Source organism: Gorillibacterium massiliense (genome assembly GCF_000455485.1).
Classification (GTDB): Bacteria; Bacillota; Bacilli; order Paenibacillales; family NBRC-103111; genus Gorillibacterium; species Gorillibacterium massiliense.
Map to the genome: position 1 here is coordinate 1 of NZ_CBQR020000085.1, position 42,185 is coordinate 42,185.

General features: G+C 52.8%; 37 protein-coding genes, 2 tRNA genes and 1 other annotated feature. Of the genes, 4 read left to right on the forward strand and 35 right to left on the reverse strand.

The window, feature by feature from the left end:
* The 9 genes from mreC to TJ79_RS09870 all read right to left on the reverse strand — a co-directional run.
* Nucleotides 1-752, reverse strand: a 752-nt coding sequence (gene mreC, locus TJ79_RS09830) for a rod shape-determining protein MreC (protein ID WP_040950160.1), incomplete at its 3' end; no start/stop codon positions are given.
* Between the two features lie 81 nt (nucleotides 753-833).
* Nucleotides 834-1,868 (reverse strand): rod shape-determining protein, encoded by a 1,035-nt coding sequence (locus TJ79_RS09835; RefSeq protein ID WP_040950135.1) that lies wholly within the window; start codon nucleotides 1,866-1,868, stop codon nucleotides 834-836.
* Nucleotides 1,869-1,921: 53 nt separating this feature from the next.
* Nucleotides 1,922-2,611, reverse strand: coding sequence for a RadC family protein (gene radC, locus TJ79_RS09840; RefSeq protein ID WP_040950136.1), 690 nt, complete (start codon nucleotides 2,609-2,611; stop codon nucleotides 1,922-1,924).
* A gap of 204 nt (nucleotides 2,612-2,815) precedes the next feature.
* The gene (locus TJ79_RS09845) at nucleotides 2,816-3,409 is read right to left on the reverse strand and encodes a Maf family protein (protein ID WP_040950137.1); all 594 of its coding nucleotides are present in this window, start codon (nucleotides 3,407-3,409) and stop codon (nucleotides 2,816-2,818) included.
* A gap of 62 nt (nucleotides 3,410-3,471) precedes the next feature.
* The gene (locus tag TJ79_RS09850) at nucleotides 3,472-3,714 is read right to left on the reverse strand and encodes a DUF4321 domain-containing protein (protein ID WP_040950138.1); all 243 of its coding nucleotides are present in this window, start codon (nucleotides 3,712-3,714) and stop codon (nucleotides 3,472-3,474) included.
* A gap of 223 nt (nucleotides 3,715-3,937) precedes the next feature.
* Nucleotides 3,938-5,371, reverse strand: a complete 1,434-nt coding sequence (locus TJ79_RS09855) for a hypothetical protein (protein ID WP_040950139.1) — start codon at nucleotides 5,369-5,371, stop codon at nucleotides 3,938-3,940.
* A gap of 180 nt (nucleotides 5,372-5,551) precedes the next feature.
* Complete coding sequence (gene murC / locus TJ79_RS09860; RefSeq protein ID WP_040950140.1) at nucleotides 5,552-6,925, reverse strand: UDP-N-acetylmuramate--L-alanine ligase; 1,374 nt, start codon at nucleotides 6,923-6,925, stop codon at nucleotides 5,552-5,554.
* A 5-nt stretch (nucleotides 6,926-6,930) separates the two neighbouring features.
* Nucleotides 6,931-8,334, reverse strand: a complete 1,404-nt coding sequence (locus TJ79_RS09865; RefSeq protein WP_238322924.1) for a bifunctional folylpolyglutamate synthase/dihydrofolate synthase — start codon at nucleotides 8,332-8,334, stop codon at nucleotides 6,931-6,933.
* Nucleotides 8,335-8,464: 130 nt separating this feature from the next.
* Entirely contained in the window at nucleotides 8,465-11,137 is a 2,673-nt protein-coding gene (locus TJ79_RS09870) for a valine--tRNA ligase (RefSeq protein WP_040950162.1), read from the reverse strand.
* Between the two features lie 83 nt (nucleotides 11,138-11,220).
* Nucleotides 11,221-11,443: a binding site (T-box leader), on the reverse strand.
* Nucleotides 11,444-11,728: 285 nt separating this feature from the next.
* Here TJ79_RS09870 and TJ79_RS27735 point away from each other — a divergent pair.
* Complete coding sequence (locus tag TJ79_RS27735) at nucleotides 11,729-11,893, forward strand: hypothetical protein (RefSeq protein WP_202903311.1); 165 nt, start codon at nucleotides 11,729-11,731, stop codon at nucleotides 11,891-11,893.
* Nucleotides 11,894-12,004: 111 nt separating this feature from the next.
* Here the strand turns inward: TJ79_RS27735 and TJ79_RS09875 are convergent, their stop codons facing one another.
* The 18 genes from TJ79_RS09875 to TJ79_RS09960 form a co-directional block, all read right to left on the reverse strand.
* Nucleotides 12,005-13,135 carry a LysM peptidoglycan-binding domain-containing protein gene (locus tag TJ79_RS09875; protein ID WP_040950141.1) on the reverse strand — a complete coding sequence of 377 codons (1,131 nt, stop codon included), beginning with the start codon at nucleotides 13,133-13,135 and terminating at the stop codon, nucleotides 12,005-12,007.
* Nucleotides 13,136-13,213: 78 nt separating this feature from the next.
* Nucleotides 13,214-14,155, reverse strand: a complete 942-nt coding sequence (locus tag TJ79_RS09880; RefSeq protein ID WP_040950142.1) for an RluA family pseudouridine synthase — start codon at nucleotides 14,153-14,155, stop codon at nucleotides 13,214-13,216.
* A gap of 123 nt (nucleotides 14,156-14,278) precedes the next feature.
* Nucleotides 14,279-15,568, reverse strand: coding sequence for a glutamate-1-semialdehyde 2,1-aminomutase (hemL, locus tag TJ79_RS09885; protein ID WP_040950163.1), 1,290 nt, complete (start codon nucleotides 15,566-15,568; stop codon nucleotides 14,279-14,281).
* A 48-nt stretch (nucleotides 15,569-15,616) separates the two neighbouring features.
* Nucleotides 15,617-17,077: a protoporphyrinogen oxidase gene (gene hemG / locus TJ79_RS09890; protein ID WP_040950143.1), complete on the reverse strand. Its 1,461-nt coding sequence runs from the start codon at nucleotides 17,075-17,077 to the stop codon at nucleotides 15,617-15,619.
* Nucleotides 17,078-17,098: 21 nt separating this feature from the next.
* Nucleotides 17,099-18,058 (reverse strand): ferrochelatase, encoded by a 960-nt coding sequence (hemH, locus tag TJ79_RS09895; protein WP_040950144.1) that lies wholly within the window; start codon nucleotides 18,056-18,058, stop codon nucleotides 17,099-17,101.
* A 2-nt stretch (nucleotides 18,059-18,060) separates the two neighbouring features.
* Entirely contained in the window at nucleotides 18,061-19,125 is a 1,065-nt protein-coding gene (gene hemE / locus TJ79_RS09900) for a uroporphyrinogen decarboxylase (protein ID WP_040950145.1), read from the reverse strand.
* A gap of 239 nt (nucleotides 19,126-19,364) precedes the next feature.
* Entirely contained in the window at nucleotides 19,365-20,366 is a 1,002-nt protein-coding gene (gene hemB / locus TJ79_RS09905) for a porphobilinogen synthase (protein WP_040950146.1), read from the reverse strand.
* 23 nt (nucleotides 20,367-20,389) lie between these two features.
* Nucleotides 20,390-21,943, reverse strand: a complete 1,554-nt coding sequence (gene cobA, locus TJ79_RS09910; RefSeq protein WP_040950147.1) for a uroporphyrinogen-III C-methyltransferase — start codon at nucleotides 21,941-21,943, stop codon at nucleotides 20,390-20,392.
* Between the two features lie 47 nt (nucleotides 21,944-21,990).
* A complete protein-coding gene (gene hemC, locus TJ79_RS09915) occupies nucleotides 21,991-22,944 on the reverse strand; it encodes a hydroxymethylbilane synthase (protein WP_040950148.1) in 954 nt (317 codons plus the stop codon).
* A 73-nt stretch (nucleotides 22,945-23,017) separates the two neighbouring features.
* Nucleotides 23,018-23,743, reverse strand: coding sequence for a precorrin-2 dehydrogenase/sirohydrochlorin ferrochelatase family protein (locus tag TJ79_RS09920; RefSeq protein ID WP_081756816.1), 726 nt, complete (start codon nucleotides 23,741-23,743; stop codon nucleotides 23,018-23,020).
* Nucleotides 23,728-24,558, reverse strand: coding sequence for a cytochrome c biogenesis protein CcsA (ccsA, locus tag TJ79_RS09925; RefSeq protein WP_040950149.1), 831 nt, complete (start codon nucleotides 24,556-24,558; stop codon nucleotides 23,728-23,730). The genes TJ79_RS09920 and ccsA overlap by 16 nt, the downstream gene beginning before the upstream one ends.
* Before the next feature lie 37 nt (nucleotides 24,559-24,595).
* Nucleotides 24,596-26,020 carry a glutamyl-tRNA reductase gene (gene hemA / locus TJ79_RS09930; protein ID WP_040950165.1) on the reverse strand — a complete coding sequence of 475 codons (1,425 nt, stop codon included), beginning with the start codon at nucleotides 26,018-26,020 and terminating at the stop codon, nucleotides 24,596-24,598.
* A gap of 186 nt (nucleotides 26,021-26,206) precedes the next feature.
* The gene (locus tag TJ79_RS25870) at nucleotides 26,207-26,734 is read right to left on the reverse strand and encodes a hypothetical protein (protein ID WP_052339447.1); all 528 of its coding nucleotides are present in this window, start codon (nucleotides 26,732-26,734) and stop codon (nucleotides 26,207-26,209) included.
* A 104-nt stretch (nucleotides 26,735-26,838) separates the two neighbouring features.
* Complete coding sequence (locus TJ79_RS09940) at nucleotides 26,839-27,435, reverse strand: hypothetical protein (protein WP_040950150.1); 597 nt, start codon at nucleotides 27,433-27,435, stop codon at nucleotides 26,839-26,841.
* Between the two features lie 84 nt (nucleotides 27,436-27,519).
* On the reverse strand, nucleotides 27,520-28,125 hold the full coding sequence (gene yihA / locus TJ79_RS09945) for a ribosome biogenesis GTP-binding protein YihA/YsxC (RefSeq protein WP_040950151.1): 606 nt from the start codon (nucleotides 28,123-28,125) through the stop codon (nucleotides 27,520-27,522).
* On the reverse strand, nucleotides 28,106-30,499 hold the full coding sequence (gene lon, locus TJ79_RS09950; RefSeq protein ID WP_052339448.1) for an endopeptidase La: 2,394 nt from the start codon (nucleotides 30,497-30,499) through the stop codon (nucleotides 28,106-28,108). Before lon ends, yihA begins: the two co-directional genes overlap by 20 nt.
* Nucleotides 30,500-30,630: 131 nt before the next feature.
* Nucleotides 30,631-32,334: an ATP-dependent protease LonB gene (gene lonB, locus TJ79_RS09955; RefSeq protein WP_040950152.1), complete on the reverse strand. Its 1,704-nt coding sequence runs from the start codon at nucleotides 32,332-32,334 to the stop codon at nucleotides 30,631-30,633.
* Between the two features lie 124 nt (nucleotides 32,335-32,458).
* Nucleotides 32,459-33,331: a helix-turn-helix domain-containing protein gene (locus TJ79_RS09960; protein WP_040950153.1), complete on the reverse strand. Its 873-nt coding sequence runs from the start codon at nucleotides 33,329-33,331 to the stop codon at nucleotides 32,459-32,461.
* A gap of 122 nt (nucleotides 33,332-33,453) precedes the next feature.
* Between TJ79_RS09960 and TJ79_RS09965 the strand changes: the two genes are divergently transcribed.
* A complete protein-coding gene (locus TJ79_RS09965) occupies nucleotides 33,454-34,689 on the forward strand; it encodes an MFS transporter (RefSeq protein WP_040950154.1) in 1,236 nt (411 codons plus the stop codon).
* 57 nt (nucleotides 34,690-34,746) lie between these two features.
* Here TJ79_RS09965 and ispG read toward each other — a convergent pair whose 3' ends face one another.
* The 5 genes from ispG to TJ79_RS09990 all read right to left on the reverse strand — a co-directional run bounded on the left by ispG (nucleotide 34,747) and on the right by TJ79_RS09990 (nucleotide 40,423).
* The gene (gene ispG, locus TJ79_RS09970; protein WP_040950155.1) at nucleotides 34,747-35,865 is read right to left on the reverse strand and encodes a flavodoxin-dependent (E)-4-hydroxy-3-methylbut-2-enyl-diphosphate synthase; all 1,119 of its coding nucleotides are present in this window, start codon (nucleotides 35,863-35,865) and stop codon (nucleotides 34,747-34,749) included.
* 99 nt (nucleotides 35,866-35,964) lie between these two features.
* The gene (gene clpX, locus TJ79_RS09975) at nucleotides 35,965-37,221 is read right to left on the reverse strand and encodes an ATP-dependent protease ATP-binding subunit ClpX (protein WP_040950156.1); all 1,257 of its coding nucleotides are present in this window, start codon (nucleotides 37,219-37,221) and stop codon (nucleotides 35,965-35,967) included.
* Between the two features lie 14 nt (nucleotides 37,222-37,235).
* Nucleotides 37,236-37,829 (reverse strand): ATP-dependent Clp endopeptidase proteolytic subunit ClpP, encoded by a 594-nt coding sequence (gene clpP / locus TJ79_RS09980; protein WP_040950157.1) that lies wholly within the window; start codon nucleotides 37,827-37,829, stop codon nucleotides 37,236-37,238.
* A 243-nt stretch (nucleotides 37,830-38,072) separates the two neighbouring features.
* Entirely contained in the window at nucleotides 38,073-39,365 is a 1,293-nt protein-coding gene (gene tig / locus TJ79_RS09985) for a trigger factor (protein WP_040950158.1), read from the reverse strand.
* Nucleotides 39,366-39,472: 107 nt separating this feature from the next.
* Nucleotides 39,473-40,423: a hypothetical protein gene (locus tag TJ79_RS09990; protein WP_155987837.1), complete on the reverse strand. Its 951-nt coding sequence runs from the start codon at nucleotides 40,421-40,423 to the stop codon at nucleotides 39,473-39,475.
* Nucleotides 40,424-40,578: 155 nt separating this feature from the next.
* Here TJ79_RS09990 and TJ79_RS09995 point away from each other — a divergent pair.
* Together TJ79_RS09995 and TJ79_RS10000 are read left to right on the forward strand one after the other, a co-directional pair.
* Nucleotides 40,579-40,652 (forward strand) — tRNA-Gly (locus TJ79_RS09995).
* Nucleotides 40,653-40,728: 76 nt separating this feature from the next.
* Nucleotides 40,729-40,805, forward strand: a tRNA-Arg gene (locus TJ79_RS10000).
* A 118-nt stretch (nucleotides 40,806-40,923) separates the two neighbouring features.
* Here TJ79_RS10000 and TJ79_RS28740 read toward each other — a convergent pair.
* The 3 genes from TJ79_RS28740 to TJ79_RS26630 form a co-directional block, all read right to left on the reverse strand.
* Nucleotides 40,924-41,076 carry a YhjD family protein gene (locus tag TJ79_RS28740; RefSeq protein WP_474995147.1) on the reverse strand — a complete coding sequence of 51 codons (153 nt, stop codon included), beginning with the start codon at nucleotides 41,074-41,076 and terminating at the stop codon, nucleotides 40,924-40,926.
* A gap of 258 nt (nucleotides 41,077-41,334) precedes the next feature.
* Complete coding sequence (locus tag TJ79_RS10005) at nucleotides 41,335-41,553, reverse strand: hypothetical protein (RefSeq protein ID WP_040950159.1); 219 nt, start codon at nucleotides 41,551-41,553, stop codon at nucleotides 41,335-41,337.
* 354 nt (nucleotides 41,554-41,907) lie between these two features.
* On the reverse strand, nucleotides 41,908-42,185 hold a 278-nt coding region (locus TJ79_RS26630), incomplete at its 5' end, for an IS3 family transposase (protein WP_040950169.1).

Sequence of the window (42,185 nt, forward strand, 5' to 3'; positions counted from 1 at the left end):
TCCACTTCCACGGAAAGAACGGTGCCGATAACGATGCCTTTGGGAAATACCCCGCCATATCCGGAGGTAATAACGGTATCGCCGACAGCGACGTCATCCTGGGGAGGGATTTTGGACATAGCGAGTTTTTCATTGTCCGAATTATAACTGATGATGCCGAAGGAGCGATCTTCCTTACCTTTGATGGTAGCGGCAACCCCTTTGGAATCGGCCACGGAATCCGTCGCCGTCAACAGTTGAACTGTCGATGTAAAATCCGCCGGAAGCAGCACTCGGCCAATTAAGCCGGCTTCGGAGATGACCGCCATATTTTTCTTGATGCCGTCTTTCGATCCGACGTTTATCGTGATGACATGGCTGTAGGGGTCAGGCGCGTAGGCGCTTACCTCAGCGACATGATATTTATAATCATTTGCGGTCTTTTGCTTTTCCGTAAAGTTCAGCAGGCTTTTTAACCGTTCATTTTGCGCTTCCAGTTCGTTAAGCCGCATTGTATCCCGGGCATATTGTGAAAGTGCCAACCTCAGCGTTTTATTCTCAATATAGACGGTGTGCAAATCGCGGATATCCGCGACGACGCCGGCTGTATATCGCGCCGGAATGTTGAAAACACCCTGAGTCCAAGAAACGCAATCCTTAATGAATTTTTCCGGCCATGTCAATTTGTCCCTCGTTCCGATCCGTGTCAAACCAAAGATAGCGATAAACAAAACGAGGGTGAGCATGAGCACGAGTACTTTCCGTTTCCCCATAAAATTAAACAAGACGTACACCCTCATCTCAAGAAGTCTGCCTTGGACAATGATTGTCGCTAGGCAGACTCTCTCGTTCTCTTATCGCTTTGATTTAGTGTTCGTGGCCGACTTTGGTTTATTGAGCAGATGGATATTGTCGAGGGCTCTTCCCGTCCCGATCGCTACACAGTCGAGAGGATTATCGGCAACAAGCACCGGCATGCCAGTTTCCCTGGAAAGCAGCTTATCTAAATTACGCAGTAAACCGCCGCCGCCGGTAAGCACAATACCGCGGTCCATGATGTCTGCGGCCAGTTCAGGAGGACATTTTTCCAGAGTTACTTTTACCGCATCGACGATGGCATTAACCGTATCCGTCAGCGCTTCCGTCACTTCGTCAGAGCTGATGGTCATCGTTTTCGGAAGACCGGAGACCAGGTCGCGGCCGCGGATTTCGAGGGTTTCCACTTTCTCCATGGGGAGAGCGGAACCGATCTCGATCTTCATTTGTTCGGCAGTCCGTTCCCCGATCAAAAGATTATACATCCGTTTGATGTATTGGGTGATGGCTTCATCCATCTCGTCCCCGGCAATCCGAATGGAACGGCATGTCACGATGCCTCCCAAGGAAATAACGGCAACTTCCGTCGTTCCCCCGCCGATGTCTACAACCATACTGCCGGTCGGTTCCCAAACGGGAAGATCAGCGCCGATCGCTGCAGCAAAAGGCTCCTCAATGGTGTGAGCTTCCTTCGCACCCGCCTGCTTAGTGGCGTCTTCGACTGCCCGCTTTTCTACTGCGGTAATGCCCGAGGGAACGCAAACCATAACATTGGGATGGCTTTTGAACAAGCCCTTCTGTTTCTGGGCTTGGCTGATGAAATATTTGATCATAATGGCTGTGGTTTCAAAGTCGGCAATGACCCCGTCCTTCATCGGGCGCACAGCGCGAATATTACCCGGAGTCCGGCCAATCATTTTCTTGGCTGCTTCCCCAACGGCCTCTATTGTTTTCGTATCCGTCCGGATGGCGACAACCGACGGCTCCCGCATGACGATACCTTTTCCTTTTGCATATACGAGGGTATTTGCTGTACCCAAATCGATTCCAAGGTCTCTAGATCCTCCAAACATGTAAACACGTTCTCCCTTCTGTCGCAACCTATCCGATTGCTAGTCCTATTATATTACATGTACCCTTTTTCCTTCAAACTTATAAATCGGCCGTCGCCCAGGATCAGATGATCCAAAACTTCGATGCCGACCAGTTCCCCGGCTTCCACCAGTCTTGCAGTAATTTGTAAATCCTCGGGGCTTGGAGCAGGGTCGCCGCTAGGGTGATTATGTACGCAAATGATGGATGCGCTGCTGCACTTGATGGCAGCACGAAACACTTCCCGCGGGTGTACGATGGATGCGTTCAGACTCCCGATGGAAAGAGTCTCCGTTGCGATAATGCGATTTTTCGTGTTAAGAAACAGGCAGACGAAATGCTCCTTTTGCAGATAGCGCATATCTTCCATGAGGAATCGGGCTGCGTCTTCCGGTGAACGGATAAAATCTTTTTCCTCCAGGCTTGTCCGCGCCAACCGTCTCCCCAATTCGATCCCCGCTTGAATTTGCAGCGCTTTGGCTGGGCCGATGCCTTTTACCTGCATCAGCTGGTTTGTGCTCATATCCACCAAATTGCGCAGTGAGCCGGATTCCTTCAGAATCCGACAAGCGACGCTGACCGCTGATTCCGACACGGTTCCGGTGCGCAGCAGGATAGCGAGAAGCTCCGCGTCAGACAACGATTTTGCGCCCCGCTGCAGCATTTTCTCACGGGGTCTCTCATCTTTCGGCAAGTCATGCAGCGTTGTGAGTTTATCTTCCATTTCATCCAACATCCTTTGTTCCGATGCTACTCGCTGCATGACCAAGAAGCATTTTCTTATTATAGCATGTTCACCCGGTGTAACAAATGCAAATCCTCCCGGTAGCGGTACCATTTTTGTCCAAATTTATTCTATCTTATTAAATAAAAAAGCCGCACCATAACGGCACGGCAAAAATTAGGTATAAAGAAGGGGCTAACAGGCTTACATGACAGAAACGCCTAATTCCTCCAACATGTCCGCAAGAAGTGAAATGGACAAGCCGACCACGTTGAAAAAATCGCCATGGATCTCCTGCACGATAATCGACCCGATTCCTTGGGCTGCGTAGGACCCGGCTTTGTCCCTGCCCTCTCCGGTTCGAATGTAGCGGTCCAGTTGTTCATCCGTCAGTGGCTTTATGACAACATCCGTAACAGAGTGGCGAGTCAGCGCCTCTCCGGACTCCGCATCGAGACAAGTAATTCCGGTGTAGACTTGATGGGGCCGACCTTGAAGCTCTCGGAGCATCCTTTTCGCATGATCGTCGTCAACAGGTTTGCCGAACACTTGTCCATTCAAATAGACAATGGTATCTGCTCCGATCACGATCTTATCCTTACCGTCCTCCAAAGCCATCTGAACAGCCACCGCTTTTCTCAAAGACAGTTCCTCCACCATACGATCCGGAGCAAGAGAATCGGAGATGTCCTCATTTGTATCAATCGCGACAACCTCGTAGGGGATGTCTAACAGCTTGATCAATTCCTGGCGCCTCGGCGATTTGGAGGCAAGCACCAATGTTTTCGTCGTTGTCATTTCACACCTCATGTCCAAATTTCGAAAAAACGGACCCGTGTAGGGTCCGTTAACGGGTTGTCTTACATTTTGCGGTATAGCCAAATCGAAGTGATCATACATGCGACACTGAGCAAATTCATGCGAATTGTAATATTAATGTTGAACGTAAGCACATTCAGATCGGCGCTTGGTTTCCAGTTGATCACCGCTGAACGGGTCAAAAACGAGATGCCCTGAACCGGATCTAAAACAGCGGTCAGCACCGCACCTGTAATAATTCCCAAAATAAGAAAAACGGCGAACATGAGACCTGACTTTTTCATTGGCTCCCTGCCTTATTTTTTCCTTAAGTATTTCTTTTATGATATCAGAATGTATAAACTTCGGGGCATCAGCTTCCTGATATCACAAGAAAAACTACCTTTAAATGCGGTCTGGCTTCTTTGAATTTACGTTGATAGACGTTTTTCTTATTATAAAAGGATAGAAGCCGGGAGCGCAATGCAGATTTCGACAAAGCTTTCAAAAATCAGGAAATTCATGTAATCAAGAGGCGATGTTCGTCAATAGCTGCTTTTCCGCCAGAGCCGCTTGCATGATATAAATTTGCGCCTGCTGCAACTGCTGCGCCGATGGTTTGCCGGCGTAATCTTCCAACGCTTTTTCCGTCGTATGGATCGCATTGGACATCCGCTGCAGGAGCGCACCGGGATCTTTCGCCGCTCCCGATATGGCGGTCTTCTCCTGCTTCGCCCAGGCTTGATACGTCATCTTCATAGCATCGACGCTAGCGGCGTTGAGCGGAGTCGGCGATTCCTCATCAAGATGAACGATGGTCAACCCAGACATCATTTGCAGCATCTTATTGGCCTGGGTCAGGAAGCTTTGCAGCGACGCGGTGCTCCCGTCCCATTTCACGCGGCTCATGGCGGGCAATTTGACTTCCTTGGCGTAAATTTCAATGCCTTCATTCTGCAGGCGAAGTGCGTATTGCTTGCCGGTGGTAAGATCCGGCGCTATGCCGGCATAGACAAAATAAGAATCTCCGGACTCCGTGACAGCCGCCTTGCCCTTACCATCCAACGCCTGAGAGGCGACCTGCGCTCCGTCCGCCGTGCTGAATTTACCATTTTGCAGCAGAGTGAAGGAAAACGCCGGCAGCGAAATGTTGGCAGATGCTGAGACTGGCGCAGCGGATTTCCCCGTTCCGGATGAGTTGTCTGACTGGTCTTGCTCGATAACGGCGCTACCTTTATCCCCTAGGGTGGCATCTTCTTGTTTTGGCCCAGGTCCATTGAACATTTGCAGAACAAAGTAACCGAGCAATCCGCCCAGTGCCAAGGCTCCGGCCAAGGCTCCGGCGATTTTTAGCCATGCGGTATTCGGGCGGCGCAGCCTGCGGGCGGTAACGATGGGCATGTCCTCATACCGATCCTCATCTCTTTGGTAACCGTACGGATCATATTCTGGTTCCATTTTCACATCCTCACGGCGAAAAACCGGATCATTATCCCTGGGAGCACGAGAAGACCGCTCGCGGCGTTCCGTAAGATCATCCCGATACGACGTATAATCCATGTACTCATTGTCCCAATATTGGCCGTTCGATTGGACGTTCGTTTGATTGGTATAATGGAGCAACCCGTCGATGCGCTTCGTCTCTTCGTCGTAAGCGTCATAATTAGCTCCATAGGTATCCGATACCCGACCGGACCAATCATCCTCCGGAGCCTTCCGAAACTCTTCATGAAACAGAGGAATGACATTGATATCGTCCTTGTGGCTACCGTTCCCATGGGAGTTTCTCTCCCCGTAAACGGGAATCCGGCCGCCAAAGCCGTCGGCTCCCACCATCGGGGCAGCTTCCCGGTGGGACTCTCCTGCCTTCTCCTTGTTTCGTTCATCCCCTTCATATGGTTCACGGTTATCCCGTTTCATGCCGTTATCGTTAAACCGGTAGGTGATCCGCGCCTTGTTCATCTGTATCCCTTCCCTCTCATCCGTCGTTTCAGAATAAGTTGAACCAAAGATTGTAGCATTTGTTCAACTTATACTTCATGCATATGAAACAAGCCCGCATTATATGAGAGGAATAGCAAAGAAGCCGCGCAGGAAAGCGGACGAACGCTTTCTTACACGGCTTCCGGATATTTGCTTAAGTTATTGGTTGCGCAAATGTTTAGCCAGCCCGTCGGCTGCTTTCCATATGTCTCCTGCGCCCATGGTAATCACCAAATCTCCCGATTGTACTCGGCTTTTCAGATCCTCCAGCACAGCTTCTTTCGTCGGAATGTACCGGACGTTTCCATTGCTGTTTTGACGGATCAATTCAACCAATTTAGCGGAGGTGATGCCCTCGATCTGTTTTTCCCCCGCGGGGCTGTAGATGTCGGTAATGATCACTTCATCCGCTTCCGGGAAAGCCCGGCTGAATTGATCAAACAGAAAATAGGTACGGGTATAGCGCTGGGGCTGGAAGACGGCAATGATCCGCTTTCCCGTAGCTTTAGCGGCGCTGATGGTGGCCAGAATTTCCGTTGGGTGGTGAGCATAGTCGTCTATGACGAGAATATCATCCACTTCACCCAGCACTTGAAACCGGCGTTTCGCCCCGCGGAAGCCTGTGATCGCCTCAGCCGCTATTTCAAAGGTAAGCCCCGCCTGCATACAAACGATTAAAGCAGCCAGCGCGTTATAGACATTGTACTTGCCGGGAATCGACAACGTGACGGATCCCAGATGATCCTCTCCGTGGCGTACCTGGAACGTAACGGTTCGGTCGCCAAGCTGCAGGTCATAGGCCATGTAGTCGGCTTCATTGTGAATACCGTAGGTAATGGCGGTTGCGCCGAGCTCGGGCAGCATCTCCGAAAGATGCGGATCGTCGCCGCACACCACGGCTTTTCCGCCTTTTTTCACCTGGGTCAAAAACTTCCGGTACGCTTCCTTCAGGTTCTGGAAGTCCCCGCCGTAATGTTCCAGGTGATCGGCTTCGATATTGGTGACCACCGCCATAAGCGGATGGTATTGAAGGAAGGAGCCATCGCTTTCGTCTGCCTCGGCAATGACGTAATCGCCCTTGCCGGCTTTAGCATTGCTGCCCAGATTGACGATTTCCCCGCCGATGATGTAGGTAGGATCTTTGCCGCATGTCTCCATGATCAAAGCAATCATGGAAGAGGTTGTCGTTTTTCCGTGGGCGCCGGCAACGGCAACGCCTTTGCGTTCATTCATCAGCCGGGCGAGCATCTGCGAACGGTGGAGGACAGGAATTTTTAATTCCTCTGCCTGACGCATCTCCACGTTGTCGCCAGAAAGCGCCGTGGAATAAACAACGAGGTCGGCGCCGCGAACGTGATCGGCCTCATGACCGATGTACACCTGAGCGCCTTTGGCAGCTAACTTCTCCGTCAGCTCCTGCTGCACCAAATCCGAACCCGACACCCGGTATCCCAGCTCCAGCATTACCTTGGCGATGGCGCTCATTCCGTAGCCGCCGATGCCGATAAAATGGACATGTTCTGTGTTGTTCAATCCGTTCACCAACCTTTTTCGGAATCGGTCCGGCGCAAAACCCAGGAGCGTACGTCGGATATCAAATAAAGTGTGCCGCAAACAAGTGCTAAATCTTCCTCATCCGTCATCGCGATCAATGCGTCGAGGGCCTTTCTCCAGTCCGCTTCCACGATGATCTTCGGTTTATGTAAATCAGCCGGGAGGGAATTTGCCCGCTCGGCGAGAGCGGCAGCATCCATTTTTTTATGGAAGTCAGGCTCCGTGAAAATGACGGTGTCCGCCAGGGGAAGGATTTGGGATAAAAACCCCACATGATCTTTGGTGGAAATCATCCCCATCGCGATATTCAATTTTCGGTACCTGTAGGTTTCCTTCAGCGCGGCCGCCAAAGCAGCCGCTCCTTCGGGATTGTGGGCGCCGTCTAGGAGAAGCCGGGGATGGTTGGACACCAACTCCAACCGGCCGGGCCAACGGGTTTCCCGAAAGCCTTCGGCAATCTGCTCATCCTCCAAAACGACGGCATAATATTGCCGCAATACCTCCAGAGCCATGAAAGCAACCGAGGCGTTCTTAAATTGATGATAGCCGATCATGGACATCGGTACCTCTGCAAAATGACGGAAAGGCCCCATAAAATCGAAGGTTTGCCCCGTTTCACTGCTTGCCGTCGCCTCAAAATGAAACTCACGGTTCAAGCTGTACAGCGTCGCTTGCTTATCCGTGCACACCTGATGGACGACTTCCAGTGCTTCCGGCTGATCGATGGCGCTGACCACGGGAACACCGTTTTTGATGATACCGGCTTTTTCCCAAGCGATCTTCTCCAGGGTATCCCCTAAAACATCCATATGATCATGCCCGACATTCGTCAGGATCGAAAGGATCGGCGTTACGATATTCGTTGAATCGAGGCGACCGCCCAGCCCCGTCTCCCAAACGACAAAATCAGGAAAAACGGTTTGACCAAAATAGAGAATCGCCATCGCGGTAACCAATTCAAACATTGTCGGGGGTCCTGCCTCACCCTCTGCCAACTCGTCGGCCAAGGGCTTGAGCCTATTGGCAAGCCGCAGGACGTCCTCATCGGGAATGTCTTTCCCGTTGTAGCGCAAACGGTCGGTAAACCGCTCGATGTAAGGGGAGGTGAAGCTGCCGACATCGTAACCGTTCCGCTGCAATACCTCAGTCAAGTAAGCACATACAGAGCCCTTCCCATTCGTTCCAGCGACGTGGATAAATTTGAGCCGGCGTTCGGGATGCCCGAAATGCTCCATCAGCAGGTTCATCCGCGTAAGCCCCGGACGAATGCCATATACCGGTGCTCGCCGGGTTATCCAATCCACCGCTTCCTCGTAGCTTCGGAATGCGGCTTCGGACTGAATCATCATACCGCTGCCGCCTTCCGCTACATCATGTTCTATTGTCATCCAGACTCATCCTTTTTATATATATGAGTAAGTACCCGGGTTTGGTCCGTAAATTCGCCCGTAACGGCTCTTTTTAACCCTATCGGAAATAGGCGTCATAGCCCTCGTTGCAGAAGATGGGGGCTGATCATCAGCCCCGCAGTTCCGCGATACGAGCTGCCACTTTATCCCGTTTGTCGGAATAATCGGCCAGCTTCGCCTTCTCTTCTTCGATAACTTTAGCGGGCGCTTTAGCGACAAAGCCCTCGTTGCCCAGCTTCTTCATCACCCGGTCTACTTCGCTGTGCAAGGTTTGCAGTTCTTTTTCCAGGCGGGCGATCTCCTGGGTAATATCGATCAGCCCGGCAAGAGGTAAAATCAGCTCCGCCCCGGTGACAACGGCGGTCATTGCCTTTTCCGGCGCTTCCAGTCCCGTTCCCAGCGTAAGCTCGCTTGTTCCGCAAAAACGGCGCAAATAGTCTTCATTGCGAGAGAGAATCGCATAGGTTTCTTCGTCCGATGCATTCACCCGAAGCTCGATTTTCTTGCTCATCGGCACATTCACTTCGGCGCGGATGTTGCGAACGGCACGAATGATGTCCATCAAGAGCTCCATCTCGCGTACGGCATCTGGAGCGGCGAATTCCGCCTTCGGCGTCGGCCAAGCCGCCAAGGTGATAGTCTCTCCCTCGTGGGGCAGGTGCTGCCAAATTTCCTCGGTAATGTACGGCATGAAGGGATGCAGGAGGCGCAACGTTTGATCCAGAACGTAGGCCAGAACGCTGCGGGTCGTGGCTTTCGCCGCTTCATCCTCGCTGTACAGGGACAGTTTGCTGAATTCAATATACCAGTCGCACAGATCATCCCAAATAAAATTATACAGAAGTCGACCGGTTTCTCCAAATTCGTAGGTATCCAGCAAGCGGGTAACCTCTCCGACGGTTTCGTTCAAACGGGACAGTATCCAACGGTCTGCCGTGCCCAGCTTTCCATCCAGACGGATATCCTCCACTTTCATATCTCCCAAGTTCATCAGGGCAAAGCGGGAGGCATTCCAAATCTTGTTGGCAAAATTCCGTGCTTGCTCGACTTTCTCGATACGGAAGCGGAGATCCTGGCCGGTCGTGATACCGGTGGAAATCATGTAACGCATGGCGTCAGCGCCGTATTGGTCGATGATTTCCAAAGGATCGACGCCGTTGCCCAAGGATTTGGACATTTTGCGGCCTTCGGAGTCGCGGACGAGACCGTGGATGAGCACGTCCTTGAAGGGAATCTTGCCGGTATATTCCAGACCGGAGAAGATCATCCGAGATACCCAGAACAAAATGATATCGTAAGCGGTCACCAGCACGCTGTTGGGATAGTAGCGCTTGTAGTCTTCGCTCTCCGTGTTTGGCCAGCCGAGAGTGGAGAAAGGCCAAAGAGCCGAGCTGAACCAGGTGTCCATTACGTCATTGTCTTGAACGAGATCGGTACTGCCGCATTTGCCGCAAGCGTCAACCTCCGTCCGGGAAACGTGAACTTCTCCACAGGACTTGCAATACCAAGCGGGAATCCGGTGTCCCCACCACAGTTGGCGGGAGATGCACCAATCCCGGATGTTTTCCATCCAGTGCAGGTAGCTTTTCTCGAAGCGCTCGGTGACAAAATGAACGCCGGTGCCGTTTTTCTGGGCGGCAATGGCCTTGTCTGCGAGCGGCTGCATTTTCACGAACCATTGGGTAGACAGGTAGGGCTCAACAACAGCGCCGGTGCGCTCGCTGTGGCCGACCTGGTGGATATGCTCTTCGATCTTGGCCAGATATCCCTGCTCCTTAAGATCAGCGACAATCTTCTTGCGGCAGTCGAACCGGTCCAAGCCTTGATAAGCACCGGCATTGGCATTCATCGTGCCGGATTCGTCCATGACGAGAATTTGCGGCAGGTTGTGGCGGGTGCCTACTTCAAAGTCGTTGGGATCATGAGCAGGAGTGATTTTAACCGCGCCGCTACCAAAATCCATCTCTACGTACTCATCAGCGATAATCGGGATTTCTCGCCCGGTGAGCGGCAAGATCAGCATTTGGCCGATCAAGTGCTTATAGCGGCAGTCCTCAGGATGCACGGCTACGGCTGTATCTCCAAGCATCGTTTCCGGACGGGTGGTGGCTACGGTGATGAAACCGCCGCCTTCCTTCAGCGGATAGTTCAGATGGTACAGCGCGCCTTGAACTTCCTTATACTCCACTTCAATGTCAGACAGCGCCGTGCGGGCGGCCGGGTCCCAGTTGATGATGTACTTGCCGCGGTAGATGAGTCCCTTTTCGTACAGCCGGACAAAAACCTCGCGAACGGCGGCGGACAAACCTTCATCCAGAGTAAACCTCTCCCGGGAATAATCGAGGGATAGGCCCATCTTGGACCATTGCTTGCGGATGGAATTGGCGTAATGCTCTTTCCAATCCCATACCCGGTCGAGGAATTTCTCCCGACCCAAATCGTAGCGGCTGACGCCTTCCTCCCGCAGCTTTTGCTCCACTTTCGCTTGCGTAGCAATCCCGGCATGGTCCGTTCCCGGCAGCCACAGGGTATCAAATCCCTGCATCCGCTTGGTGCGGATCAAGATATCTTGAATGGTAAAATCCATCGCATGACCAATATGCAGCATGCCTGTTACGTTGGGGGGCGGGATGACGATGGTATACGGCTCCGCGTCCTTCCGCTGGCCCGCTTTGAAATATCCACCCTGCTGCCAATAATCGTACCATTTTCCCTCGGCTTCCTTCGGGTCATAGGTCGTGGGCATCTCTGCCGTGGGTTTGGTTTCATTGATTTCTGTCATAAGATAATCCCTCCATACGATTGCATCTGTGTTTGTCGCGGGGTTCGAATCGCCCCCGGAAAATGCAAAAAGCCCTCCGTCCGCTAAAGGACGAAAGGCATAAGCTTCCGTGGTACCACCTTCATTCCGCATCCACCGTAGGACGCGGCACTCATAAGCAGATAACGGCTGCTACCGGCGGCTGGCGGTGATCCGCTGCCGCAGCTCCAGGGTGACCTTCATCAACCGATTGACCCGCGGATCTTGCACCGTGTGACCCGCTCTCTGCAGGGATGGTTGACTACTCTTCCCATTCTTCGCTGTTTCATATTATCCCTATCATAACCATATTATCCTTTATCGTCAACGTTCATACCATTTGCTCCGAATTAGCATATCGGGTGATATTCGGCTCATATGCTTAAGCATGGCCCATTCGCCAAACGAGCTGTGCGAGCGCCAAGTCCGCGCAACTCCCCCTTTCTTTTATTAAGCTATCTAGGATAAACGGCTAACGCCGATCTTCCAGGACGAGCGACGTTAACCATAGCGGAAGGCTTATTGTAGTGCCAAACCTACAAATTCTTATGAAGCCAAAAAGAGGTGGCCTCCTTGCAGAAATGGTGGTGGAAATTCCGACCGACATTGCGGGCCGTGCTGTTCCCGCTCATCTGCATCCAATTCGTGCGCACGCTGCTGCTGCCGAACCCGGTGGATGTGCTTTTGCTGTTTGCTTTTTTCCTTGTCTATTTGGGCTTTCTCTTTGACGTGTATTGAAGAAACTGCGGCAACAGCCAATTTTTGAGTATGACTCCAAAGGAAAAGACTGCTCCTTGCCAATTACGGCTAAGAACAGTCTTTTCGCTCTGTTTATGGCCGATCGTATTCTTACGACGGGATCACAATAATCTGCCCCTCATCCAACTGCTGGGTGGAGAGACGATTATAAAGGGCAATTTCCCGGGGCTGAATCCGGTAGCGGTTAGCGATCTGCTCAATGGTTTCTTCCTTTTGAACGATACAGATCCTCATGCTTTTGAATTCCCCGAGTTCATCGTCTCGCAAGAACAGGTTTTTCCATTGCATGTCCTCGTGATACTGCTCAATGGGAGCTGTCTCGACTACAGCCGCGGTCCAGCGCCCAGACGCTTCGGCAAGAGAATGCAAACGGGCAACGGCAGTCAGCTTCTCGTCGGTCAATTCCGGATGCGAAGCCACCCCAGCCGTTACGACAGGTTCCGCGGATCGCTTCAGAGGCACAGCCGATTCGGCTGCAGGTTCTTCTGCGTAAGTAGTTGGAATGGCATTGTTGCTCCCAGGTTCTGCCTCCGGCTCGATCTCAGCAAGTGACAGATTATAAACCGGCACCAGCTCCGGCACGTTTGCCTGTTCGTTTTCCACGGCGAAGACGGTATATTCTGTATGGGCAGGATTCTCCTCTGATTGAACAACCTCTTCGTGCATTGCTGGTTCAAGCTGATCCGATTCGTTTGCTTCGTTTTCCACAACCGGTTCATTGGCTTCTGCCACTGCCCCTTCGCTTCTCTCGACAGATGAGAAAGCAGGCACATATTCCGGCGCCGATTGCACAGGAGTGTAAACGAACACCGTTTCTTCTTCGTCGGGTTCGTCCCAACTTTGCTCGGCAGAGGAGGAGGCAAGCTCTAATCCGTGTAGGGACAGCACACCCGTAACATTCAGGCTGCGGCTGTTCAGCATTTCAATATCAAATTGCTCGATCTCAACGTTAATGTCTTCCAGACGCTGCACGCGGCTTAAGGGCATCGTAATCTCCACCGGTATAAGATGCGCAAGTTCCCGTCCCGGCTCGCCTTCGTCCCCTGTATAGGTCCCGGTCAGCCACAGATTGCCTTTGATGACCGCATAATCCCGCTCCTCAAACACTTGAATATGGGGAATGAGCTCTGCCTCGTCCAGCGCCTGAATGCCGGCAAGTCCATCCGGCAAGCGCACGCGTTCGTAAATATCAAAACGCAAGCCGGAATGATTTTCCGTCATCCCATCTTCCTCCCTCCGATATCGTCATCCTTTCCCTAACCATTATATGGATGACCGAAAGGGAGCATGCCAACTATTTCACCGGTACATTTTCCTCAAATGTTGCAGCAGTTCGTGGAAATCTTCAGGTAGGGGACACTCGGCTTGAATCCATTCTCCCGTCATGGGATGAGGAAAACTTAATCGCTCTCCATGGAGGGCTTGCCGGTTGAAGGTGTATGTTACCGCCGGTCGTCCTGCTTTTGAACCAGATTCCGGCATGCTTGAAAAAAGCGCCAGTTGCCGTTTGCCGCCGTAAAGCTCATCACCGGCCAATGGATGGCCGATGTGGCTCATATGAACGCGAATTTGATGAGTCCTTCCGGTCTCCAGCCGCAGCCGCACCAAGGTAAAGCCGGGGAAATCTTCCACCGTTTCATAATGGGTCACCGCCGGATCCCCAGTCGCGCTGACCCGCCGTCGTCCCGCTTGATGCCGGTCCTTGCCGATGGGCGCGTCGATTGTCCCGCGCGCTGTACCTAGCCGTCCATGTACCACAGCCAAGTACGTGCGGCCGATGGTCTTTTTTCGCATCTCCTCGTCCAGGCGAAGCTGGGCTAGCTCGTTTTTAGCATAGAGCACAGGGCCGCTTGTATCTTCATCCAGACGATGAATATGACGCACGCGGCATTCCTGCCCTGTCATGATATAGTAGCCTGCGATGGCATTGGCCAGAGTGCCGTTTTCCTCTGGCCGCGAGGGATGAACCGCCATCCCCGCCGGCTTGTCCGCCACCAGGCAGAAATCGTCCTCGTACAGGATCGGCGGTACATTCCACTCCGCCGCAAATTGCGGTTCTTCCCGGGGAAACAAACGCAAAAAGAGGCGGTCGCCCTTGATCCGGACCCCTTTCTCCGCCTCCAGCTTACGTATGAGTTTATCCGGCAAGCCGCTTGCCTCCCGCAGCCAAACATTCAGATCCTGCCCATCTGCTTCTGCCGCCAATTCCAGCCATTCGTCTTTCCGAATGCCTGCTCTCATTGCGACTTTATCCCCCTCCAAGCGATCAATAGAAGGGCAAGGCCGAATACGGCCATCACCAGCAGCAAATCGGCAGGAACGCTAAAGAGCACATATTTTGCCAGCATATCCGTCCTCCTCATGCTAAATTTTCTTTAACGCCTCCAGATGAGCCGCAATCGTTGCGTCGATGTCATCATCCGTATGGGCGGCGGACACGAACATGCCTTCAAACTGGGAGGGCGCAATCACCACGCCGCCATCCAGCATATGGCCAAAATAGCTCGTAAATTGAGCCAGGTTCGAGGTTTTGGCCGTCTCGTAGTTGATAACTGGCCGGTCCGTGAAAAAGGGGCAAACCATGGAGCCAACCCGGTTAACGGAAAGGGCGATCCCCGTTTCTTCCGCATTCCGGCGAATGCCCGTCTCAAGCCTCCCTGCCGCTTCTTCCAAACGGTCATATACGGCGGGAGTAAGCAAGCTCAAGGTTGCGAAACCCGCCGCCATCGCCAAAGGATTGCCGGATAGCGTGCCGGCTTGATAGATTGGGCCGGATGGAGCGATTTGCTCCATGATCTCGCGCTTGCCGCCATATGCGCCGACGGGAAGCCCGCCGCCGATGACTTTACCCATGGTGGTCAAATCCGGCGTGACGCCGAAACGGCCTTGGGCGCTATGATAGCCGACCCGGAATCCGGTCATGACCTCATCGAAAATCAGCACCGTTCCGTACTTCGTCGTCAAGTCCCTGAGTCCCTGCAGGAAGCCCGGCTGAGGAGGGACGACGCCCATGTTGCCGGCCACGGGTTCCACGATGACGGCTGCCAAGTCCTCACCGAATTTTTCAAAGGCGAGCTTAACGGCTTCCAAATCATTGTACGGAGCGGTGATCGTATTGACCGCCACGCTTTCGGGAACACCCGGACTATCCGGCAGCCCTAATGTCGCTACGCCGGAGCCTGCTTTGATCAGCAGAGAATCCGCATGCCCATGATAACTGCCTTCGAATTTCAAAATCCGCGTCCGGCCCGTATAGCCGCGAGCCAAACGGATGGCGCTCATGGTCGCTTCTGTGCCGCTGTTGACCATCCGCACCACTTCAACGGATGGCACCCGTTCGCAAACCAGTTTCGCCATTTCCGTTTCCAGCTCCGTCGGGGTGCCGAAGCTTGTGCCTTTTGCCGCCGTGCGCTGAATGGCCGAAATCACTTCCGGATGGGCGTGGCCCATAATCAGCGGTCCCCAGGAGCAGATATAATCAATAAAGGTATTGCCGTCAATATCGTAGATGCGGCAGCCTTCGCCCCGCTCCACATAAACCGGCGTCAAGCCAACGGATTTGAAAGCCCGCACCGGACTGTTCACGCCGCCGGGAATGACCTTTTTCGCCGCCTCAAAAGCGATTCGAGATTTGTCGTCTACTCTTTTCCGCATGTCGCTCACTACAGCACCCTCCCACCTGTATCTTCCATCCATTATCCGCTATTTTCGCAAAAATGCCAGACACTCCGCTGCCGTATCCCGGCCTTGCCGGATGCAATCGGGCAGTCCGACGCCATCAAAAGCCGCTCCTGTCACATAAACCCCCGGCATGTCTGCCGCAAGCTCCGACCGGGCTGCCTGCACATTTTCCAGATGGCCGACGGGATAGTTCGGCATCGACCGGTATAGCCGGGTTACTTCATGAAACAGCGGCTCCGCGGTAATATGCATCAAATCGGCAACCTCGCGGCGCACGCCGGCTACCAACTCCTCGTCGCTCAGCTTCACCCATTCCTGATCTCCAGCCCGACCGACATAACAGCGCAAAAGCATGCGTCCCGGCGGAGCGGTATGCACCCATTTGGATGAGGTCCACGTACAAGCCGTGATGAACCGCCCTTCCTTGCGGGAAATGACAAAACCGGCCCCGTCAAAATCCGTCGCCGCTTCCGCTTCGTCAAAAGCGAGAACCACATTGGCTACCGAAATATAAGGCAGCTCAGCCAGCTTGCCGAGACCCGGATAAGCCGGAAGCAGCCCGGGATATTCATAGGTCGGAACCGTGACGATCATTACATCGGCAGCAAGCCGGTTTCCGTCCTCCAACTCCACCTGATAGGCTGGCGGCTGATCCGCTTGCCCCAAGCTAATCTCCGCCGCTGCGTCTTTATGAATCCGGACTGCGCCTGTGCCAGTTGCTATCTCCACGCCGTCCAGAGCCCGCAAGAGCCCTTTCACTAGGGTGTCCAAGCCGTGATTAAAGGAAAGAAACGCGCTGTTTCTGGCCGCTTCGGGCTGATCTGCCGGAGGTTTGGCCGTGCGCTGATCCTCCTGCATTCCCTTGATCAGGCTACCGCAGCGCTCTTCCGCTTCCTTGAACTGCGGAAAAGTTGCAGCCAGACTGAGCTTGAATAAATCCCCTGCATAAATACCGGCCAAGAGCGGTTCGGCGACATTTTCCACCATCTCCGTTCCCAATCTTCGCGCCAAAAATCCGCCGAGGGACTCGTCTCCCGGTTCCTCGCGTTTCGGGATGTCCAGATCCTTAAGCACCCGCGCTTTTCCTTCCGCACTGACCAAATCGGTTTCCATAAAGGCGTCCAAATCGGTGGGAACCCCCAGTACCATTCCTTTGGGCGCAGGGAAAAATTGCCCCCGCTGCAGAAAATACGACCGTTTCCCTTTCGCTCCCTGCCCGGTCAACTCCTGCTCCAAGCCAAGGGCAAGAGCTAGATCGATGATCGGCCGTTTGCGGGCCAGAAAAGAATCCGCGCCTTTTTCAATGGTAAACCCTTCGCGCTCCAAGGTATGGATTTTGCCGCCAAGTCTCGGGCTTTTCTCAACGATGCGAATGCGAAGGGGAATGCCGGCTTCAGCGGAATATTGTTTCAAATAAAAAGCGGTGGTCAGCCCTGTTATGCCGCCACCTAAAATGACTACTTCACGCAGGCCATCTTTCACCTAGCTCATTCCTTTCTAACTTTATCGCGCTGCCGCCTTATGATTTTCCAGGACGGATAAAATGCTGCTTCTTAACGCTTCCATGTAGAGCGGATCGATATTGAGGGATTCGGTGCGTTTCAGGTTCATGCCTAATTCCGCCGCCAACGCCTGGCACTCGATATCCACGTCGTACAACACTTCAAGATGGTCGGATACGAAACCGACGGGGCAAACCAGCACGTTGCGGGTGTTCTCCTCATGGCGCAGCTTGCGCAGCACATCGAGAATATCTGGGCCGAGCCACGGCTCCGCCGTCCGACCCGCGCTTTGCCAAGCAAATCGCCAGCGGGTGATGCCGGATTTTTCCGCTACGATCTTTGCGGTTTCCATCAACTGTACGGGATAAGGATCTTTCATAGCGAGAATCCGCTCCGGCAGACTGTGGGCGGTAAAAAGCACCTCCACCTCGTCCTTGCCGGTTCCCTCCGAGGAAAAAGCAGCCATTTCCTGCATCACCCGATTGGTCAGAGCTTGGATCAAACTCGGATTCAAGTGATAACTCTCTACAAATTGCATGGAGATTCCCAATTCATCTGCTTTCGTCCGGGCTTCTTTTATGTAACTTCCAACGCTCATGGTTGAATAATGCGGAGCGAGAACCAAGCCGATTGCTTCCTTGAGCCCATCCTTCGCCATCTCCTCCACTCCGTCAGCGACAAAAGGCTTGGCATGCTTCAACCCTTGATAGCACTGAAAGGTATATCTCCCGTCCCCGCGATTCAAGGCATCCTCCAGGGCGGCTACTTGCCGGTCTGTATTTTTCCGTAGCGGGAAAAACCCGCCGACAATCGCTTCATACCGGTGAATGAGATCCTGCAGCTGTTCAGGCGACGGCTTGCGTCCATGACGGATGTGCGTGTAATATTCCTCAATTTGATCCATGCTTTCAGGCGTTCCATAAGACATCACCAGTACGCCGATCCGAGCTTTGTCCGCCATGGTTAACGAGCCTCCTTCATTTGCGCCGCCAATGCTGTTCGGGAATAGTCGTGAATGAATGCCGTCAGTTCCGTTAATTTTTCCAGGGATGCCTCCGGAAACAGCCCATGCCCCAGATTGAAAATATAACCGGGTCCGCCCGCCATTCCTTCGTCCATGATCGTCCGGGCCTTTTCCTTGATCACGTCCATCGGCGCTGTCAGCACATAGGGGTCGAGATTGCCTTGAACAGCAAACCCTCCGCCGGTTCTTGCCCTTCCTTCCGCTATCGGAACCCGCCAGTCCAGTCCGATCACATCGGCTTGAATCGACTTTAGAAGCGGTAAAAGCTCGCCTGAGCTTACGCCGGGGAAATAAATTTTCGGCTGGGGTAGATCGACCAGCTCCGCGAAAATACGCTGAATGGTAGGCAGAACGTATTGGGCAAAATCGGCGGGAGAGAGCGCTCCCACCCAGCTGTCAAATAGCTGAACCGCTTTCGCCCCTGCCGCGATATGAGCTCTGAGATAGGCGATAGCCATGTCCCCCAGCTTGTCCATCAGAGCGAACCACACTTTAGGTGCGGCATACATCATTTCTTTTGTGCGGATATAGGATTTGGAAGGCCGTCCCTCGATCAAGTAGCTGGCAATAGTAAAAGGGGCTCCGGCAAAGGTGATCAACGGCACCGTGAGCTCCCGGTCGAGGATCTCGATGGTTTTCAGCACATGACCCAAATCTCCCTCCACATCGATGGGGCGGAGCCGAGCCACGTCCTGCTCATTGCGGATCGGGCTGGCAATAACCGGACCAATGCTAGCGACGATATCGAAATCGACGCCGATGGAGGCTACCGGATTCATAATATCGGAATAGAGAATCGCTGCGTCCACGTCCAGCTTCCGAACCGGCATCATCGTCACTTCGGCCGCCAGTTCCGGCTGTCTGCAGATTTCGAGCAGGCTGTATTTCTCCTTGATTTTCCGGTATTCGGGATCGTAGCGACCCGCCTGGCGCATATACCAGACCGGCAAAGCTTCTATAGGCTGCTTGCGGCATGCCCGCAGAAAAGTATCGTTAAAAGGCATGATTGAACTCCTTTTTTTCTTAAGATCGTTCTTCTTTCTATTATGCCTTATCGAACAATCGCGAGACAAGAAAGTTGCCTTCCCGCCACATAATTGTAACGATTTGCGGCGGATTTCGTTATATTTTGCATAGCATGCTGTAAGTTATTCGACAAAAGATCAAGACGAAAAGAGACCGCCCTCTCGCGCTCGACCCGTTCAGAACGAGTTTGAGAGGAACAGTCTCTGCAGTCGGATTATTAAACCCGAGCTTCCTTCAGCCAGCGTGCGGCATCCTTGGCAAAATAGGTGATGATCATATCGGCGCCTGCCCGTTTAAAACCGGTCAGTGTCTCCATTACGATGGCTTGCTCGCTGATCCAGCCGTTCATGGCAGCGGCTTTGACCATGGAATATTCGGCGCTGACATTGTAAGCCACGACAGGAAGGTCAAAGTTGTCGCGAACCGTGCGGATGATATCCATGTAAGCGAGGGCCGGTTTAACGATTAGCATGTCGGCTCCCTCCTGGACGTCGGATTCCGCTTCCCGCAGAGCTTCCCGGGCGTTTGCCGGGTCCATTTGATAGGTTTTGCGGTCGCCGAACTGGGGAGCGGATTGAGCCGCTTCGCGGAAGGGACCGTAGTAGGCGGAAGCATATTTCACCGCATAGGACATGATCGGGGTATCCTGATAACCTGCCTCGTCAAGAGCGGAACGGATTGCGGTGACGAAACCGTCCATCATATTGGATGGCGCGATGATGTCGGCCCCCGCCTTAGCCTGGGATACGGCTGTGGCGGCCAAAAGGTCCAACGAGTCGTCGTTGGTAATGACGGTTTTGTTGGTGTGAGGGTCTGTATGCACCATACCGCAGTGGCCATGGTCGGTATATTCGCACAGACAGGTGTCGGCAATCACCAGCAGATCGGGAGCCAGCTCTTTGATGCGGCGGGTCGCCTGCTGAACGATGCCATCCTCGGCGTATGCGGAGGTGCCGACGGCGTCCTTATGCTCGGGAATGCCAAAGAGCAATACCGCCGGAATGCCGAGTGCCGTCACTTCGGCAATCTCCTCCTCCAACCGGTCAAGGGACCAGTGGAAGACGCCGGGCATCGAGGGGATTTCCCGTTTGATCCCTTCTCCATAGGCAACAAAAATGGGATAAATCAAGTCATGGACGGAATAAGCATACTCCCGTACCATGCCCCGCAAGGCGGCGGACGATCTTAACCGGCGGTGCCGGACAACAGGAAAACTCATGTTCCTTACCTCCAACTCTATTTTTAGTGGTCTTCTGAGAACGAAAGGGCATCGATGAGCGACGAAATCGTCGCTTCCTTTGCCGTCACTATGCGGATAAAGCCGAAATCACGGGCAGTCTCCGCCGTAACCGGACCGATGCAGTAAGCCGGAAGCTTCGCTGCCAGACAGAGGGCTTCCTCCCGGCTTCCGGTTTCCTTCTCCAGAACCGTGAACAAATTGCGTACGGTAGAGGAACTGGTAAACGTGATGGCATGCAGCTCGTTTTCCTGCAGCATGCGAACTAAATCCGCTGCGTTTTCACCCACGGGGATGGACTCATATACGTCTGCTTCCGTCACTTCAAGCCCACGCTTGCCCAGTTCGGCAGGCAGCAGCTCCCGGGCAATTTCCGATCGAGGCAGAAGCGCCTTCTGTCCCTTCCGCAAATAAGGGTCGACCGCTTGCAGCAGATCTTCCGCCTGGAACTTACCGGGCAGAATATCCGCCGCAAGGCCCCTCTCCCGCAGGGCTTGGGCCGTAGCCGATCCCACCGCCGCCAGCCGTGCTCCGGCTAAGGCGCGGATATCTTGCCCCGTCCGGGCCAAGTGGCGGAAAAAGTACTCAACACCATTGACGCTGGTGAAAAATACCCAATTGTAATCCGCCAACTTACTAAATGCGGTATCAAGATTAGCCAACTTTTCCGGATCGGTAGGCTCCCGCAGCTGGATAACCGGAAACTCCACCGGTTCACCGCCGGCTTCATCGATGAGGTCCGCCAGCTCGCTTGCCTGAGCGCGGGAGCGGGTAACGAGAATCCGTCTGCCGAACAGCGGTTTTTTCTCGTACCACGCCAGCTTGTCTCGTAATTTAACCACTTCGCCAACAATGATGATGGCAGGGGATGTAAAGCCGGATGACTCTACTTTTTGCACGATATCGTCAAGGGTACCGGTTAAGGTGCGCTGCTCCGGCCGGGTTCCCCAGCGGATAACCGCCGCCGGCGTGTCGCTCGGCTTGCCGTTGGCGATGAGAGTATCGCGGATCATGGCGATACTGCTTACGCCCATCAAGAAAATGATCGTTCCCGTCGCCGTCGAAAGCTTGGCCCAATCAATGTTGGAATCATCCAGCTTCTTGCACTCGTGTCCGGTTACAATCGCCAAAGAGGAGGTCAAGTCCCGATGGGTAACGGGAATGCCGGCATATGCCGGAACGGCGATGGCCGATGTGATGCCGGGAATGATTTCAAAATCGACGCCATTATCAGCCAGAAGCTCGGCCTCTTCACCCACTCGTCCAAAGACGCTAGGGTCGCCGCCTTTGAGCCGGGCGACGGTTTTCCCCTTCAGCGCCAAGTCGGCCAATAGCTGGTTGATTACTTCCTGGCGCAGCGTATGGCGGTCGGGAAGCTTGCCGACATAAATCCGCTCCGCCCCTTCTTTCATATATTTCAATAGAGCGGGGTTAGCCAATCTGTCGTAAACAACTGTATCCGCCTTTTGGATGGCCTCCAACCCACGGAGCGTGATCAACTTCGGATCTCCGGGACCTGCTCCAATCAGGTAGACTTTCCCCTTCTTTTCGTTGGTCATGACTTCCCCCTCCTTATCAGGCGAATATTGCGATAGCCTCTTGCGGCTTACGATTCAGCCGATTGTGCCGCCTCCGCCAGGATGCGGTCCGCCCCCCGGGCGATCAGCGCTTCGGCCAGCTCCAGCCCCAGCGCCTCCGGATCGTGGCCGGAGCGCTCCTCCCGGAGCAGGCCGCTGCCGTCGGGGCGGCCGACCATGCCGGCTAGGGTCAGCGCCGGCCGGCTGGCCTCGCCGCCTGCGAGCACCGCATGGGCGCCGATGGGCACCTGACAGCCGCCGTTCAGACGGCTGAGGAATGCCCGCTCGGCGCGGACCGCCAGCGCGGTCTCTTCATGGTTGAGCCTGCCCAGCAGGTCAACCATGAAGTCGTCGCCGCCTCTGCATTCGATGCCGAGGGCCCCCTGGCCCACGGCGGGAATGCAGAGTGCAGGCGGCAAATACGCGCTGATGCGGTCCTCCCAGCCCATGCGGATGAGACCGGCGGCAGCCAGCACCACCGCGTCAAAGCCCTCCTCCGTCAGCTTGCGCAGACGGGAGTCGATATTGCCGCGGAGGCTCTCCACCTTAAGGTCCGGCCGCGCCGCCAATAGCTGGGCCGCCCGGCGCAGGCTGCTGGTGCCGATCCGTGCTCCTTGAGGCAAATCCTCCAAGGAATTGACTCCCTTGGTGATCAGCGCATCACGAGGATCGACCCGTTTGGGCACAGCGCCGATGATAAGGCCGTCTGCGCGAGCCGACGGCACATCCTTCATGCTGTGCACGGCCATATCGATCTCGCCGTTCTGCAAAGCCTGCTCGATCTCTTTGACAAACAGACCCTTGCCCCCGACTTTCGATAACGTAACGTCGAGGATGCGGTCGCCTTTGGTGACAATTTTTCGGATTTCAAAGGTGCATTCGATACCGGCTTGCGCGCAAATTTCCTTCAGGCTATCGATGACATGACCGGTCTGGGTCAGCGCCAATGCGCTTTGCCGGGTCCCTACGTAAATGGTTCGCATCGCAGTTGTTCCTCCTGTTTCCTGAATCGATTTCTATGTATCAAACCCAAAATGTAATCCCTATTTTCTTTCTTCATTCCATTTCATTCTCACTATTAAATCCGGGCATAAGCCCATCCCACATGAGGCGAGCCAGATCCTCCGGTGCCGCAGACGCCCTTTCCAGCACGCGTCCGCGGAATGCATCAAAACCGCCTTCGCGGACCAGGGTCAGCACATCCCAACCTGCCGTTTCCTGCAGCAAGCGACGGCGCAACCTCTGGTCCGTGCAGCTTGCCATAAGCGCCGCCCGCACCTCACTCAAAAACTGCAAGATAAGGTCATATTCCTCTCCATATCTTTGCTCCAGCTCCTCTTTGATGGCGACGGCCGTTCCGGGACTGGCGCCGGATGTGGAAACGGCAATCTGCAGATTGCCTCTGTTCATGACTGCCGGAACAATGAAGCTGCTGCCATCCGGGTCATCCGCGGCATTGACCAACGCTCCGTCCTCCTCCGCTTCTTGGCAAACCGCTTCGTTAACCCCGCGATCACCAGAGGCGGCATATACGAGAAAAGCGCCGGCTATATCCCCGCGCTCATAGCTTCGATTCAAAATGGTCAGCTGTCCTTGGTCCGCCAGTTTCGTTAGCAATGGCGTCAATTCCGGGCTGATGACAACCACAACGGCGCCTGACTCCAGGAGCGCCGACGCTTTTCGTTCCGCAACAGACCCTCCGCCCACGATGACGCACTTTTTCCCGGCCAAAGCCAGCATAACGGGATAGTACCGGAACACGACCCTCACATCCAGACCCATTGATGAAAATTCGAGAAAAGACTAGATACAACCAAACTGATCAGCATCACGCCGAAGGCCGCAATTCCCCAGTATGAGCGCCGGGGACCGTCCCAACGAGAAGATGCCATAACATAAAGATAGGACAAGTACATGGCCAAGGTCAACCAAGACGCCAACACCTTCGCATCGGCAAGCTGGGCCACATCTCCCTGCAGTAGGACCCAAACGGTGCCAAGGGACAACGCCGATATCAGCAGCGGAACGCCGATCATTACGGAGCGATATGCATAGCGCTCGGCGATCTCCAAACTGGGGAGGCGCATCAGAGCGGAGGACCATGTTTTCTCCTTCAGCCGGCGGTGCAGATACAAATACATCCCGCTAAAAACGGCACCGGCGGCAAATGCGGCATAGCTCCCGACAGCAAGAGAAATATGGATGAGCAGCAGCCCGCCGGAAACGTTCCAGCCGCCGATCTCCAGGGCGGCATCGCGGCCGCCGAACATGTCGAGAGCGAGGGCAGCTAAACCGAGGACGTTGATCAGAAAAACAAACAGCTCGATGCGGAACAATCGGTCGATAATCAAAGAAACGCCCACAAGGAGCCAGGAAAAGAGCAGGACGGTTTCCTCCATAGGAATCGCCGCGAGAAAGCCATGCCGGGTGAAGCCCTCCAGCATGTAGACAGACTGCAATACCCATACGAAAAGAAGAAGCCCCGCGCCTATCCGTTTGGCGCTCCGATTCCTTTTCAGAAAATCGGAGAAATAAAACAGCAGGCTTAGGGCATATAGATAAAGAATCGCTTCATATAAAAAAATCCGCGTAAGCATATCGCCCTCCTGCGCCGAAGATTCGCCCGTTTAAGACTTAGGGCTGGACGGCGATCTCCCGATTCGGCAGCAGGGCAGCGGCAAACCGATCCCGTTTCACCGTATCGGCAGACTCCCGCTCGACGCGTTCCAAAGCTTCCCGTGCCTCCGCTTCAGCAGCTTGGGCGGCTGCCAGCTCCGCTTCTTTTTCCGCCAATTGTTCCTCCAAGGCCAGCAGCTTCACGAACATATCCAGCGCTTCCGCCCCGTCCCGCTCGCCAGCCATTTCCTTCACCCGCAGGATCGGGTCGCGCATCATTTGGTTCAGCATGCTTTTGGTCAGACGGCGAATAATCGTTTCTTCCCGCTCCGTTAACGACGGCAGCTTTTTCAGCATGCTATCCAAGGTGTCCTCATGAATGCGGCTCGCCTTCGTCTGCAACGCCTGAATGACGGGAGCGACGCCTAGAGTTCGATACCACAAGTCATAGGCCTCGTATTCTTCCGCAATCATCTTCTCAATCACCGCAGCTTCTTTGCGGCGTTCCTCGAGATTGCCCGCCACCATCGTTTCCAGATCGTCAATGTCATACAGAAAAACATCGGCAAGCTCGGCGATACCGGGGTCGATGTCGCGAGGAACGGCAATATCGATCATGAACAAAGGACGATTTCGGCGCGCCGGCAATACGGCAGCCACCATTTCTTTTGAAATCACAACCTCCTGGGAGCCCGTCGAGCTGATCACGATATCGGCCATGGCAAGCGCCTGAGGTAGCTGTTCCAAGGAAAAGGCTACGCCGTTCATTTTCCCCGCCAGCTCCCGGGCTTTTTCCGCCGTGCGGTTAACCACTAAAATCTTTTCCGCTCCTCCGGCGTTCAAGTGCTTCGCCGTCAGTTCGCTCATTTTTCCGGCGCCGATCAAAAGCACGGTTTTTCCCTCAAACTGGCCGAATATCCGTTTGCCCAGTTCTACCGCCGCATAACTCACCGAAACGGGATTCTCGCCGATGGCGGTCTCCGTTTGTGCCCGTTTTCCGACAGTAATCGCCTGCTTGAATATCCGGTTGAAGAGTGTACCCGTTGCCTGCTCACGCTGAGCCAGGAGGAATGCGTCACGCACCTGGCCCAAAATTTGCGTTTCCCCGATGATCATCGAATCCAGCCCGCAGGATACGCGGAACAGGTGCCGAATCGCTTCCCCGTCCTCCATAAAATAAAGATAAGGGTTAAACGCCTCCCGGGAGACGCCAAACCTTTTCTCCATATAAGCTCTTATATGATGTCCGCACATTTGGTTGCGGTCTACGACCAGATAGATCTCCGTACGGTTACAAGTGCTGATTATCACACATTCCAGCACGCTAGTTGTCATCTTCAGCTCCCTCAGAGCGAGCGGCATCTCCTCCGCCGCAATGGCAAACTGTTCTCTGATTTCAACGGGAGCCGTCCGATAGTTCAAGCCAACCGCCAAAATATGCATCGTTTTTTCACCTGCCGCGATTAAAGTAGAAATGTTCTCAATATGAAAATAATTATAACATATCTCACAGAAATGCTGTTCGCCATAACCCGCAAAAAATATGAAGAACCTGTGTCGGATATCATAGACGCCTTGAACGATCATGAAATTGCCAATCGTTTTTTATCCTTCCAGATTTGGGCTGTATTATTCATTCTGCAGCAATTTCATCGCTTCCCGATCCAGCTTCGCCAAGGCATCGTTTTGGGTCGTAACGACTTCTCCCCCGGTCGTGATCAATTTGGCGTAATGTTCGCTTATTTCTTTATAGAGCGTAGCCATTTCCCGCCACTTATTCGTGTCCCCCGCAAAGCCGGATTCCGATTCGGGAACGCCGCTAATTTGCGCTCCCATGAGATATGACAGCAGCTCTTGAAGCGAATCGAGGGTATCCACACGGTCTTCGCCGTAGGTAAGAACAAGCTTCTCGTGACTAAAGCGGGCAATATAGACGAGACGCTTCAGCGATTCCATCTCCGGAGCACCTTCCGGCGGCTGCTGCAGCGCGCTTGCAAGAGCCTGCATTTGAAACAAACAGATCTGGTATAAATATCGTTCCGCCTCAGGTTTATCCGTCTTGGCCCGATACCAATCTACCGTTTGATAGATTGTGCCTGCGGCCATAAACAGTACAATCAACCAGAGCAGAATGGGGAAACGCCTTCTTCGCATCATGCCGGAGAACCCCCTTTGGTGGACATTCTCCTAACCTTATGCGAGACAATGCAAAAAAAAGACCGAGCAGGGGGATTCCTCTGCCAGGCCTTATCATAAGCAAGTTATAGACTTTCCAAGGCGTACAGCCGCTCGCTCAGCTTCATCAAAACTTCGTCGATCTCGTCATACTGGCTCTCTTTACCCGGCGAATTGCGCAAATCCAGCAAGGAATCGATATCCCGGGTCACCAGCTCGATCTCCCGTTCAGCACCGTCGTAGAAGAACAGCTTTTCCAGATCCATCAGAATACGAGTTTCTTTGTACTCATAGATCAACTTCACCTTGCCATCCCGCTCTTCACCGATGCGGACTACGGAGCCGCGAGAATACTCGTAGATCATAGCAAAGCCGTTGTAAACGCGGCGGACCACTGCATCCCCTTTGAACACGGCTATGGCTTTACGCATCGTATTCGCCATTTTTTGTGAGGATAACGTGCACGGGCCAGCCCCCAGAAAATGGTCATCCTTGCGCTGGAACATGAACACGATCGATTCGTCGGCGTCCTCAAGAATTTCAAGTTCCCGGTTTCCGTTCTCCAGAATATTGACCTGGACTTTCTTTCCGGTACTCCTGAACAAACGGATGAACTGGTCCAACTCGGCTTCCGTCAAATCCAGGAAGGTTTTGACAAACTCCGTCTCTAACCCGTGCGCCATACCAATCCCTCGATTCTTATTGACCGCAAACCCGATCCGCACTCCATCTTTCCATATTATACTACAGGGTGCGGGCGCTGTCTCTTAGGGATTCTCTGCTGGTGGATAACCGGCTGCCTCGTCGATCCGACTCCATAGTTCCTCTACACCCATTCCCGTCTCCGAAGAGAACAGAATCGGTAATTCACCCTTGCCCATTCCCAGCTCTTCCCGGATGACCTTCAGGTGCTTTTGCCATTGGCTGCGGGGCAGCTTGTCCGCCTTCGTCGCCACCACAAGGGTAGGGATGTCGTTATACGTCAACCATCCGTACATGGCCTGATCGTTTTTAGTTGGCGGATGACGCAAATCAATGATCAGCAGCACCCGTTTCAACTCTTCCCGAGTCAGCAAATATTCCTCGATAAACTTCCCCCAAACCGCCCGCTCCGAACGGGCAACCTTGGCATAGCCGTAACCCGGCACATCGACGAAATAGAAAAAATCATTGATTTTGTAATAGTTCAGCGTTTGGGTTTTCCCGGGCTGAGAGCTTGTCCTCGCCAAATTCTTCCGGCTGATGAGCCGGTTGATCAAGGAGGATTTGCCCACATTGGAACGCCCCGCCAGAGCGATCTCCGGCAAGGCGTCGGTTGGATATTGGCCCGGGCCAACAGCACTGATGATAAACTCAGCTTGGTTGACCTTCATTCATTTGTACCTCGTCATTATGATGGATTGGCATGATTAGCGATCCCTGCAGGGGACGAATAAGCGCGTGTGAAAGCACCTGATCCATATGGGATACGGGGATGAACTTCACATTTTGCCGCACGCTGTCGGGAATATCCCGCAGATCCTTTTCATTGTCCTTCGGGATCAGGATGGTGGTGATACCGGCGCGATGGGCGGCCAGCGCCTTTTCCTTTAATCCGCCGATGGGAAGCACTCTCCCTCTCAGCGTGATTTCGCCAGTCATCGCCACTTCCCGGGAAACCGGGATGTTGGTCAGCGCCGAGATCAGCGCCGTCGCCATGGTGATACCGGCCGAAGGACCGTCCTTCGGAATGGCGCCTTCCGGGACATGGACGTGAATGTCGTTTTTCTCATGAAAATCAGCCGAAATGTCAAATTCCTTCACCCGGGAACGAGTGTAGCTGAAGGCGGCTTGAGCCGATTCCTTCATGACGTCGCCCAGCTTGCCGGTCAAGGTAAGCTTGCCGCTTCCAGGCAGGACGCTGACTTCGATGACCATCGTGTCGCCGCCCACTTCGGTCCAGGCAAGACCCGTCACCGCTCCAACCTGATCTTCTTCCTCAGCCAATCCGTACCGAAACTTAGCTGGCCCCAAAAAGTCCTTCAAATTGTCGGAGTGGATTTCCACAGTTTTCGTTTCGTCCGTGATGATTTCCTTCGCGCTCTTGCGGCAAAGACTAGCCAGAAGCTGCTCCAGATTCCGTACGCCAGCCTCCCGGGTATACTCCCGGATAACCGATTGCACGGCGGAATCATCTACTGCCAGCTGCTCTTCCTTCAGACCATGCTCGCGAATCTGCTTAGGCAGCAAGTATTCCTTGGCGATGTTGAGCTTCTCCAACTCCGTATAGCCCGGAATATAAAGCATCTCCATCCTGTCCAACAGTGGCCTTGGAATATTATGAGCAGCATTGGCCGTGGTGATAAACATAACGTTGGACAAGTCAAAAGGCACTTCAATGTAATGATCGCTGAAGGTGCCATTTTGTTCGGGATCGAGAACTTCAAGCAGCGCCGCGGAAGGATCGCCGCGGAAGTCCATCGCCATCTTGTCGATCTCATCCAGCAAAAACACCGGGTTTTTCGTCCCCGCGTTCTTCATCCCTTGGATGATACGGCCTGGCATCGCGCCCACATAGGTTCTCCGGTGTCCGCGAATCTCCGCTTCATCCCGTACGCCGCCGAGAGAGATACGGACGAATTCCCGCCCGAGAGAACGGGCGATAGAACGGGCGATGGAGGTTTTGCCGACGCCGGGAGGCCCCACAAAGCAGAGGATCGGCCCCTTAAGCCGTTTGACCAGCTTTTGCACGGCCAAATATTCCAACACCCGCTCCTTCGGCTTTTCCAATCCGTAATGGTCTTTGTTCAAAATCTCCTCGGCCTTGACCAAGTCCAGATCGTCTTCCGTTTGGTTCTTCCAGGGTAAAGCCAGCAGCCAGTCGATGTAGTTGCGGATGACACCGCCTTCCGCCGAAGAGGCTGGCATTTTTTCCAGGCGATCCAGCTCTTTCTCTACTTTTTCCTGAACTTTTTCCGGAAGTCCGGCTTCCGCCATCAAACTCCGCAGCTCCTCCACTTCGCCGGCGCGGCCTTCTTTCTCGCCAAGCTCTTTCTGGATCGCTTTCAGCTGCTCCCTAAGATAATACTCCTTTTGGGTCTTCTCCATCTGTTTCTTGACCCGCTGGCTGATCTTACGCTCCAGCTCCAGCACTTCCCGCTCGTTGCCGAGAATGTCAAGAAGCTTTTCCAGCCGTTTGCGGACGTCGATGGTTTCCAGAATATCCTGTTTGTCTTTAATCTTCAAAGAAAGATGGCTGGTGATGACATCCGCCAACCGTCCCGGCTCCTCGATATCGGATACGGCAGCAAGAGTTTCCGGAGTTACCTTCTTGGAAAGATTGATGTAGTGCTCAAACTGCCCCAACACCGTGCGAATCAGCGCATCGACTTCCGAGTCGTTAACCGTCTGTTCCGGAAGCTCGCGGATCATCACCTCGTAGTACTCTTCATTATCCAGATACTCTTCGATTTCAGCGCGGATGACGCCTTCCACCAAGACGCGAATCGTACCGTTGGGCAGCTTCAGCATCTGCCGGACCCGCGCTACCGTGCCCGTGCTGTATATGTCTTCCTGCGTCGGCTCTTCAATGTTGATCTCCGACTGCGAACAAAGGAGAATCAGGCTGTCGTCCACCATTGCCTTCTCCAGTGCCTTAACCGATTTTTCCCGCCCCACATCTAAATGAAGCACCATGCTTGGATATACCAGCAACCCCCGCAAAGGCAGCAATGGTATGCGTTTTCCCTTTGAACTTACCGACCCCATGCCACACCTCCACTGGTGAATCAGCCATATGTCAGCATTATTTTATCAAATGTTCAGGCAAAACACCAATTTACGGCAATCCCAGCTCCATCTTTTACCGCATGTTTTACGAAAATTGGGCTCGAAACTGGTTATCCTTGCTCGGCATGGAAAACCGGCATCGCCGCCGTCATGGAAGCATCGGCCATTACAGCAGGGGTCATATCCCCGCGGTAAGCGATGGTTAAGCCGAGAGAATGTTCCAACACCTCTTCCACCGATTCCACCGGGAGCACTTCCACCCCCTGCAGATCGCGGAAAATCTCCTGCCAATTTTCCTTCGGAATCAGCACCCTCGTCGCCCCTGCCTGAAATGCCGCTTCCACCTTGGGAACGACGCCGCCAACGGGCTTCACCTTGCCGTGGATGCTGATCTCTCCCGTCATCGCCAGCTTGTTGTCCACGGGGATTCGCTCGATGGCGGAGACGATGGCCGTCGCCATGGAAACGCCGGCAGAGGGTCCATCTATAGGTGTACCGCCGGGAAAATTGATGTGCAGGTCGTAATCCTGCGGGCGAAAGCCGAGTCGCTTCAGCACCGTCAGCACGTTCTCTACAGAACCCCGAGCCATGCTTTTCCGGCGGATCGTGCGGGAGCCACCGCCCATCTCTTCCTCATCCACCACTCCGGTAATGTTGAATGCTCCGGCGCCGGCCGCAACTGCAGGCATCGAAGTAACTTCTATTTCCAGCAGAGTACCCAGGTTCGGGCCGTAAACGGCAAGACCGTTGACGAAGCCGATACGGGGCACGCCAGGAATCTTCCGCTCCGGCCGCGGAGGGATCTGGCTACTGTTCACCACCCATTCCACGTCGGCAGCGGTCAGCTCCTTGCGGTTGTCGGTCAAGGCCAAACCGGCGGCAAGCTGAATGACATTGACTGCTTCCCGGCCGTTGGTGGCGTATTTTTTTACGACCTCGACGGCTTCCCGGTTTTCCTCAAACCCGATTTTGCGGATGGCGCCCAGAGCGATCTCTTCGATTTCCGCTGGAAGCAGCGGCCGGAAAAATACCTCCATGCAGCGGGAGCGGATGGCCGGGGGAATCTCCTGAGGCGTGCGGGTCGTCGCGCCTACAAGCCGGAAATCCGCAGGCAGCCCGTTCTGGAAAATATCATGGATATACCCCGGGATATTGGGGTCTTCCGAATTGTAGTAGGCGCTTTCCAGATAGACTTTGCGGTCCTCCAGTACTTTGAGCAGTTTATTCATTTGCACCGGGTGCAGTTCCCCGATTTCGTCGATAAACAGAATGCCACCGTGGGCCTTGGATACGGCTCCCGGCTTGGGCTGGGGGATCCCCGCCACTCCCATGGCCCCCGCACCTTGATAGATGGGGTCGTGAACGGAGCCGATCAGCGGGTCGGCAATGCCCCGTTCATCAAAGCGGGCGATGGTAGCATCCGTCTCCACAAACTTCGCCTCCGCCCGGAAAGGAGACAGCGGATTCTTTTTCGCTTCCTCCAAAATAACCCGAGCCGCCGCCGTCTTCCCGACTCCCGGAGGTCCGTAAACCAGCACATGCTGCGGATTCGGCCCGCACAGCGCCGCCTTGAGCGCCCGAATGCCATCCTTCTGGCCGACAATCTCATCCACAGAACCGGGGCGCGTCCGTTCCGACAGCGGCTTGGTCAAAGAGACTGAGCGGAGCTTCCGCAGCTTCTCCATCTCTTTTTTAGACTCCCTGTCCACCGCAGAGCGGTTGTTTTGCTGGCCTTTAAGCAGATTCCAAAAATAAAGCCCGATAACGACGGCGAAAAACAGTTGAATGCCCATCAAAATTACGCTGATTCCCATATGATTTCCCTCCCAAAGAAAGTGCCTGCAGGATGTGATCCCGAAGCCATCTTCCTAATTTATACTGGTTAGTATTGCCCGCAGAGAAAAGGGATAGTCAATGGACATCAGCCATTACCCGCTTTTACGGCATCCGGAACGAAGGAATGTGCTTTAAGCAATCTTGCAGCAGCGCTTGATAGCTGTCCGTAAAATCCAACCGCTTCAGCACATCCAAATAGCCCGCCAAGTTTTCGGACGTGTTTCTTTTATTCAAGCAAATCAGCGCAATCTCATAATAAATGCAGGTTATGATTTTATCGTATAAAAGGTTGGTTTTATCGGCCAAAGACAGCGCTTTTTCAAAAAAAATCAAGCTCTTCCCGTACTCCCGGTTTTCCAGGCAATGCAAGGCGATATTTTGCATCAAATGCTGCTGGGTCGTCATGCCCTCAATGAAATGCTGATATCTGGTAAATTCGGAGACCGCCCTTGTACCGAAAAAAATAGCATCCTCCAAATCCAGCGAAAACAGGAAGTTATTCAGCAGTTTGAATTCGTACAGGTACCAATTTTCCACCCCTAGAAGATAGGGCTTGATGACCGCGGCGATATCCTTTCGCTCCCGGATTTGATCCGGGCGGCTGTGCTGAATCAATACACCCTGACCGAGTAGATAAAGATGGTAATAGGTTTCGGTTCTCGTCTCTTCGTACAAAGCCAGGCATTCCCGGCTGATCGCTTTTACCTTGGCAAAATCATAGCGGTTGCCGGCCTCCACCATGTCCAAATGGAATCTTCGCTTCAGTGGAGGAACCAGGCCGTTTTGCAGCAGCAACAATTCTTCCAGCGACATTTCCAACCGATCCAACACTTGAACGAATTTCGGGTATCCCGGAAAATAGCTTCCACCTTCGAAGCGCGACAAATTGGATCGGCTCATAATGCCTTGGGCCAGTGCGTCTTGATTCATGCCTTTCGATTTTCGGATTTCCTTGATCGTTGCGCCCAGTGACATTCTCTTCACACTCCGCATTCCTATTTTGTGAGTATCCGGCACAAAGGAAGAACCTGGATTTCATTTTATGCTATCTTCATAAAAATGAAAATGACCCTTGCGGGAAAGGAAAGTGCATGTCGATGGGCAAACCGAAATGGAACAGCAAGATAGTAACGATTTTAATGGGCACTTTTTGTACGAGGACGGCGCTCTTTATGAGCATGCCGTATTTGGCGGTCTTTTTAACGGGGCAAAAACAGTTTTCTGTGGAGCTTACCGGATATGTGCTCGGCATCAATCCTTTGGTGAATGTTTTGTTCAGCGGTCTTGGCGGAGCCTTGGCGGACAAGCTTTCAGCGAAGGCGGTACTAAGGTGGGTACCGATCTTTTGGGGAATCTTCTTTAGCTTTTTTTATGCCGCCGACACGTTCTGGCAGTTTATGCTGCTTAACGGACTTAACGGATTATGCTACAGCCTCTTTGAACCAGCTAGTAAAAAAGCGCTGTCGCTGGAGACGGCACAGGAAGACCGGATTACGGTTTATAACCTTCGCTATGCAGCCATCAACCTGGGCGCTTTCGCAGGGCCAATGCTAAGCGTCCTGTTCAACATGAAGACGACGATGTTCCCCTATGTCATCCTAGGAGCGGTCTACATCCTCTACGGAATCTCCACAGCCTTTATTTTTCGGGATATGAAGGAATCTGTTCCAGCAGAAAATCACGTTTCTCTTCTCCAAGGGTTTTCTGTTATACGCAAAGACTCGGTTTACCTCCTTCTGCTGATCGGCATGAGCTTCTCCTTTTTCGGGTATGCGCAGTTCAACGCAACCGTATCGCAATATGTATCCTCGGCTTCCGTTTTTACCGGCGGCATCCATCTCTATTCCATGCTCCTGTCGATGAATGCGGTCATCGTCCTCGCGGCGCAATTTTTCGTAGTCAAACGCATTTCTACCTGGAACCCCTTCTCCGTCATCCTGCTTAGCAACCTGCTTATCGGCGGAAGCCTCCTCTTGCTGGGCTTGGTCGCTACCTTCCCGTTGCTGTTGGTCTTCATTGTCCTATTCAGCCTTGGAGAGCTATTGATCGGCGCCCGCTTCGATACTCTCATCGATGAACTGTCGGCTCCGGAAACCAAGGGGATGTATTTTGGACTCTCCGAAACCGTAAAAACCGGCTCCATACTCGGCCCGATTATCGGAACCTTTCTGCTTGGGCGCTTCGGAGTGGAAGCCGGTGGGCTCGTGTTCACCCTTTTGTGCGGGATTACTTTGGCAGGTTCTGTCTTCATCGGCTTAGCCAAGTCCCGATATCGAGCATCCGCCCGAACCAACGCCTGTGTGAGCGTCCATCATCGAAAAAAAACGGCGTAACCGGCTGATCCGGCCACACCGTTTCTTATAAAAGTTAGGTAGAGGTTAGAAATAAGTTCAAGAAATCGCGTTTTGGTGCAGCCTTTCCCGTCCGGGAATTTTCCCTGTCCGCTCAAATTCTTGGACAATAAGGTCGATTTCCTTCTTCAATTCGCTTAACAGCTCATCTTCCGGTACCTTGCGGATCATTTCGCCGTAGCGGAACAGCATGCCTTCACCGCGGGCGCCTGCGATGCCGATATCGGCTTCCCTTGCTTCACCTGGACCGTTGACCGCGCAACCCAGCACCGACACCTTAATCGGCACTCTCAAGTTGGAGATATACGCCTCGACCTCATTCGCTATGGAGAACAAGTCGATATCCAACCGGCCGCAGGTGGGGCAGGAGATCAGCGTAGCGGCGTTGGTGATCAGTCCGAAGGCTTTCAGCAGCTCGCGGCACACCTTTACTTCCTCCACCGGATCGGCGCTTAAGGAAATGCGGATCGTGGAGCCGATCCCTTGCGCCAGCAGCGCTCCCAGCCCTGCCGCACTCTTTACTGTTCCAGAGAACAGCGTGCCGGACTCGGTGATTCCAAGGTGCAGCGGATACTTGATAATCTCCGCCGCTTTCGTGTATGCGGCGATGGCCATCGGCACATCCGACGCCTTCAACGAGACGATGATATCGTGAAAATCAAGCTCTTCCAAAATGCCGATATGGAACAGCGCGCTTTCCACCATAGCTTCCGCCGTCGGATAGCCGTATTTGTCCAGCAGGTGTTTCTCCAAAGAACCGGCATTCACGCCGATACGAATCGGAATGCCCTTCTCCTTGCAGGCTTTGACGACCGCTTCGACCTTTTCTCTCCGGCCGATATTGCCCGGGTTGATCCGGATCTTGTCGATGCCGTTTTCGATGGCCTTTAGGGCTAGCCGGTAATCAAAGTGAATGTCGGCGACCAGCGGAATATGAATCCGCTTCTTGATTTCTTTGATAGCTTCGGCCGCTTCCTCGTTGTTGACCGTCACCCGCACAAGCTGGCAGCCGGCTTCCTCGAGGCGTAAAGTTTCCGCCACCGTCGCTTCCACATCCGCCGTTTTCGTTGTGCACATGCTCTGGATGATAACCTCGTCGCTCCCGCCGATGGTCAAATTTCCCACTTTGACAGGAACCGTGTCTCTTCTATGAAACATATCGGGTTTTCTCTCCCTTTACGCCAAACATCCTCCAAGCCGGAGCCTGGAAAAAAGCGCCGGTTTGGAGGCATGATCGGTCGGTAGTATGCAAAAGCGTTACGCGCTTTCTTCTTTTTTCTTGGTTGCTTCTTTGGTCGTCAAGAGAGGCATAACCTTCTCTTGAACGACTTCCTTTGTAACCACGCACTTCGTCACATCGGTGCGGGACGGAATGTCGAACATGACGTCCAGCATGATGCTTTCGATGATGGCACGCAGTCCCCGGGCGCCGGTGTTGCGCTTGATCGCTTCCTTGGCGATGGAATCCAGGGCGTCGGCGTTGAACTCCAGCGCGACGTTATCCATGTCCAGCAGCTTTTGGTACTGCTTGACGAGGGCGTTTTTCGGCTCCGTTAGGATCCGTACCAGCGCTGCTTCATCGAGAGGTTCCAGCGTGGAAACGACGGGAATCCGGCCAACGAACTCCGGAATCAGTCCGAATTTCAGGAGGTCCTCCGGAAGCACCAGAGACAGGTATTCGCCCGGTTTGAGATCGGCCTTGTGACCGTCGGAGCCGAAACCGATGACCTTTTTCCCGATACGCCGTTTGATGATGGATTCCAACCCGTCAAAGGCACCGCCGACGATGAACAGAATGTTGGTGGTGTCGATTTGGATGAATTCCTGATGCGGGTGCTTGCGACCGCCTTGCGGAGGTACTGAAGCAACCGTACCTTCCAGAATTTTCAGCAACGCTTGTTGTACACCTTCACCGGATACGTCGCGGGTAATGGATGGGTTCTCGGATTTGCGGGCTACTTTATCGATTTCGTCGATATAGATAATGCCGCGTTCCGCTTTTTCCACATCGTAATCCGCAGCTTGAATCAGCTTGAGCAAAATGTTTTCCACATCTTCGCCGACATAACCCGCTTCCGTCAGGGAAGTCGCGTCTGCGATGGCAAACGGCACATTCAAAATTTTAGCGAGAGTCTGCGCCAGCAGCGTTTTGCCACTACCAGTCGGACCCAACAGCAGAATGTTGGATTTTTGCAGCTCCACATCCTCCTGCTTGCTTTGGGAATTGATGCGCTTGTAGTGGTTGTAAACGGCAACAGACAAAGATTTCTTCGCGGTATCCTGCCCGATTACGTATTGATCGAGAATGTTGCGGATATCCCGAGGCTTCGGAACGTCCTTCAAATCCAGATCGTCATCGTGGCCCAGTTCTTCCTCCACGATTTCCGTGCACAGCTCGATGCATTCGTCGCAAATATAGACACCGGGACCCGCTACCAGCTTACGCACCTGGTCCTGGGATTTTCCGCAAAAGGAGCACTTCAGTTGGCCTTTTTCTTCATTAAATTTAAACATCGGATCACCCCTTTTTAACTGCTTAGATCTTTACGAGTGACAACCTCATCAATCAAGCCGTAGGCTTTTGCTTCTTCGGCGCTCATGAAATTATCGCGGTCGGTATCGCGATCAATCTTCTCGTAAGACTGTCCGGTACGTTCAACGTAAATCCGGTTTAGTTTTTCCTTCGTTTTCAAAATCCAATCCGCATGGATCTTAATATCCGCTGCCTGACCGCGTACGCCGCCAAGCGGCTGATGAATCATGACTTCGCTGTTGGGAAGAGCAAAGCGTTTGCCTTTGGCTCCGGCCGTCAGCAAGAGCGACCCCATACTAGCTGCCATCCCCACGCAGATGGTGGAAACGTCAGGCTTGATGAATTGCATGGTATCATATATACCCATCCCAGCAGTTACTGAACCACCTGGAGAATTGATGTACAAACTGATGTCTTTCTCGGGATCAGAGGCCGCCAAAAACAGCAATTGAGCGATTACCAGATTCGCCACATCGTCATCGATTGCGCTGCCCAGGAAGATAATCCGGTCCTTCAGCAGACGGGAATAGATGTCGTAGGACCGCTCTCCGCGGGCTTCTTGCTCTACAACCATTGGGATTAAACTCATCGACAACAACCCTTTCCCTCAAATAGCCGGACTTTGGAATCATTTTAACACGTTCCGCCGCCCCTGTCATTTTTTACACAGGTCCGTTAATAATTAAATTCCGGGGGCCCGTTTTTCGAAAAAACAACCCCCAAAAGTGCAGTTAAGCTTGTCAGCTTAGCCCGGTAACTTTTTGGGGGCCTTCATCATCAATAACACTTCAAGAGTTCGAAGCTGCAGCTTGGAACAGCCGCTCGCTAAAGCTTAAGCTGTCACTTTGCTGTTTGCTACAAGGAAGTCAACGGTTTTACGGGTTACGATTTCGCTCTGGAGCTGATCCAGCATGCCGTTTGCCGTGAAGATGGAGCGTACTTCTTCAACCGGACGGTTGTAGGTTTTCCCCATCTTTTCCAGCTCTTCCTGCAATTCTTCTTCGCTTGCTTCGATGCCTTCGGCTTTGCTGACGGCTGCCAGCACCAAGTTGCCGAGAACGCGTTTTTCAGCGTCAGGACGCATTTGGTTCTTCAAGGTTTCCTCGGTTTGACCTGTGAACTGGGTGTACAGTTCAAGGTTCATGCCTTGGCTTTGCAGACGGTTCGCGAATTCGTTCAGCATGTCAGAAACTTGGTTTTCGATCATAACGGCCGGAACTTCAACTTCAGAAGCCGCAATAACCTTTTCGACTACTGCGTTTTCTTTTTCCGTCTTCAGGGCTTGTTCTTTTTGAGTCAAGAGGCGTTTGGAGATATCCTCTTTGTATTCGTCCAAGGTTTCAAACTCGCTAACGTCTTTAGCGAATTCATCATCAAGGGCTGGCAGGTTTTTGCGTTTGAGACCGTTCAGGGTTACCTTGAAGATAACCGGTTGACCCTTCAGTTCTTCCGAATGGTAATCTTCCGGGAAGGTTACGTTGATGTCCTTGGATTCGCCGACGTTCATGCCCACGACTTGCTCTTCAAAGCCAGGGATGAAGCTGCCTGAACCCAGCTCCAGGGAGTAGTTCTCGCCTTTGCCGCCTTCAAAAGCAACGTCGTCTTTGAATCCTTCGAAGTCGATGCTGGTCATATCGCCGTTTTCGGCAGGGCCATCTTCCACGACGACCAGCTCAGCATGGCGCTGTTGCAGACGGTTCAGTTCGGCCGTGATGTCCTCTTCCGTTACTTCGGCTTTCTTTTCTTCTACTTCGACGCCTTTATATTCGCCGAGGGTTACTTCCGGTTTAACCGTAACCTTAGCGGTGAATTTCAAAGCTTGTCCTTTGCCCATTTCCTGTACATCGACTTCAGGACGGTCAACCGGCTCGATTTTGGTTTCTTCAACCGCTTCGGAATACGCTTCTGGCAGAATGATATCCAGCGCATCTTGATACAGACTTTCCACGCCGAAACGAGCTTCAAACATAGACCGCGGAACTTTGCCCTTGCGGAAGCCCGGCACGTTTACTTTTGCCACGACTTTTTTGAATGCTTTGTCTAAAGCGACGGCGACTTTCTCTGCTTCCACTTCAACGGTAAGTACGCCTTGATTCTTCTCTATTTTTTCCCAGGTTGCTTTCATTTTATGCATTCCCCTCCAAAAAATGTGCCTGATTAATCCATTCTTGACAATAACCATTCTATTATAAACATAACCTGTACGCTTTTCAAGCTGGAATCCTTCACAACTTAATCCGGGCTTTTCATTAAAATAAAGGTCTGAATCGCTTGCACTGCCTGTCTCCAAAGAACGCTATACTCATCGGTCACCCCATATCGTTCCTTAATCTCCTCACTGTCCGGGTTTTCCTGCATCATGGAATGAATCGCGCTGTGAAGAGCGGCCGCCCAAACGTCCACTCCGGCGATATCCAGGTCCGCCAGCTTGGCATACAAAGGAGATACATAGATGAAGGCAAGAAAATCGTTCCACAACTGCTCGGCAAAATAGGTGAGTGTCGGATCGGCAAGCCCACTCACCTCCTCAACGCGCTGCAAAATCAATACAGCTGGCGGGCAGAAATCCGTGAGTTCAAGGGGCGTATTATCGATATCCATCTCCATTTGCGTACCTTGGTAATTCAAGGTAAGGGTTCCCTCGGCCCCTCGCTGGCGAAGGGCTTGCATTCCTTTAAACCGTATGTACGGATGAAGCTGCGCACTTTGTACCCATGTCTTCAAAGCCGGATCGATCTCTTCGTGCTCGATATGCGTAAGCTGTCCGAGTGCGAGCAGCATCTTTTCCAATGATGATCCTGTGATCAAGGAATCGAGCAACCGACTCACATACCCGCTGTCGGCGGACGTTCGCTGGCGAACATGACGCTTCAGCATGTCCTGTTCCGACAATTCCTCCTCCTCATCAGTCCAGCTTTCCTCCTTTTCCGGTGTGAAGACGATGGACGACTGCATCGTTTCCAACCATCCAAGCAAGGCCTGCCATTCCTGGCGATTGCGGGGATCGCCGCTGTCGAGCCTAATGAGAAAACGCAGCAGCTCCACCGCTTCCCCATATTGTTCCCCTTCCAAGAGACGGGTCAGCATCATCTGGTAATAATCGACGGTTTTTGGAAACAGGATGACGTTATCTTTGCTGTCTCCATCCTTCTTGCCATCCGTATGCTGCGAAATTTGCCTCACCGCTTTCCGTTTTCTTCTATGATAGATGGTAATCTTTCGAGCAAAAAAAAGCAAAGGGACACGCCAATTTATGTCGATTTTATGACATGAGAAGGTTGTTGAATTTTAAAAGTCGATATGGTATGATAAATCCTGCTTCTTTTTCAAAGGAATATGCGGGTGTAGTTCAATGGCAGAACGCCAGCTTCCCAAGCTTGAGGCGTGGGTTCGATTCCCATCACCCGCTCCATTTACGCATGTGATTCCCGCAAGATGGTCGGATCCAGCGTCAAAACGCCGTATTCCTCCTCTTGTGGGTTTATTATGTCCCAGTAGCTCAGTCGGATAGAGCACTCGCCTTCTAAGCGAGTTGTCGGGGGTTCGAATCCCTCCTGGGACGCCATTATTCAAGCCTTTGATAATACTGAGTTTTTGAAATTTTTTTACACATATTTTACACACAAAAGCCCTGCTATGCAGGGCTTTTTTCTTATTCAATCCAATCCTATTCGTCACAGTTTTTAAATCGTTTCATAATTATAAGCTTCTAATTCCTCTCCATCATGCACCTTGATTGATCGGCTCCGCAGTTCCCGTTTTGGCCGATAGAGATCCTTGCTAATCCGGTAAATGAGTACATCCGCTGCAGACAAATAAAACGCCCGCAGCAACACGGACGAGAGGGTATGTGGATAAAGAGTGGGTCATAAGTGAGAATGGTTTTTTTCGTGTTTGGATCTAGTCCGCTCCCACCCGCTCCGGCAACAGCGTTCTACCAGTTGCATATTGGTTGACGATTGATTTGATTTAATCCATATCTTTGGACGCCGGTTATTAATCGGCGTCCTTTTTCATTTATGTACAGCAGGACGGACCACGGCTCTCAATAACCGATTAAAAAGAACTACGAGGCAAATGCTTCATTTCAAAAATCAGTCAATTTTCCCAATCTTGCTCTTAATGCGACTTATTATAATCTCCATGCGATCCAAGGAGTCTTGAATGGCGATAAGTCGTTCATCGATTTTTTGGATTGCACCAATTAAGCTAATTAATTCCAGGCGGAGCCGAGCGTCTTGGAGACTAATTCTATCTGCTCCTAAATCTCGGGCTACTGCAAGTAATGCATCATTAATTTCCTGCTTATTCAAGGTAGTGCCTCCTTAATTCCTACAAATTCTTGCTTCACCTCATCTCTTTTGGTCCGTCCCTATCATAAAAGACCAATTTTCGACATCACTGTTTCCGACTTTCCCGAATAACACTCTCGTAATCGGAGAGGTAACCGGGAAAAATGTGACTTCTAGAAGTAATCCCGCTCCTATTCACATACAGGTTAGGCAAGTGTTTATGGTAGAAAATCCGACGCGGCTCTCTTAATCGCATATGGCCGGAACTACGGTGGATCTGGTGGTGTTTGGTTTAGCACAAAAAAAAATATCAGAAAAAAGAGCAGCGAAGTCTGGTCATAGCCCCGTCAAGTAGACAACTATAAAAGAGCACTTTTAAGCAGCGACCGCTTGCCGATATTCATAAGGTGAGCGGTTGCCGAGTTTTTTCTGGAAACGTTTGTTGTTGTAAAAAGTTATATAATCAAAAATCATTTTTTCTGCCTCTTCAAGTGACTGCGGCTTTTCTAAATAGATTTTCTCTGTCTTTAAGTGAGAAAAGAACGACTCGACGCATGCATTGTCGTAGCAGTTCCCTCGCCGTGAATGACTGCCTTCTATGCCTTTCTTCTTTAACAGTAAGGCGTAGGGCTTCGAAGTATACTGGTAGCCCC

Bases quoted from the DNA above. Each gene is read 5' to 3' on its own strand.
- hemA (WP_040950165.1), bottom strand. From the start codon at position 26,020: ATGCATATTTTGGCGGTTGGCTTGAACTATCGGACGGCTCCCGTTGAA.
- lonB (WP_040950152.1), bottom strand. From the start codon at position 32,334: ATGGGAATCAGCGTAATTTTGATGGGCATTCAACTGTTTTTCGCCGTC.
- TJ79_RS09835 (WP_040950135.1), bottom strand. From the start codon at position 1,868: ATGTTTGGAGGATCTAGAGACCTTGGAATCGATTTGGGTACAGCAAAT.
- lon (WP_052339448.1), bottom strand. From the start codon at position 30,499: ATGGGGTCGGTAAGTTCAAAGGGAAAACGCATACCATTGCTGCCTTTG.
- ispG (WP_040950155.1), bottom strand. From the start codon at position 35,865: ATGTTTCATAGAAGAGACACGGTTCCTGTCAAAGTGGGAAATTTGACC.
- TJ79_RS09855 (WP_040950139.1), bottom strand. From the start codon at position 5,371: ATGAACAAGGCGCGGATCACCTACCGGTTTAACGATAACGGCATGAAA.
- tig (WP_040950158.1), bottom strand. From the start codon at position 39,365: ATGAAAGCAACCTGGGAAAAAATAGAGAAGAATCAAGGCGTACTTACC.
- TJ79_RS09875 (WP_040950141.1), bottom strand. From the start codon at position 13,135: ATGACGGAAAATCATTCCGGCTTGCGTTTTGATATTTACGAACGCGTG.
- hemE (WP_040950145.1), bottom strand. From the start codon at position 19,125: ATGCCTTTTAACGATACTTTTCTGCGGGCATGCCGCAAGCAGCCTATA.
- hemL (WP_040950163.1), bottom strand. From the start codon at position 15,568: ATGCGGAAAAGAGTAGACGACAAATCTCGAATCGCTTTTGAGGCGGCG.
- TJ79_RS09965 (WP_040950154.1), top strand. From the start codon at position 33,454: ATGGGCAAACCGAAATGGAACAGCAAGATAGTAACGATTTTAATGGGC.
- TJ79_RS25870 (WP_052339447.1), bottom strand. From the start codon at position 26,734: ATGATGCGAAGAAGGCGTTTCCCCATTCTGCTCTGGTTGATTGTACTG.
- ccsA (WP_040950149.1), bottom strand. From the start codon at position 24,558: ATGCTTACGCGGATTTTTTTATATGAAGCGATTCTTTATCTATATGCC.
- TJ79_RS09920 (WP_081756816.1), bottom strand. From the start codon at position 23,743: ATGGGTCTGGATGTGAGGGTCGTGTTCCGGTACTATCCCGTTATGCTG.
- hemC (WP_040950148.1), bottom strand. From the start codon at position 22,944: ATGCGAACCATTTACGTAGGGACCCGGCAAAGCGCATTGGCGCTGACC.
- TJ79_RS09845 (WP_040950137.1), bottom strand. From the start codon at position 3,409: ATGACAACGACGAAAACATTGGTGCTTGCCTCCAAATCGCCGAGGCGC.
- clpP (WP_040950157.1), bottom strand. From the start codon at position 37,829: ATGAGTTTAATCCCAATGGTTGTAGAGCAAGAAGCCCGCGGAGAGCGG.
- cobA (WP_040950147.1), bottom strand. From the start codon at position 21,943: ATGACCAACGAAAAGAAGGGGAAAGTCTACCTGATTGGAGCAGGTCCC.
- hemH (WP_040950144.1), bottom strand. From the start codon at position 18,058: ATGGCGGACAAAGCTCGGATCGGCGTACTGGTGATGTCTTATGGAACG.
- TJ79_RS09960 (WP_040950153.1), bottom strand. From the start codon at position 33,331: ATGTCACTGGGCGCAACGATCAAGGAAATCCGAAAATCGAAAGGCATG.
- TJ79_RS09850 (WP_040950138.1), bottom strand. From the start codon at position 3,714: ATGAAAAAGTCAGGTCTCATGTTCGCCGTTTTTCTTATTTTGGGAATT.
- clpX (WP_040950156.1), bottom strand. From the start codon at position 37,221: ATGTTTAAATTTAATGAAGAAAAAGGCCAACTGAAGTGCTCCTTTTGC.
- TJ79_RS09865 (WP_238322924.1), bottom strand. From the start codon at position 8,334: ATGACAATAGAACATGATGTAGCGGAAGGCGGCAGCGGTATGATGATT.
- radC (WP_040950136.1), bottom strand. From the start codon at position 2,611: ATGGAAGATAAACTCACAACGCTGCATGACTTGCCGAAAGATGAGAGA.
- yihA (WP_040950151.1), bottom strand. From the start codon at position 28,125: ATGAAGGTCAACCAAGCTGAGTTTATCATCAGTGCTGTTGGCCCGGGC.
- hemB (WP_040950146.1), bottom strand. From the start codon at position 20,366: ATGAGTTTTCCTGTTGTCCGGCACCGCCGGTTAAGATCGTCCGCCGCC.
- TJ79_RS09880 (WP_040950142.1), bottom strand. From the start codon at position 14,155: ATGAGAGCAGGCATTCGGAAAGACGAATGGCTGGAATTGGCGGCAGAA.
- TJ79_RS09870 (WP_040950162.1), bottom strand. From the start codon at position 11,137: ATGACAGAAATCAATGAAACCAAACCCACGGCAGAGATGCCCACGACC.
- TJ79_RS09940 (WP_040950150.1), bottom strand. From the start codon at position 27,435: ATGGCGCACGGGTTAGAGACGGAGTTTGTCAAAACCTTCCTGGATTTG.